Origin of the sequence: uncultured Serinicoccus sp. (genome assembly GCF_947500995.1) — a bacterium.
Taxonomy (GTDB): Bacteria; Actinomycetota; Actinomycetes; order Actinomycetales; family Dermatophilaceae; genus Ornithinicoccus.
On record NZ_CANMUA010000001.1, the window covers coordinates 57,672 to 115,342 of the forward strand.

At 71.9% G+C, this 57,671-nt stretch carries 46 protein-coding genes and 1 pseudogene (2 of these 47 cut by a window edge); 25 read left to right on the forward strand and 22 right to left on the reverse strand.

Annotation, left to right across the window (positions count from 1 at the left end):
• The 3 genes from hrpA to Q0967_RS00235 form a co-directional block, all read right to left on the reverse strand.
• Positions 1-3,857 carry the 5' portion of an ATP-dependent RNA helicase HrpA gene (gene hrpA / locus Q0967_RS00225; RefSeq protein ID WP_298748057.1) on the reverse strand. It extends 289 nt beyond the left edge of the window, so only the first 3,857 of its 4,146 coding nucleotides appear in the window; it begins with the start codon at positions 3,855-3,857; the stop codon falls past the left edge of the window.
• Positions 3,858-3,931: 74 nt separating this feature from the next.
• Positions 3,932-4,366: a hypothetical protein gene (locus Q0967_RS00230; RefSeq protein ID WP_298748054.1), complete on the reverse strand. Its 435-nt coding sequence runs from the start codon at positions 4,364-4,366 to the stop codon at positions 3,932-3,934.
• 85 nt (positions 4,367-4,451) lie between these two features.
• Complete coding sequence (locus Q0967_RS00235) at positions 4,452-5,699, reverse strand: DUF445 domain-containing protein (RefSeq protein WP_299448776.1); 1,248 nt, start codon at positions 5,697-5,699, stop codon at positions 4,452-4,454.
• A 215-nt stretch (positions 5,700-5,914) separates the two neighbouring features.
• Here Q0967_RS00235 and Q0967_RS00240 point away from each other — a divergent pair, with 215 nt between their 5' ends.
• The gene (locus Q0967_RS00240) at positions 5,915-7,642 is read left to right on the forward strand and encodes an aminotransferase class V-fold PLP-dependent enzyme (RefSeq protein ID WP_298748048.1); all 1,728 of its coding nucleotides are present in this window, start codon (positions 5,915-5,917) and stop codon (positions 7,640-7,642) included.
• A gap of 262 nt (positions 7,643-7,904) precedes the next feature.
• Here the strand turns inward: Q0967_RS00240 and Q0967_RS00245 are convergent, their stop codons facing one another.
• The 3 genes from Q0967_RS00245 to Q0967_RS00255 are packed head-to-tail and all read right to left on the reverse strand — an operon-like array spanning position 7,905 to position 10,106.
• Positions 7,905-8,534, reverse strand: a complete 630-nt coding sequence (locus Q0967_RS00245; RefSeq protein WP_298748045.1) for a DsrE/DsrF/DrsH-like family protein — start codon at positions 8,532-8,534, stop codon at positions 7,905-7,907.
• Positions 8,535-8,547: 13 nt separating this feature from the next.
• Entirely contained in the window at positions 8,548-8,862 is a 315-nt protein-coding gene (locus Q0967_RS00250; protein WP_298748042.1) for a TusE/DsrC/DsvC family sulfur relay protein, read from the reverse strand.
• Positions 8,863-8,867: 5 nt separating this feature from the next.
• Entirely contained in the window at positions 8,868-10,106 is a 1,239-nt protein-coding gene (locus Q0967_RS00255) for an NAD(P)/FAD-dependent oxidoreductase (protein WP_298748039.1), read from the reverse strand.
• A 94-nt stretch (positions 10,107-10,200) separates the two neighbouring features.
• On the opposite strand from Q0967_RS00255, the gene Q0967_RS00260 reads away from it, so the two are divergent.
• The 13 genes from Q0967_RS00260 to Q0967_RS00320 all read left to right on the forward strand — a co-directional run bounded on the left by Q0967_RS00260 (position 10,201) and on the right by Q0967_RS00320 (position 25,493).
• Positions 10,201-10,500, forward strand: coding sequence for a DUF1905 domain-containing protein (locus Q0967_RS00260; protein WP_298748036.1), 300 nt, complete (start codon positions 10,201-10,203; stop codon positions 10,498-10,500).
• A 119-nt stretch (positions 10,501-10,619) separates the two neighbouring features.
• Entirely contained in the window at positions 10,620-11,873 is a 1,254-nt protein-coding gene (locus Q0967_RS00265; protein WP_298748034.1) for a toxic anion resistance protein, read from the forward strand.
• A gap of 1 nt (position 11,874) precedes the next feature.
• The gene (locus tag Q0967_RS00270) at positions 11,875-12,498 is read left to right on the forward strand and encodes a hypothetical protein (protein ID WP_298748031.1); all 624 of its coding nucleotides are present in this window, start codon (positions 11,875-11,877) and stop codon (positions 12,496-12,498) included.
• A complete protein-coding gene (locus Q0967_RS00275) occupies positions 12,495-14,141 on the forward strand; it encodes an AAA family ATPase (RefSeq protein WP_298748027.1) in 1,647 nt (548 codons plus the stop codon). Before Q0967_RS00270 ends, Q0967_RS00275 begins: the two co-directional genes overlap by 4 nt.
• A complete protein-coding gene (locus Q0967_RS00280) occupies positions 14,138-15,358 on the forward strand; it encodes a hypothetical protein (RefSeq protein WP_298748024.1) in 1,221 nt (406 codons plus the stop codon). The genes Q0967_RS00275 and Q0967_RS00280 overlap by 4 nt, the downstream gene beginning before the upstream one ends.
• Positions 15,359-15,399: 41 nt before the next feature.
• Positions 15,400-16,812 carry a hypothetical protein gene (locus Q0967_RS00285; RefSeq protein ID WP_298748021.1) on the forward strand — a complete coding sequence of 471 codons (1,413 nt, stop codon included), beginning with the start codon at positions 15,400-15,402 and terminating at the stop codon, positions 16,810-16,812.
• Complete coding sequence (locus Q0967_RS00290) at positions 16,809-17,945, forward strand: hypothetical protein (RefSeq protein WP_298748018.1); 1,137 nt, start codon at positions 16,809-16,811, stop codon at positions 17,943-17,945. Before Q0967_RS00285 ends, Q0967_RS00290 begins: the two co-directional genes overlap by 4 nt.
• Complete coding sequence (locus Q0967_RS00295; protein ID WP_298748015.1) at positions 17,942-20,251, forward strand: serine/threonine-protein kinase; 2,310 nt, start codon at positions 17,942-17,944, stop codon at positions 20,249-20,251. The genes Q0967_RS00290 and Q0967_RS00295 overlap by 4 nt, the downstream gene beginning before the upstream one ends.
• Positions 20,248-21,393: a PP2C family serine/threonine-protein phosphatase gene (locus Q0967_RS00300; protein ID WP_298748012.1), complete on the forward strand. Its 1,146-nt coding sequence runs from the start codon at positions 20,248-20,250 to the stop codon at positions 21,391-21,393. Before Q0967_RS00295 ends, Q0967_RS00300 begins: the two co-directional genes overlap by 4 nt.
• Positions 21,386-22,708 carry a VWA domain-containing protein gene (locus Q0967_RS00305; protein ID WP_298748009.1) on the forward strand — a complete coding sequence of 441 codons (1,323 nt, stop codon included), beginning with the start codon at positions 21,386-21,388 and terminating at the stop codon, positions 22,706-22,708. Before Q0967_RS00300 ends, Q0967_RS00305 begins: the two co-directional genes overlap by 8 nt.
• Positions 22,708-23,748 carry an FHA domain-containing protein gene (locus Q0967_RS00310; protein WP_298748006.1) on the forward strand — a complete coding sequence of 347 codons (1,041 nt, stop codon included), beginning with the start codon at positions 22,708-22,710 and terminating at the stop codon, positions 23,746-23,748. Before Q0967_RS00305 ends, Q0967_RS00310 begins: the two co-directional genes overlap by 1 nt.
• 61 nt (positions 23,749-23,809) lie before the next feature.
• On the forward strand, positions 23,810-24,676 hold the full coding sequence (locus Q0967_RS00315) for a hypothetical protein (protein WP_298748003.1): 867 nt from the start codon (positions 23,810-23,812) through the stop codon (positions 24,674-24,676).
• A gap of 91 nt (positions 24,677-24,767) precedes the next feature.
• On the forward strand, positions 24,768-25,493 hold the full coding sequence (locus tag Q0967_RS00320; RefSeq protein ID WP_298748000.1) for a hypothetical protein: 726 nt from the start codon (positions 24,768-24,770) through the stop codon (positions 25,491-25,493).
• Between the two features lie 12 nt (positions 25,494-25,505).
• Here the strand turns inward: Q0967_RS00320 and Q0967_RS00325 are convergent, their stop codons facing one another.
• Both Q0967_RS00325 and Q0967_RS00330 read right to left on the reverse strand, forming a co-directional pair.
• On the reverse strand, positions 25,506-26,408 hold the full coding sequence (locus tag Q0967_RS00325; protein ID WP_298747997.1) for an SDR family oxidoreductase: 903 nt from the start codon (positions 26,406-26,408) through the stop codon (positions 25,506-25,508).
• 120 nt (positions 26,409-26,528) lie between these two features.
• Entirely contained in the window at positions 26,529-27,002 is a 474-nt protein-coding gene (locus Q0967_RS00330) for a cupin domain-containing protein (protein WP_298747996.1), read from the reverse strand.
• Positions 27,003-27,189: 187 nt separating this feature from the next.
• Between Q0967_RS00330 and Q0967_RS00335 the strand changes: the two genes are divergently transcribed.
• Positions 27,190-28,662, forward strand: a complete 1,473-nt coding sequence (locus Q0967_RS00335; RefSeq protein WP_298747994.1) for a DUF5129 domain-containing protein — start codon at positions 27,190-27,192, stop codon at positions 28,660-28,662.
• A gap of 334 nt (positions 28,663-28,996) precedes the next feature.
• Positions 28,997-30,526, forward strand: a complete 1,530-nt coding sequence (locus Q0967_RS00340; RefSeq protein WP_298747992.1) for a plasmid pRiA4b ORF-3 family protein — start codon at positions 28,997-28,999, stop codon at positions 30,524-30,526.
• A gap of 74 nt (positions 30,527-30,600) precedes the next feature.
• On the opposite strand, the gene Q0967_RS00345 is transcribed toward Q0967_RS00340, so the two are convergent.
• Positions 30,601-31,659, reverse strand: coding sequence for an NAD(P)-dependent alcohol dehydrogenase (locus Q0967_RS00345; RefSeq protein WP_298747990.1), 1,059 nt, complete (start codon positions 31,657-31,659; stop codon positions 30,601-30,603).
• A gap of 232 nt (positions 31,660-31,891) precedes the next feature.
• Between Q0967_RS00345 and Q0967_RS17375 the strand changes: the two are divergent.
• Positions 31,892-32,452 (forward strand): annotated as a pseudogene (locus tag Q0967_RS17375) (amino acid permease); the annotation flags it as partial.
• Between the two features lie 91 nt (positions 32,453-32,543).
• The gene (locus tag Q0967_RS17380) at positions 32,544-33,230 is read left to right on the forward strand and encodes an APC family permease (RefSeq protein WP_363321977.1); all 687 of its coding nucleotides are present in this window, start codon (positions 32,544-32,546) and stop codon (positions 33,228-33,230) included.
• Between the two features lie 45 nt (positions 33,231-33,275).
• Here Q0967_RS17380 and Q0967_RS00355 read toward each other — a convergent pair whose 3' ends face one another.
• The 7 genes from Q0967_RS00355 to Q0967_RS00385 are packed head-to-tail and all read right to left on the reverse strand — an operon-like array spanning position 33,276 to position 41,377.
• On the reverse strand, positions 33,276-34,277 hold the full coding sequence (locus Q0967_RS00355) for a sugar phosphate isomerase/epimerase (RefSeq protein WP_298747987.1): 1,002 nt from the start codon (positions 34,275-34,277) through the stop codon (positions 33,276-33,278).
• Positions 34,278-34,308: 31 nt separating this feature from the next.
• Complete coding sequence (locus Q0967_RS00360; RefSeq protein ID WP_298747984.1) at positions 34,309-35,565, reverse strand: Gfo/Idh/MocA family protein; 1,257 nt, start codon at positions 35,563-35,565, stop codon at positions 34,309-34,311.
• Positions 35,558-36,430 (reverse strand): sugar phosphate isomerase/epimerase, encoded by an 873-nt coding sequence (locus Q0967_RS00365; RefSeq protein ID WP_298747981.1) that lies wholly within the window; start codon positions 36,428-36,430, stop codon positions 35,558-35,560. The genes Q0967_RS00360 and Q0967_RS00365 overlap by 8 nt, the downstream gene beginning before the upstream one ends.
• On the reverse strand, positions 36,430-37,683 hold the full coding sequence (locus Q0967_RS00370) for a substrate-binding domain-containing protein (RefSeq protein WP_298747979.1): 1,254 nt from the start codon (positions 37,681-37,683) through the stop codon (positions 36,430-36,432). The genes Q0967_RS00365 and Q0967_RS00370 overlap by 1 nt, the downstream gene beginning before the upstream one ends.
• Positions 37,684-37,695: 12 nt before the next feature.
• On the reverse strand, positions 37,696-38,805 hold the full coding sequence (locus tag Q0967_RS00375; protein WP_298747977.1) for an ABC transporter permease: 1,110 nt from the start codon (positions 38,803-38,805) through the stop codon (positions 37,696-37,698).
• Positions 38,802-39,842, reverse strand: coding sequence for an ABC transporter permease (locus Q0967_RS00380; protein WP_298747975.1), 1,041 nt, complete (start codon positions 39,840-39,842; stop codon positions 38,802-38,804). The genes Q0967_RS00375 and Q0967_RS00380 overlap by 4 nt, the downstream gene beginning before the upstream one ends.
• Complete coding sequence (locus tag Q0967_RS00385; RefSeq protein ID WP_298747973.1) at positions 39,839-41,377, reverse strand: sugar ABC transporter ATP-binding protein; 1,539 nt, start codon at positions 41,375-41,377, stop codon at positions 39,839-39,841. The genes Q0967_RS00380 and Q0967_RS00385 overlap by 4 nt, the downstream gene beginning before the upstream one ends.
• 93 nt (positions 41,378-41,470) lie before the next feature.
• Here Q0967_RS00385 and Q0967_RS00390 point away from each other — a divergent pair, with 93 nt between their 5' ends.
• Entirely contained in the window at positions 41,471-42,628 is a 1,158-nt protein-coding gene (locus Q0967_RS00390; protein WP_363321976.1) for an ROK family transcriptional regulator, read from the forward strand.
• Positions 42,629-42,699: 71 nt separating this feature from the next.
• Positions 42,700-43,062, forward strand: a complete 363-nt coding sequence (locus Q0967_RS00395; RefSeq protein ID WP_298747967.1) for a PH domain-containing protein — start codon at positions 42,700-42,702, stop codon at positions 43,060-43,062.
• A 170-nt stretch (positions 43,063-43,232) separates the two neighbouring features.
• Here Q0967_RS00395 and Q0967_RS00400 read toward each other — a convergent pair whose 3' ends face one another.
• From Q0967_RS00400 to nrdR, 4 genes are all read right to left on the reverse strand, one after another.
• Positions 43,233-46,298, reverse strand: coding sequence for a DUF3427 domain-containing protein (locus Q0967_RS00400; RefSeq protein WP_298747964.1), 3,066 nt, complete (start codon positions 46,296-46,298; stop codon positions 43,233-43,235).
• A gap of 242 nt (positions 46,299-46,540) precedes the next feature.
• On the reverse strand, positions 46,541-47,194 hold the full coding sequence (locus tag Q0967_RS00405) for an OB-fold protein (protein WP_298747960.1): 654 nt from the start codon (positions 47,192-47,194) through the stop codon (positions 46,541-46,543).
• Between the two features lie 402 nt (positions 47,195-47,596).
• Positions 47,597-50,485 (reverse strand): vitamin B12-dependent ribonucleotide reductase, encoded by a 2,889-nt coding sequence (locus Q0967_RS00410; RefSeq protein ID WP_298747958.1) that lies wholly within the window; start codon positions 50,483-50,485, stop codon positions 47,597-47,599.
• Between the two features lie 78 nt (positions 50,486-50,563).
• On the reverse strand, positions 50,564-51,043 hold the full coding sequence (gene nrdR, locus Q0967_RS00415; RefSeq protein WP_298747955.1) for a transcriptional regulator NrdR: 480 nt from the start codon (positions 51,041-51,043) through the stop codon (positions 50,564-50,566).
• Positions 51,044-51,440: 397 nt separating this feature from the next.
• Between nrdR and Q0967_RS00420 the strand changes: the two genes are divergently transcribed.
• On the forward strand, positions 51,441-52,010 hold the full coding sequence (locus Q0967_RS00420; RefSeq protein WP_298747952.1) for a DUF6318 family protein: 570 nt from the start codon (positions 51,441-51,443) through the stop codon (positions 52,008-52,010).
• A gap of 467 nt (positions 52,011-52,477) precedes the next feature.
• A complete protein-coding gene (locus Q0967_RS00425) occupies positions 52,478-52,930 on the forward strand; it encodes a hypothetical protein (RefSeq protein WP_298747949.1) in 453 nt (150 codons plus the stop codon).
• Positions 52,931-52,940: 10 nt separating this feature from the next.
• Here Q0967_RS00425 and Q0967_RS00430 read toward each other — a convergent pair whose 3' ends face one another.
• Complete coding sequence (locus Q0967_RS00430; RefSeq protein WP_298747946.1) at positions 52,941-53,546, reverse strand: response regulator transcription factor; 606 nt, start codon at positions 53,544-53,546, stop codon at positions 52,941-52,943.
• On the reverse strand, positions 53,543-54,637 hold the full coding sequence (locus Q0967_RS00435; protein WP_298747943.1) for a sensor histidine kinase: 1,095 nt from the start codon (positions 54,635-54,637) through the stop codon (positions 53,543-53,545). Before Q0967_RS00435 ends, Q0967_RS00430 begins: the two co-directional genes overlap by 4 nt.
• Before the next feature lie 110 nt (positions 54,638-54,747).
• Here Q0967_RS00435 and Q0967_RS00440 point away from each other — a divergent pair, with 110 nt between their 5' ends.
• The 3 genes from Q0967_RS00440 to Q0967_RS00450 form a co-directional block, all read left to right on the forward strand.
• Positions 54,748-56,160 carry an HNH endonuclease signature motif containing protein gene (locus Q0967_RS00440; protein WP_298747940.1) on the forward strand — a complete coding sequence of 471 codons (1,413 nt, stop codon included), beginning with the start codon at positions 54,748-54,750 and terminating at the stop codon, positions 56,158-56,160.
• 103 nt (positions 56,161-56,263) lie between these two features.
• On the forward strand, positions 56,264-57,298 hold the full coding sequence (locus tag Q0967_RS00445) for an LLM class flavin-dependent oxidoreductase (protein ID WP_298747938.1): 1,035 nt from the start codon (positions 56,264-56,266) through the stop codon (positions 57,296-57,298).
• Positions 57,299-57,390: 92 nt separating this feature from the next.
• Positions 57,391-57,671 carry the 5' end (the start) of a VOC family protein gene (locus Q0967_RS00450; protein ID WP_298747935.1) on the forward strand. 1,054 nt of this gene lie beyond the right edge of the window, so only the first 281 of its 1,335 coding nucleotides appear in the window; it begins with the start codon at positions 57,391-57,393; its stop codon lies off the right edge, out of view.

Consider the following 57,671-nt stretch of genomic DNA (forward strand, 5'->3'; position numbering starts at 1 on the left):
GGCAGCCGGGCATGCCCCACCTCCGTCACGAAGCCGGGCCGCACCAGGGCGTCGAGCTGGCGGCGCAGGTCGGTCGCGAGGTCGGCGGCGGCCGGGGCGTCCAACCGCTGCAGCCGCAGCGACACCTCGCGCGCGGTGTCGAGGATCGGCACGAGCGACTCCACGATCTCCAGCACCCGCGGCACGCTCTGCTGACGCACCCCGGCGAGCGCGGCCTCGAACTGGGCGGGGTCGCGGACGGTCGCCCCCGGCTGCTGCGCCACCACCGAGTCCACGGCCGCGGCCAGGGCGTCCTCGAGCAGCGCCGGCACCGAGCCGTGCGGGTTGTGCCCCAGCGAGAGCTTCTGCTGGTTGGACAGCAGCGACAGCAGCCGTTTCCACGGCGGCGTCGTGCCGAGCAGCAGCAGGCGGCGCACCCCCCGCAGCGTCTCCCGGTCGGCCTCCGAGCGGGTCGCGAGCACCCGGACGTCCACGGCCTGCCCGGTGTCCACCAGCGCCGGGAAGCCCTGCACGGTCCGCGGACCCACCGAGCGGCTGAAGTCCTCCGGCAGCGGGTCGAGGTCGGCCGGCCAGGTCGTGAGGCCGGTGCGCTCGACGCCCGAGGCCGCGGCGGCCATCGTGCTGCGCACCTGCCCGGCGAGCCGCTCCTGCAGGTCCGCGAGGTCCTTGCCCTCCCCCAGCACCTCGACCCGGCCACGGCCCCGTCTGCCCCTGCCGCCGCGCGCGCCCTTCCCCGCGCCACCCTGGGGACCCGCGCCGTCCCCCGGACGCACGGCGCGCTCCACCCGGAAGGTCATCCGCAGGTGGTCGGGCACGCGGTCCCAGTCCATGTCCTGGGGCGAGACCCGCACCAGCCCGCGCCGGGTCAGCTCCTCGGCCAGCGCCTCACGGACCGGGACGACCCCGACCGAGCCGGCCTCGCGCATACCCCGCAGCGCGGCCCGCGCGTGGTCCGGTGCGGGGACGAAGTTGCGGCGCACGTCCTTGGGCAGCGCCTTGACCAGCGCCGTCACCAGCTCCTCGTGCATGCCGGGGACCAGCCAGTCGAAACCCTCCTCGGTGACCTGGTTGAGCACCTCGACCGGCACGTGGGTGGTGACGCCGTCGGCGTTCGCGCCGGGCTCGAACTGGTAGGTCAGGCCCAGGGTGAGCTCGCCCTGGCGCCACCCGGTCGGGAAGTCCTGCGCGCTGACCTGCCCGCCGGCGTCCCCGACGAGCAGCTCCTCGGTGAAGGTGAGCAGACCGGGATCCTGCGTCCGGGCGGTCTTCCACCAGGTGTCAAAGTGGGCGCCGGACACGACCTCGGCCGGGATCCGCGCGTCGTAGAACTCGACCAGCGTCTCGTCGTCGACGAGGATGTCGCGCCGCCGGGCCCGCGCCTCGAGCTGCCCCAGCTCCTTGACCAGCCGCCGGTTGGCGTGGAAGAACTCGTGCCGCGTCTCCCAGTCCTCCTCGACGAGGCCCTGGCGGATGAAGAGGTCGCGGGCGGTCTCGGGGTCGATCCGGCCGAGCGGCACGGTGCGCCCCGCCACGAGCGGTATGCCGTAGAGCGTCACCCGCTCGTCGGCGACCGCCGACCCCGCCGAGCGCGACCAGCGCGGCTCGCTGTAGGACCGCTTCACCAGGTGCGCCGCGGCCCGTTCGACCCAGGCCGGGTCGACGACCGCGTTGGTGCGGGCCCACAGCCGCGTCGTCTCCACCAGCTCGGCGCTCATCACCCAGTCCGGGTTGCGGCGGTGCAGGACCGAGCCGGGCTGGAGCACGAAGCGGGCGTTGCGGGCCCCCAGGTAGGCCCGGGCCTCCCGCTCCCACATGCCCACGTTGGACAGCAGCCCGGTGAGCAGCGAGGTGTGCACCTGGTCGGCGTTCGCCGGGTGCTGGTTGACCTCCAGCCCCAGCTGCTTGGCGGCCCGCTTGAGCTGGGTGTGCAGGTCCTGCCACTCGCGCACCCGCAGGTAGTGGAGGAACTCGGCCTTGCACAACCGCCGGAACGCGCTGCCGGAGAGGTCCTTCTGCTGCTGCTGCAGGTAGCGCCACAGGTGGAGGACGACGAGGAAGTCGCTGTCGACGACGTCCTTGGCCGACGCCTCCCCCTCCTGCCGCTGACCGCCGCGGCTGGCCGGGCCGGTGGCCCCACCGACCCGCCGGAACCGCGCGTGCGCCTGGTCGGCCTGCTGCTGGTGGTCGGCGGGCCGCTCGCGCACGTCCTGGATGGACAGCGCCGACACGATGACGAGCACCTCCTTGAGGGAGCCCTGCCGCTCGGCCTCGATGAGCATGCGGGCCAGGCGCGGGTCGACCGGCAGCCGCACGATCGCCCGGCCGTAGGCCGTGAGCCGCTTCCGGGGCAGGTGCGCGGGGGCGGTCGGGTCGATGGCCTGGAGCTCGGTGAGCAGGCGCACGCCGTCGGCGACCTGGCGGGAGTCCGGCGGCTCGAGGAAGCCGAACCTCTCGATGTCGCCCAGCCCCAGGTTGGTCATCTGCAGGATGACGCTGGCGAGGTTGGTGCGCAGGATCTCCGGGTCGGTGAACTCCGGGCGGGCCGCGAAGTCGTCCTCGCCGTAGAGCCGGATGGCGATGCCGTCCGCGAGCCGGCCGCACCGGCCGGCCCGCTGGTTGGCCGAGGCCTGGCTGATCGGCTCGATGGGCAGCCGCTGGACCTTGAGCCGCTGGCTGTAGCGGCTGATGCGCGCGGTGCCGGTGTCCACGACATACCGGATGCCCGGGACGGTCAGCGAGGTCTCGGCGACGTTGGTCGACACGACGATGCGCCGCCCGGCGTGCCGGGAGAACACCCGGTGCTGCTCGGCGGCGGAGAGGCGGCCGTAGAGCGGCAGCACCTCGGTGCCGGGCAGGTCCAGCCCCGTGAGCGCGTCGCAGACGTCGCGGATCTCGCGCTCCCCGGAGCAGAAGACGAGGACGTCCTCACCCAGCCCGTCGCGCCCGGTGGCCTCGGTCCACAGCTCCTCGACGGCCTCGACCACGCCGGTGACCTGGTCGACCTCGACCTCGGTCGCCGACCCGTCCTTGCGGGGCGGACCCTCGCGGACCAGGGGTCGGTAGCGCACCTCCACCGGGTAGGTGCGTCCGGAGACCTCGATGACCGGGGCCGGCTCCCCCTGCGCGTCGGAGAAGAACGCGGCGAAGCGCTGCACGTCGATGGTCGCGGAGGTGATGACGACCTTGAGGTCGGGGCGGCGCGGCAGCAGCTGCTTGAGGTAGCCCAGGATGAAGTCGATGTTGAGGCTGCGCTCGTGCGCCTCGTCGATGATGATCGTGTCGTACCGCCGCAGGTCACGGTCCCGCTGCAGCTCGGACAGCAGGATGCCGTCGGTCATGACCTTGACGAGCGTGTCGTCGCGGGAGACGTCGGTGAAGCGGACCTGGTAGCCGACCACGGTGCCGAGATCGACCCCGAGCTCCTCGCTCACCCGCTCGGCGACCGAGCGGGCGGCGATCCGCCGGGGCTGGGTGTGCCCGATCATCCCTTCGACACCGCGCCCCAGCTCGAGGCAGATCTTGGGCAGCTGGGTGGTCTTGCCCGAGCCGGTCTCGCCGGCGACGATGACGACCTGGTGGTCGCGGACCGCCGCCAGCAGGTCCTCCCGGCGCTCGCTGACGGGCAGCTCGGGCGGGTAGTGCAGCGCCGTGGGGGCCGGCGCGGCGGCCCGACGTGCCTCGACGCCGGCGGGGGACCGGGTATGCCTGGCCTCACGTCCGTCGCGGGTGTCGCCCTGGCGACGGCGCCCCGAGGCGTTCCCGCCCCGCCCCCGACGCCGTCTGCCGGGGCCCCCGGACCGCCCGTCCTCGGCGGGACCGGACCGGTCGGGTCGCGGACGTCGGTCGGGCTCGGGCACGTCTCCCACTGTAACCAGCGGGCACCAGGCGTTTCGTCGGTGCGTGCCGGTCCGGCGGCGGCCGGCCCGCGGGTTCAGGCGGCTCCGGTCCGAGGGCTCAGGCCCAGCGCCACGGGCAGCTGGGTCACCCCGGTGCGGGTGGCGAGATAGGTCCCCCACAGGGTGAGACCCGCCCTCGCGCAGGCGTCCAGCGCGTGCTGGTGCAGCCGTCGGTCGGCGTCACCGACCAGTCCCCGCGCACGGGCGATCGCGAGCACGAACCCCGGGGTGTCGGGCAGGTCGGTGATGATCTCGACCATCCGGTCCAGGACCCGCACGGGGTCCTCGCCGTGCAGGTCCCCCACCACCACGGGTTGGGCCAGGGTGCCGCCGGGGCGGCACAGCAGGAAGCCGATCGCACCGGCGCCGCGGTCGGCGTCGCTGACGACCAGGTCGACGACGTCGGCGGTCAGCACCGGGTCGTCCAGGACCCGGGCGGGCCAGTCGCGGGGAAGGTCCTCGAAGCTCATGCCTCAGAGCCTGCCGCGGACCGGCGTCCCCGCGCAGAAGTTGTCCACAGGCCCTGCCCCGAGCCGCCCTCGGCCCGGCGTCGTCTCAGAGCAGCTGGGAGAGCGCGTGGATCGTCACGCCCACGAGCGCGCCGACGACCGTGCCGTTGAGCCGGATGAACTGCAGGTCCCGGCCGACGTGCAGCTCGATCTTGTCCGAGGCCTCCCGGGCGTCCCAGCGGCGGATCGTCCCCGAGATGACCGACGTGATCTCCGGGCCGTAGCGCTGGACGAGGTCCACGACGGTGTCGGCGGTCCAGGCGTCGAGCCGGGCCTGCAGCCGCTCGTCCTCGACCAGCTGCCGCCCGAGCGACTCCAGGGCGGAGGACATCCGCGAGCGCAGCGCGCTGGCGGGGTCCTCCAGCGCGACCAGGACCGAGCTGAGCAGCGTCTCGCCGAGCGCGACGCCGGTGGCGCTCACCTGCGGGTGCTCCAGCACGCGGTCCTTGAGCGACTCGAAGCGCTCCTGGGTGCGCGGGTCCTGCTGCAGGTCGCGGCCGAGGTCGGCCAGGTAGGCGTCCAGCGCGTGCCGCACGGTGTGCTGAGGGTCGTCCTTGACGTCCTTGGCCCAGCGCAGGACCTCGGTGTAGACGCGTCGGGTGACCTGGTCGTTGACCCAGGTCGGTGCCCAGGTGGGCGCACGCGAGCGCACGATCGACTCGACCTGGTCCTGGTGCAGGGCCAACCAGGCGTGCAGCTCACGGGCGAGCAGGTCGACCAGGCCCCGGTGCGAGCCGTCCTCCACGACCCGCTCCAGCAGGTGGCCGGCCACCGGGGACAGCGGCTCGCGTCGGACGCGCGGCAGGATGACGTCGTCGACGAGGATCCGGATCTCCTCCTCGTCCACCCGCTCGACGGCACGGATGAGGAAGGGCACCGCCTCGGTGACGACCCGCTCCGCGTGCTCGGGCTCGCGCACCCACTCCCCCAGCCGCCGCACGACCTGCGCGTCGAGGATCTTCTCGCGCAGCACCGGCGCGGTGAGGAAGTTGTCGCTGACGAACTGCTCGAGGCTGTCGCCCAGGTCGTCCTTGCGGCGGCGCACCAGCGCGGTGTGCGGGATCGGCAGCCCCAGCGGGTGGCGGAAGAGCGCCACCACGGCGAACCAGTCGGCGATCGCCCCGATCATGCCCGCCTCGGCGCCGGCGTTGACGTAGGCCCACACGCCGGTCCGGTCGTGGGTGAGGACGTAGATCACCGCCATGAGCACGAGCAGGCCGGTCGCCACCATCCGCATCTGCCGCAGCCCGGCGCGGCGCGTGGCGTCGTCGAGGCGTGTGCCGGTGCTCTCCACGCGTCCTCCTGCTCCCTCACGCGGTGGTCGCCCGTCCGGCCGACCTGCTGACGGTCCAGCCTAAGCCGTCGGGCCACGACCGTTCCGGCAGCAACGGGGCAGACGGCCTCGGCGACGTCCTTCGGGGCCCTGACCTGCAGGCATACCGCGTCGTTATGCCTCGCTCGCCTCCAGGCGCGTTGTGCGGACCGGGGTGGTTCGGCACCCTGGGCGCCATGACCACGCAGAGCCCGGCGCCACCGACCACGCCGGTGGGCCCCGGTGACCACCCGCTGCTGCGCCGGATCCGGGAGTCGGTCATCGGCGAGGACCACGTCATGAGCACGCCCTACGGCCGGCGCCGCGTCACCTACGCCGACTACACCGCCTCGGGCCGTGCCCTCACCTTCATCGAGGACGCCATCCGCGACGTCGTCCTGCCCGGCTATGCCAACACGCACACCGAGTCCAGCGGCACCGGGCTGCAGACCACGAGGTTGCGCGAGGACGCCCGGGCCGCGATCCGCTCAGCGGTCGGCGGTGACGAGGACACCGTGGTGCTCTTCACCGGCTCGGGGTGCACCGGCGCCATCGCCAAGATCATCGGGGTCCTCGGGCTGCGCATCCCCTCCGTCCTCGAGGACGCCCACCACCTGAGCGCGCACATCCCCGCCGAGAGCCGCCCGGTCGTCCTCATCGGGCCGTTCGAGCACCACAGCAACGAGATCCCGTGGCGCGAGAGCATCGCCGACGTCGTGCAGGTGGCGATGGACGCCGACGGACACATCGACACCGGCGACCTGCGGGCGACCCTGCAGCGGTATGCCGACCGGCCCCTCGTCATCGGCTCCTTCTCGGCCGCGTCGAACGTGACCGGCATCATCACCGACACCCACGCGGTCACCGAGGTGCTGCACGAGCACGGTGCGCTGGCGTTCTGGGACTTCGCCGCCGCCGGGCCCTACGTCGACATCGAGATGACCGCACCCGCCGGCCGTCCGCAGGCCTACAAGGACGCGGTCTTCCTCTCCCCGCACAAGTTCATCGGCGGCCCGTCGACCCCCGGCGTGCTGGCCGCCCGCCGCGAGCTCTTCGCCAACCGGGTGCCGGACGTGCCGGGCGGCGGCACGGTCGCCTACGTCAACCCGGCCGAGCACTCCTACCTCGCCGACCCCGAGCACCGGGAGGAGGGCGGCACACCGGCCATCGTCGAGGCGATCCGGGCCGGTCTGGTCTTCCGACTCAAGGAGGCGGTCGGCGTCGACACCATCCGGGCGCGCGAGGACGAGTTCCTCGGCCGGGCGGTGCGCGCGTGGTCGGCCGAGCCCGACCTCCAGCTGCTCGGAAACCTTGACGCCGAGCGGCTCTCGATCCTGTCCTTCGTGGTGCGCGGCCGGTCCCAGCCCTACCTCCACCACAACTTCCTCGTCGCCCTGCTCAACGACCTCTTCGGGATCCAGGCGCGCGGCGGCTGCTCCTGCGCCGGGCCCTACGGGCATACCCTCCTGGGCATCGACACCGACCGCTCGCACGCCTTCCAGGAGCGGATCACCCGGGGCTGCGAGGGGATCAAGCCGGGCTGGGTGCGGGTCAACTTCAACTACTTCATCTCCGGCACCGCGGCGGACTACGTCATCGAGGCGGTGCGCCTGGTCGCCCGCGACGGCTGGCGCCTGCTCGGCGACTACCGCTTCGACGTCATGACCGGTCTGTGGCGGCACCGCGCGGGGGTCGTCGAGCCGCCGGTGCGGCTCGCCGACATCACCTTCGGGTCCGACGGCGCGGTCACCCTGCCCGCGCCCGGGCCGACCGGTGGCGAGGAGCTGCTCGCCGAGCACCTGGAGGACGCGCGTCGCCTCCTCGCCGACGCCACCGGGGAGCCGCTGCCCGAGGCCACCGACGAGCAGGCCGGGGCCTCCGACGAGCTCCGGTGGTTCGACCTGCCGGAGGTATGCCTGCGCTGACCTCCCGGCCGCCCCCGGGCGCCCAGCGCGCCGGACTCGGAGCCGCCAGGGTCACATCAACCCCACGAGCACCGACGTGCCGAGATCTTGCGATCTGCCGGGGATATACCCCCGGCAGATCGCATCGTCCCCGCACGACGGTGAGGGCGTGGCCCATGGGGCGGATGTGCACCACTCGGCGGACGCCCGGCGGCCACCCAGCGACCACCCTGGCCCGGCCGCCCGCCGCCCGCCGCCCGCCGGCCGAACGGGCCCTCAGGCCTCAGACGAAGACGATCTGCGCGCCCTGGGCGATCTCGATGAAGTCGCCGGCGCTGATGACCCCCTCGACACCGGGGTGCAGGTCGGCCTCGAGCATCTTGGCCATGTCGAAGCTGAGCCGGCAGGCGTACAGGTGCGCGCCGGACGCCTGCAGGAGGTCGAGGAACTCGGGCACCGTGGGGATGTCCTGCTCGGCCATCTGCCGCTTGAGCATGCGGGTGGCCATGCCGGTCATCCCCGGCAGGTTGCCGAGCGCCTGCGGCACGGAGGCGTGCTCGAGCCCGGGTCGGAGGCGGCCCAGGTCGTCGAGGTGCATGGCGGTGTTGCCGGCCATGGTGAAGCGCAGCTTGTCGTTGGTCTTTGTGTTGACGATGTCCAGGCCCCAGAAGGTGAAGAAGAGGTGGACCTCCACCCCCTCACCGAGGGCGGCGTTGCCCATGATGAGCGCGGGGTAGGCCATGTCGAGGTTGCCCTTGGAGCAGATGAAGGCCATCTTGCGCGGGCCGTCGTAGCTCGTCGTGGTGGTCACCGCGGAGGACTCGCCGGTCTGCACCGTCCGGGTCGTGCGGGGTGCGTCGCCGAAGTCGGGGAGGATGAAGCCCTCCGGCAGGGTGCTGGTGGTCGTGGTCACGGGGATCGCCTCTCTAGACGCAGCCGACGGGTTTGCGGAGACCGGCCAGCCAGGCCATCTTCTTGGCCGGCTTGCCGGGGTAGAGCCCGAAGAGAGCCTTGATGTCGAAGCCACCGACGGTCTGCATCCGTCGGAGCGTGGGGGTGACGCCGGTCCGGGCCGAGTCCTCGCGCATGAAGCGCAGCGGAGCCAGGTGCTCCTCGTCGAGCTCGATCCCGATGAGGGCCGCGAGCTCGGTCGCCAGCTCCTCGCTCCACTGGTCGCGGTCGGTGAGGAAGCCTTCCTCGTCGACGGCGAAGGAGCGTCCGTTCAGGGTGTTGGTGGGCATCGGGTTCAGTGCTCCTCCGCCGGCTTCTTGCCGGCCATCGACAGGTGGGCGGTGACGGGCAGCCGGTGGCCGGGCAGCAGCACCTTCCAGTAGAGCTGCTCGAAGGCGAGCTTGCCCAGGTGGTTGGCGCGCGATGGCGTGAGCAGCCGCATCGGTCCGGCGATCGGCACCGGGAAGGCGCCCTTGAGGGGTTGGGTGTCGTAGTTGAAGTCGAGCAGCAGCGCCTGCCCGCGTCCGGACTCGACGAAGCAGTTGGCGTGCCCGTCGAAGGAGTTCGGCAGCGGCCGACCCTCCACGGCGGCCAGGAAGTTGTCGACGAACAGCTCGGTGGCGAAGTGCGCCACCGACCCCGCCTTGGAGGTCGGGATGTCGCTCGCGTCACCGAGGACGAAGATCCGCTCGTGCTCCCGGCTGCGCAGCGTGTGCTTGTCCACCGGCACGAACCCGGCGTCGTCGCCGAGCCCGGAGTCGACGACGAACTGCTGACCGGTGTGCGGCGGCACGGTGACCAGCAGGTCGAAGGGCAGCTCACGGCCGTCGTAGGCGACCAGCCGTCGACGCTCGTCGTCGATCCGCTCCACGGCGAAGTCGGCGGCGAGACGGATGCTGCGGTCCTCGAGCAGACCCCCCAGCTCGGCGGAGGCCACCGGCTTGGTGAAGGCCCCGTCCAGCGGTGTCACATAGGTGATGTCGACCTGGTGCCGGATCCGGCGCCGGCGGTAGTGGTCCTCGGCCAGGAAGGCGAACTCCAGCGGCGCGACCGGGCACTTGATCGGCATCTCGCTCACGTGCACGAGCAACCGGCCGGAGTCGAAGCGGGCCAGCGCGGCTCTCAGCGCGGTGGCGCCCTCGTGGGTGTAGAACTCGTGCACCGCCTCGCGCCAGAGCGACCCGTCGGCCATCCCGGGCACGAGGTCCGGACGGGGCACGGCGCCGCTGGCGATGACCAGCCAGTCGTAGTCCAGCAGGTCACCGCTCTCGAGCTCGACCTGCCGCCGCCCGGGATGGACCAGGCGCACGGCCTCCTGGCGGAAGGTCGCCCGCCCGGGCAGGAAGTCGCGACGGTCCTTGACGACCCGGTCCGGGTCCATCCAGAACGGCACGAAGAGGTAGCCGGGCTGGTAGTGGTGGTCGACGTCCCGGTCGACCACGGTGATCGACCAGTCGTGGTCGAGGGCCTTGGCGAGGTGGTTGGCGGCCATGGTGCCCGCGGTGCCCGCCCCCAGGATCAGGAGCCTGTTCATGGCTTAATACTACGCCTTGTCGTATGTCGTGGCGCACCGCGGTCCGCCGCCGTCACGGACACCCTCCGTCCGCCGGGCGCACTAGCGTGGCCGCATGACCGAGGACCCGGACCTGGAGTTCACCGGTGAGGTGGTCGAGTGGCGGGGGCCGGCCCCCTTCCACTTCCTCGTCACCCCGCCGGAGGAGAGCGAGTGGCTCACCGAGGTGATGCGGGAGGTCACCTACGGCTGGGGGATGGTGCCGGTGAGCGGCCGGGTGGGCGGCACCGACTTCACCACGTCGCTGTGGCCGCGACAGGGAGCCTTCTGGGTACCGCTCAAGGACGCCGTGCGCCGCGCGGAGGGGATCGAGCTCGGCGACACGGTGACGGTGGGGCTGACCATCCGTACCTGAGGATGGTGGCCCCCGTGTGAAAAGGTGGAACCCGGGACACAATGGGGACGTCGCACGCGAGTGCGCGCAGGCCCCGGCGGGGGCGGGCGCCCCCGCACCAGGCACCTCGAGGAGAGACGATGACCGACCAGCCGCAGCCGCTCGCCGCGCCGGAGCCCCAGGCGGACCCCCTGGTGCTCACCGCCCCCTCGCCGTCCGAGCCGGTCGCCCAGACCGCGGCACCACGCATGGCGCCCCAGGTCGACCCGGAGGCGATGCCCGCCCTGGACGCCAAGGTGGAGGCATACCTCGCGGGACTCACCCAGACCGAGACCCGGTCGCCGGAGTTCGCGCAGCGCGCCGCGGACGTGCGGACCATGGGCGACGCCGACATCCGGGCCGCGGCCGAGACCTCGAACCGCCTGCTCAAGTCCCCCGTCCGGGCCATCCAGCAGGGCGGGGTGTCCAAGGAGTCGAAGGTCGCGCAGACCCTCACCGAGCTGCGGCACACCGTCGAGGACCTCGACCCGGCTCAGGCGACCGGGGTGAAGAAGTGGTTCGAGCGGCTGCCCTTCTCGGACCGGATGACCAAGTACTTCCAGAAGTACGAGTCCGCCGAGAAGCACCTCGACGCGATCCTGCACGCCCTGCGCAGCGGCCAGGACGAGCTGGCCAAGGACAACGCGGCGCTCAACATGGAGAAGCAGCAGCTGTGGGAGTCGATGGGCCGGCTCAACCAGTACGTCTACATCGCCGAGCAGCTGGACGCCAAGGTCGCGGCGACCATCGCCGAGCTGGACGCCAGCGACCCGGACCGCGCCAAGGCGATGCGCGAGGACGTGCTCTTCTACGTCCGGCAGAAGCACCAGGACCTGCTCACCCAGCTCGCGGTGTCCATCCAGAACTACCTGGCGATCGACATCGTCATGAAGAACAACATCGAGCTCATCAAGGGTGTGGACCGGGCCTCGACCACCACCGTGTCGGCGCTGCGCACCGCGGTCCTCGTGGCCCAGGCGCTCAACAACCAGAAGCTCGTGCTGGACCAGATCACGGCGCTCAACCAGACCACCTCGCAGATGATCCAGAGCACCAGCGAGCTGCTGCGGGACAACTCGGTGGCGATCCAGGAGCAGGCGGCCTCCTCCACGCTGGGGCTGGAGCAGCTGCAGGCGGCCTTCACCAACATCTACGCCACCATGGACGCGATCGACGAGTTCCGGGTCCAGGCCCTGGACGGCATGTCGCAGACCATCGGGGTGCTCGAGGGCGAGGTCGAGAAGTCCCGGACCTACCTCGACCGGGCGCGGCGCACCGACGGTCGGCTGGCCGGCGGGCAGCTGGACCTGGACGGGGGACGGCCGGGCGGGTCGCTGTCGTCGGGACCGCGCTGAGGTGGGCTTCTCCGACCTCCTGGACCGGATGCTGGGTCGCCCGGCGCCCGGTGACGACCGGCTGGAGCTGCCCGCTCCCCCGACCGCCCAGGACGTGCACGACGCCCTGGGGTCGACCGAGGAGCTGCTGGGCTCCAGCGCGCTGCCCTCGGTCGTGGTCGCCCGCGGCACCCGCGTCATCGACACCGTGCGCGACACCCTCCCGCGGCTGGAGAAGCTCAGCGGCAGCGACCTGGGCTACACCGTCGTCGCCACCGCGACCGACTACCTGCCGGAGGCCATCGGGGCCTACCAGCGCCTCCCCCGCCGGTATGCCGACACCCGCCCGGTCGACGGCGCCAAGACCTCTCTCATGGTCCTCGTCGACCAGCTCGACCTCCTGGGGCTGACGATGGACCGGGTCTTCGACGCGGTCTACCGCCAGGACGCGCAGGAGCTCGTCGCCCAGGGGCGGTTCATCGCCGAGAAGTTCGGCTCCTCGGGCGCCGGTGGGTCGTTGCGGCTCACCGAGGAGGAGCACCTGCCGGTGCCCGCGCCCGGCGGTCCGGCCGACGCGCCGGGGGGCGTGGTCGACCGGGCGGACGGGGTGAGCCCGCTGGCACCACCGCAGGGAGGGGAACGATGAGCGCGAGCACGGGCACGGTGCGGGACGCGGTCGACCTGCTCGCCCGGGTGGGCCGGGAGGCCGGGCTGGACGAGCGCGCGGCGCGCGCCGAGGGGCAGGTCATCGCCGCCGCGGTGCTGGAGCAGCCCGGACCGAGCAGCGCGCACACGCTGTGGGCCGGCGCGTTCGACCGGCCGGCGAGCGACTTCTTCGGCGCGGTGCCGCGGGGCCGCAGGTATGCCTCCATCCCCACGCCGCTGCTCTCGACGCTCGTGGCCGAGCGCAGCCCGCGCGCGCCGGGGTACGCCCAGGCGCTCGCCGACGTCGCCACGGCGGCCTGCGCCCTGCCGGGGGCGGGCCAGCTGAGCATCGGCAAGGCCACCTCGGTGGGGCGCACCCAGCTGGCGGCCGCCGGGGTGGCGCCGGCGCACGGGGCGGGGACCGCGACCGAGGGGCTCACCCCACCGGGTGCCGGACCGACGACCCCCGGCACCGGCGCGGGCGCGCTCGACCCGGGTCAGCTGCATACCTGGTCGAGCGAGCTGCTGCGGCGCGCGCAGGAGCAGTCCGCGCGCCTGGGCGAGCTCCTGGGCCAACCATCCGCGGCGCCCGGTCGTGACCACGGGCAACCATCTGCGACGCCCGGTGGGGAGGGTGGCCCGGCGGCAGGGGTCCCGGAGCCGGGGCTGGGAGGCGGACAGCTCGAGTCGCAGACCGAGACCGAGACCGAGGACGAGGACGGGTCCGAGACCGAGGGTGAGACCGAGGCCGAGCCGGAGCGCTCGGTCGAGGAGCTGCTCGCCGAGCTGGACGAGCTCATCGGGCTGGAGCGGGTCAAGGCCGAGATCCACCGGCAGGTCGCCGTGCTCAAGATGGACGCACGGCGGCAGGAGGCCGGGCTGAAGGTCGCCACGCTGACCCGGCACCTGGTCTTCGTGGGCAACCCGGGCACCGGGAAGACGACCGTGGCCCGCCTGGTCGGAGGGATCTACCGCGCGCTGGGCCTGCTCAGCAAGGGCCAGCTCGTCGAGGTGGACCGCAGCGAGCTGGTGGCCGGCTACCTCGGCCAGACCGCCGCCAAGACGGCCGAGGTGGTGGGCAGCGCCCACGGCGGGGTCATCTTCATCGACGAGGCCTACAGCCTGGGCGGGGACCAGTACGGCAAGGAGGCCATCGACACCCTCGTCAAGGAGATGGAGGACCACCGCGAGGACCTCGTGGTCATCGTCGCGGGCTATCCCGACCCGATGGCCGACTTCATCGCGACGAACCCGGGCCTGGAGAGCCGCTTCCGCACCATCATCGACTTCGCCGACTACACCGACGACGAGCTCTCCGCCATCCTGCAGCACCTCGCCGCGCAGATGGACTACGACCTCAGCGGGCGGGCGCTCACCCGGTTCACCGAGATCCTGGCGGCCACCCCGCGGGGCCCGAGCTTCGGCAACGGCCGGTTCGCCCGCAACCTGCTCGAGGCGGCCATCGGGCGGCACGCCTGGCGGCTGCGCGACGAGGAGGGCGCGTCGGTGGAGGACTTGCGCACGCTCCAGCAGGAGGACTTCGAGGACCGCGACGCCGTCGACCTCTCCGTCGCGGACGCGACACCGACCGACGACGGACCGACCGACGCCGGGCCGACCGACGACGGGCAGGACCCGGCGTGAGCACCCCGCAGGGCGGGTCTGCGGCCTCCGCCCGACCGGCCCTGACGACGACCCCCGCGGCCACCACATCGACGGCCGCCGCTGCGTCGGGGAGTCCGCAGACCCCGTCGCAGACCCAGCCCGGGACCGGTCAGCCCGCCGGGCGCGCCCTGACCGCGCGGCAGCAGCGGCGGCGGGACGAGACGTCCAGCACCCCCCGGCTCCTGCGGCTGGCCCGGGCCGGGGCGGCTGCGGCCGCGCTGCTCACCGGGGTGGTCGCCACCGGGACCTTCTCGACCGACGGGATCAATGCCACCCCCAACGTCGTCGCCGACCAGTGGGCGGCCGCCGAGCAGGCAAGGGTCGACATCCCCCGCGCCGACCTGCTCGCCGCCCAGCGGGTCACCGACCCGGACGGCGTGGACGAGCAGACGCTGGAGGCCTACGACGAGGTGCTGCGGGCGGCAGCCACCGACCTGAGCCGGATGGGCGACACCGCGGGGGTCGCCGCCGGCGGCTGGAACGCCTTCGTCACCGGGGTGGAGCGGGCGGCGGCGCAGGAGTCGACCGAGGTGTACGCCGAGGCCTCGCGGGTAGCGCAGGCCTCCGCCGCCGAGGCCGTGTCGGTCGCGGACGCCCGCGCCGACGACCTGCTCACCGGGTCACGCTCGGTGCTCACCACGGTGGTGGGCACCCTGGGCGTGGTCGTGCTCGTCGGGATCATGGTCTGGCTGGCACTGCGCACCCGGCGGATCGTCAACCTGCCGCTCGCGGGTGCCGCCCTCATCACCGCCGGCCTCACCTGGCTCTCGGTGAACCCCGGTGCCCTGCCGCTGGACTACGACCAGTACGTCCAGGACACCCGCGCGTCCACCACCGCGCTCCAGGAGGTCTACCAGGCCCGTACCGCCCAGGTCGCCGCGGCCGCCGGGGTGGACGTGGAGGCGCCGGAGCAGCAGGTGACCGAGGCCACCCAGGCGCTGGAGCGGCTCGACGACCCCGACCTGGAGCAGGCGTGGGCCGAGGTCGCCTCCGGGGAGGACCCGGCGGCGACTGCCGACGCCTACGCCCAGGTCGAGAGCGCCCTCGCCGGCCGGGTGACCGACGACCTGGCCCGGGTCGACCCCGGTGTCGGCGCTCCGGCGGCCCTCACCGCGGCCGGCGCGCTGCTCCTGGGCATCGTGGCGGCGGGTCTGGCCTGGACGGGCGTCACCCAGCGGCTGCGGGACTACCGGTGAGCGAGGACCGCAGGCGGGGCCCCGAACCGGAGCTCCCGCCGATGACCATCATCGGGGAGGACCTCCCCGACGTCGAGGACACCACGGTCGAGGAGCTGCGGGCCCAGCAGGAGCAGCTGGAGCAGGCCCGCCGCGACCTGGCCGACCGTGCCCGCGAGGAGCGGGAGCGCGCCGAGCAGCAGCTGGCCGCCGAGCGGCGCCGGGCCGAGCGCGAGCTGGCCCGCCGGCAGCGCGAGATCGACGACGCCGAGCGGCGGCTGCTGCGGACCGAGCGACGCCTGCGCAAGGAGGCGGCCAGCTCCGGTCGGCACGTCGACCTGCCCCGGAGGCCCCGCCGGGCCGCCCGCCGCTCCGACAGCGAGCTCCTCGACGCGGCACGGGCCGAGCTGAGCACGAGGGTCCCGCGGCTGGGGCTCGCCGCCACCCTCGCGCTGGGCGCCGGGCTCCTGCTGGCTCTCGGCAGCACGCTGTCCACGGACCGGGTCGAGCAGGAGCAGACGCAACCGCTCACCGTCCTCGACACCGCCCAGGCCGACCTGCGCGACGCCGTGTCGTCCCTCGACTCCGAGCTGGTGCGCTACGCGACCGGCGACCCCGTGCCGCCGGACGACGCCGGGCGGCTGCCCAGCGTGACGGCCGCGCTGGAGGTGCTGGGCCGGGAGGGGATCGACCCCTACGCCGCCGAGCGACTCTCCGAGGCCGAGCCGGGGTTGTCCGGCGACGCGGTGAGCCCGGTCCGCGCTGCCACCGCCTGGCAGGACACGCGGAGGGACATGGCGTCTGCCGTCTCGTCCTGGGACGTGGAGCGCGAGATCGAGGAGCTGCGGCCCGGGTCGGCGCTCGGCACCCTCCTGCTGTGGGCGGGCGCCCTGGTCCTCGTCGTCGCGGCGGTCGTGCTGCTGCGGGCGGGGGCCAAGGTCGCGAGCGCCTTCTTCGTGCTGGCGGCCCTCTCGACGTCGCTGCTCGTGGTCCAGGACACCCAGCCGGGGTGGCGGCGGGCGGTGGTGGCCCACGAGGAGGCGAGCGACCGTCCTGCGGGACTTCAGCAGGTCGTCGAGGACGACCTGCGGGTCGTGGTGGGGCTGCGCTCGTTGGACCCGTGGCAGACCGAGGACGACGAGTACGGCTACTGGAACCAGCACTACGGCCTCGAGGACGGCTCGGACCCGGACGGCGCCCTGGCGCAGGCCCGCGCCGACCTGGGCCGGGTCCTCACGGGGGACAGCAGCCAGGAGGAGCAGCGCACGGCCGCCCTCGACCTCGTGGCGGCGGCCGACGAGGTCCGGGACCCCCTGGAGGCCGACCTGGTCACGGCCCGCGAGGCCGTGGTGGCCGAGTCGACCACCGGTCCCTCAGCCGGGCTGCTGGGTGCCGGGCTGGGGCTGGCCGTGCTGCTGCCCTTCGCCGGCCTGGGGGCGGAGTCGCTGGCCCGACGCCGGAGGGAGACCCCGTGAGCCCCACCCACGCCACCGCGCCCGCCGCCCCGGGCAGCATCGGGGCGGACGTCCCGGACACCGAGCTGCTGGCCTACCTGGACGCCATGCTGCGGTGGAAGGACCGTCGGCGCAGCGAGCTGGCCGCCCTCGACGAGGCGGCGCTGGCCGTCGCCGACGCGCACGAACGGGCCGCGGTCACCCCCGACGTCACCCTGTCGATGACCCTCTGGCAGGCCGTGGCGGACCGGCTCGCGCTCATCCAGGCCACGTGGGACAGCGGCCGGGTGGGCGAGCGGGAGCGACGCCGGATCACCACCCTCGTCTGGGGCAGCCTCGAGCAGCCGGGCACCCGCGGGGCGCAGTCGCTGGCGGTCTCGCTCCCCGAGGCCTGCCGGCTCTCGGACTCCCTGGCCTCCTCCCTGCGCTCCCGGCTGCGCCTCGACGGGGCCGACCCCGACCTGCCCGGCCGGTTGCGCGCGCTGCGCCAGCAGGTCGAGCGCATCGCCGACCAGGTCGCGCTCATCCCGGACGCCCGCTCCGGCTCGGCCGCCGGGGCGCACCGCGAGCTCGACCAGCGGCTCACCGACATCACCGACCGCGCTGCCCGGGGCGCGGACGTCGGAGGCCTGCTGGGCCCGCTGGAGTCCCAGGCCGCCACGGTGGAGCGTGACCTCATCGTCGCCGCGTCCGCGCGGGCGCACGCCAAGGCCGACCACGCCCAGGCCACCCGCGAGGTGGCCGAGCTCTCCGCCCGCGGTGAGGCCGTCCGCGCGCTGGCCCACCGCGCCCGCGCCACGGTCACCCCGGCGCCCCGCCTCGGCGTCCCCGACGTCGCCGCCCTGGGTCCGGTGCCCGGCGACCCGACCGAGCTCACGGCATACCGGGGGCGGCTGGAGCGCGTCGAGCGTGCCCTCACCGTCGCCCAGGGCGAGTATGCCGCCGCACTGGAACGAATCGAGGACCTCACCGAGCGCGCGGCCCGGGTCCGGCGGCAGCTGACGCAGTCCTCGGGGGAGCCCGAGCCGGCCATCGAGGTCCTCGCCGACCAGACCGACGCCCTGCTCGCGACCCGGCCGACCGACCTCACCCGGTTGCAGGCCCTCGTGCAGGCCCAGGAGAGCTTCGCCACCGCGATGGGAGGACGACCGTGACCGCGTGCCAGGAGCCGGGGTGCACCGGCCGCTACGAGGACGGCTGGTGCAACGTGTGCGGTGCGCCCGAGCCGCGGCAGGCGCCGATCGAGGCGACCCCGGTGCGCCCGGACCCGGACCCGGTCCGAGCCGCGGGCGCCGCCTCCCCCGCCGCCGGGGCCTCCCGGGCCCCCGGGAGCTCCGGGAACTCGGGGAGCTCCGCGGCCGCCGACCCCGCGCAGGGGTCGGTCCAGGTGGTCGCCACGCCCGCGCCGGGGCAGACGCAGCAGGCCGTGAGCGCGGCCCGGGTGCGGCGCCGGCGTGCCGGGGCCGCCGGTCGCCGCTCCCGCCTGGGCCTGGGCCTCACCGACGTGCCGGACGTGCCGGTGACCGACCCGACCGAGAAGCTCATGGTCGACCCGCGGGTCCCCGAGGACCGGCGCGTCTGCCCGGTCTGCGGCGCCGACGTCGGCCGGGCCGCGGGGCAGGCGGAGGGGCGCCAGCAGGGCTTCTGCCCGCAGTGCCGCGCCCCCTACTCCTTCACCCCCAAGCTGGGGCCCGGGGAGCTGGTGGCGGGGCAGTACGAGAACGTCGGTGCCCTCGCCCACGGCGGCATGGGGTGGATCTACCTGGGCCGCGACAAGAACGTCTCGGACCGGTTCGTCGTGCTCAAGGGGCTGCTCAACACCGGTGACGAGGACGCCCTGGACGCCGCCGTCGCCGAGCAGCAGTTCCTGGCCCAGGTCAAGCACCCGCTCATCGTCGAGATCTACAACACCGTCCAGCACGACGAGGACGCCTACACCGTCATGGAGCACGTCGGCGGTCGCTCGCTCAAGCAGCTGCTGCAGGACCGGATGGCGGAGGCGGGCCGCTACGCGCCCTTCCCCGTCGACCAGGCCCTGGCCTACGTCATCGAGGCGCTGCCGGCGTTCACCCACCTGCACGAGCTCGGGCTGCTCTACTGCGACTTCAAGCCGGACAACCTCATCCACGAGGGCGACGGCATCAAGCTCATCGACCTGGGCGGGGTGCGCCGGCAGGACGACCTGGAGTCCCCCATCTACGGCACGGTCGGCTACCAGGCCCCCGAGGTGGCCGAGGTCGGCCCCTCGGTCGCCTCCGACATCTACACCATCGGCCGCACCCTGTGCGTGCTGACCTTTGAGTTCCGCGGCTACCAGAGCGAGTACGTCCACTCCCTGCCCCCCATGTCCCAGGTCCCGGCCTTCACCGAGCACGACGCCTTCTACCGCGTCGTCGCGCGGTGCTGCGCCCCGGACCCGAACGACCGCTTCCTGTCCGTGGAGGAGCTGCGCAGCCAGCTCGTCGGGGTGCTGCGCCAGGTCGTGGCGGCCAGCGGGCCGGGCCGGCCCGCCACCCTCTCCGCGCACAGCCCCGCCTTCGACCCACCGGTCACCACCGGGGAGACCCTGTCGTGGTGGGAGCTGCCCGAGCTGCAGCGGGACGACACCGACCCCATGCTCGACTGGATCTCGGGGCGGAGCACCAACGACCCGCAGGCGACCTACGAGGCGCTGGGCGCGGCCCCGGAGGACACCCCGGAGGTGTTCCTGGCCCGGGCCCGGGCCGGCATCCGGATGGGTCAGCGCAGCTGGGTCGAGGAGGCCGTGCGCGGTCTGCTGGCCGAGGACCCGTGGGACTGGCGGGGCTCGTGGATCCGCGGGCTGTGGGCGCTCTCGCAGGCCGAGGGCGAGCACGTGCGGGAGCGCGCCCAGGAGGCCGGCGGGCACTTCGCCGCGGTGCGGGACGCCCTGCCGGGCGAGATCGCCCCGCGCATGGCGCTCGCGCTGGCCACCGAGCTGGCCGGCTACGACCAGGCCGCCGAGCTGGACTACGAGCGGGCCTGGCGCACGGACGCGGCCTACGTCGCCCCGGCCGCCTTCGGCCTGCACCGGGTGCGCATGGCCCGCGGCGACGTCGACGGCGCCATCGCCGCCCTGGACTCGGTGCCGGCGAGCAGCAGGGCCCACCCGCGCGCCCGGTGGCTGCGGGCCGAGCTGCTGCGTCGTCGAGGAGGTCTCGCGGACCTGCGCGAGTCCATGCACTCGGTCACCCGCCTCACCCTCGACCCGCGCCAGCGGGCGCAGTTCAACGCGGTCATCTACGAGCAGGCGCTGGACGAGGTGACCCAGCGCGGCCCCCAGCCGGACTGGCGGGTGGGTGAGGTCCCGCTCACCCGCGACGCGCTGCAGCGCGCCCTGGAGCGGGAGTACCGCGTCCTCGCCGACTACACCCCCGACCCGCAGGAGCGGGCCGGGCTCATCGACCGCGCCAACGCGGTCCGCCCCTGGAGCTGGACATGAGCGACCCGACCACGGCCCCGCTGCCGGACGACCCGACCGCACCGATCCCCGCGCCCGGGTCCGGCCGCACCGAGGCGCCCGCCCCCGGCGCCGAGCAGCCGGAGGCCGAGCCCGGTGCCGATGCCGCCCAGCCGGAGGCCGCACCCGCCGAGCCCGCTGCGGAGGAGGAGCCGGAGCCGTTCAGCGACGGGCCGCCGCCGCTGCCGGAGCCGATGCTGGTGCTGGACGGCGCGCTTCCCCCGGCCGCAGCGGCCGCTCCCGAGGTCGACCACGGCACCTGCACCTCCTGCGGCGGCGGCTTCGACGAGGAGGGGTGGTGCACGCAGTGCGGGGAGCGCCGCCCCGACCCGCGCCACCACGTCACGTCCGCGCCCTCGGCGTCGGTGGCCGGGGTGTGCGACCGGGGCCGGCGGCACCGCGACAACGAGGACGCGATGGCGCTGTGGGCCGACGACGGCCAGCCCGGTCGGGCCGTGCTCGTCGTCTGCGACGGGGTGTCCAGCGCCCCCCGCTCCGCCGAGGCCAGCCTGGCGGCCGCCGAGGCCGCGCTCGAGCAGCTGCGCGGCTCCGGTGACCCCGAGCAGCGGCACGACCGGGCGGCCCGGGCCGCGGCCGACGCCGTGGCCGCGGTGGCCGGTGAGAGCCACCGCGACGCGCCGTCGTGCACCTACGTCAGTGCCGTGGTCGAGGACGACCGCGCCAGCGTCGCCTCGATCGGGGACAGCCGGGCCTACTGGCTGCCCGACGACGGGGAGCCGCAGCGGCTCACCAGCGACGACTCGATGGCCGAGGAGCAGGTGCGCGCCGGCATACCCCGGGCCGAGGCCGAGGCGGGCCCGCTGGCGCACACCATCACCCGCTGGCTGGGGCCGGACTCGCCCGACCACCGGCCCGGCACCACGGTGCACGACGTCGCCGCGCCCGGCTGGCTGCTGCTCGCCAGCGACGGCCTGTGGAACTACGCCTCCGACCCGGCCGACCTCGCCGCCGTGGTCCGCTCGGTCGGCTCCCGGGTCGGCCACTCTCCCGCGCCGCTGGCCCAGGGCCTGGTGGACTGGGCCAACGAGCAGGGCGGCGCCGACAACATCACGGTCGCCCTCGCCCGCTGCGGGGACGCGAGGCAGGATGGGACCCATGGCTGAGTTCACCTCGACCGTCCACCAGAACGAGTTCCTGCCCGACGGGGGCACCGACGTGCACGCGATCGTCTCGGTCACATGCTCCGGGGCCGGGGAGGTGGTCGCCTGGGGCGGCTCGGGAGGCACGGGCGGCGCGGGGTATCCGGGCGGTTCCGGTGGCGACGCCGGCGAGGTCATCATCGTCGACGTCTCGGGCTCCATGGACGTCCAGGGGGTGCAGGCGGCGGCGTATGCCGCGTCCGCCGCGCTCGACGAGATCGTGGACGGCGTGTGGTTCGCCATCGTGGCGGGCAACCACGAGGCGGCGTTGTGCTACCCGACCGGCACCTCGGCCGCGATGGCCCGGATGTCGGCCCAGACGCGGCTGGAGGCCAAGCGGTCGCTGCAGCGACTGGCCCCGGGTGGGGGGACGGCGATGGGCCGCTGGCTGCTGGCGGCCGGCCAGCTGTTCGCCACCGTGCCCTCGCTGTCCAAGCGGCACGCGATCCTGCTCACCGACGGCGCCAACCAGCACGAGACCCCGCAGGAGCTGAGCTGGGCGCTGGACCAGGTGCGCGGCCGGTTCCAGGTGGACTGTCGCGGGCTGGGTGCCGCGTGGCAGGTGGCCGAGGTCCGCCGTATCGCCGAGACGCTGCTGGGCAGCGTCGACCTCATCCGCACCTGGGACGGGCTGAGCGAGGACTTCGCCGCGCTCATGGCGTCCTCGATGGGCAAGGGGGTCAGCGACGCGCAGCTGCGCGTGTGGGCGCCCCAGGGTGCCGAGGTGCTCTTCGTCAAGCAGGTCAGCCCCACGCTCGAGGACCTCTCCGGTCGTCGGGTCGAGGTCAACGCGCTCACCGGCGGGTACGACACCGGCGCCTGGGGTGACGAGACCCGCGACTACCACGTCGCGGTGCGGCTGGCCCCCAAGGCGGTCGGCCAGGAGCAGCTCGCCTCGCGCGTGCAGCTCGTCGTGGGCGGGGAGGTCCGCACGCAGGGCCTGGTCAAGGCGGCCTGGTCGTCGGACGACGTGCTGACCGCCCAGATCAGCCCGGAGGTCGCGCACTACACCGGCCAGACCGAGCTGGCCTCGGCGATCCAGGAGGGGCTGCGGGCCAAGGCCATGGGCGACGACGTGACCGCCACGTCCCGGCTGGGCCGCGCGGTGCAGCTGGCCCGCGAGACCGGGGACGACGGGGCCACGTCGCGCCTGTCGCGGGTCGTCGACATCGACGACGCCGCGACCGGCCGGGTGCGCCTGCGCCGGCACGTCGACAAGCTGGACGAGATGGAGCTGGACACCGCCTCCACCAAGACGACCCGGGTCCGGCCCAGCTGATGGTGCGGTGCCCCGAGGGCCACGAGAGCGAGGCCACCGACTACTGCGACACCTGCGGCGCACCCATCGCCGCCCCGCCGGCGGGTCCGGTCGACCCCTCCGGGGCGGCCGGCGCCCCGGGGGCGCCACGACCGGCGTCGGGCGGGTCGGTCCTCGACCTCGACGAGCCGGTCGCGCAGACGCTGTCCTGCCCGCACTGCGGCGGCGTCAACGTCGCGGACGCCCTCTTCTGCGAGGCGTGCGGCTACGACTTCACCACCGGCGCCCTCCCGCTGGGCGCCGAGCCCGAGGAAGCCGAGGAGGACCCGGTCGCCGAGGCAGAGACGACCGAGGCCGAACCACCCGAGCCCGAACCATCCGAGGCCGTCGTCGAGCCCGACCCCGAGGCAGCCGAGACGCCCGTGTCCGCCCCCAAGGCGCCCGAGTCCGACCTCAAGGCGCCCGAGGCCGACCCGGAGACGCCCGCGCCGGAGACGCCCGCGACAGAGGCACCCGAACCCGACCCGGAGACGCCCGAGCCGCCGCCGGGGCCGGAGCCCGAGGACCCGCCCGCGCAGGCCACCCCCGGGCCCGCCGCGGTCGGGCACGCCCGGCCACGGCATACCCCTCCCTCGCGCGACCTCGCGGACGCGTGGGTGGTGGAGGTCTGGGTCGACCCCGACTGGTATGCCGTGCAGCAGACCGCGGAGGCGTGCCCCAGCGCCGGGGTCCCGGACGTCGTGGTCGTGCGGCGCAGCGTCGTCATGGTCGGGCGGCCCTCCGGGAGCCTCGGCGTGCGCCCGGAGGTGGATGCCGGTGCCGACAGCGCCGTCTCGCGGCGGCACGCCCAGCTGACCAGCGACGGGACCCGGTGGTGGATCGAGGACCTCGGCAGCAGCAACGGCACCTACGTCGGTGTCGTGGGCGAGCCGCTGCCGACGCAGGCCCTGACGCCCGGCCAGCGGGTCGAGATCGACCGGGACGACCGCATCTACGTCGGGGCCTGGACCCGGCTGGTGCTGCGTCAGGCGACGGCGGCCGAGCGGGCCGGTCAGGGCTGACCGAGGCCGGCGGCGTGCCGCACCCTGCGTCCGGCCCACCGCTGCACCTAGAGTCGTCCCCATGCCCACCGACCCCCCGGCACAGACGACCCGCACCAGCCGTGCCCGGCTGCGCCGCTCCGGCCGTCACCTGCTGCGCCTGGGGGGTCTGCTGGCCGTCGTGTCCCTCGTCGTCACCCTCGTCGGCGGGTGGGCCACCCGCTCCCTGCTGGAGCACCTGCAGTCCAACTCGGCCGAGCTGCTGGACGGCACCGCGACGGTCTCGCTGACCGAGGGCACGGAGCGCACGCTCTACGTCACCGGTGGCCTCGTCGCACCGGGCGAGATCGCCCCGACCCCGGTCGACCAGATCAGCTGCACCATCACCGGGCCCGGTGGCGAGCTGCCGTTCACCACCCTGGCCGAGGAGGGGAGCCGGGTCGGGATCGACACGGCGCTGGCCCGCTTCCAGGTCGTCGGCAGGTTCACCGCGGCGGACACCGGCGAGCACCAGATCGACTGCGAGGGTCTCGGTGTCGTGGTGGCCCCGGACGTCGGCCCGGCCAACGCGTTGCTGCGCCTCGGCGGGCTCGCGCTCGGCACCCTCGGAACCTTCGTCGGCCTCTCGATGGTGCTCATCGGTGGCGTCCTGCTGCTGCTCGTCCGGGCACCCGACGGGGTCCAGGACGGTGAGGAGATCGTCGACGACGCCCCTCCGGCCGAGGGGGCCGACGAGTGGTGGGAGGACGAGGCCGGCGAGGGCCGGCCCGAGCAGGCGGGGCGGCCTGCGGGCAGCGACGATGCCGAGGCCGCGGACGGCGACGCCGAGTTCGTCGACCTCAGCGACGAGGAGCTGGCCGCGCTGTCGGAGGAGCAGATCGCCGAGCTGGTCGCCTCCGGGAAGCTGGTCTTCGTCGACGACGACGAGGACGACACCACGCGTTCGTGACCCGGTGGCGTGGGTCGTCCCCGACCGGCCCGGAATGCCCCGCGACCCGGCGGTGCGCGCGACGCCGAGGCGCTGCGGATAAGGTCGTGCCATGAGCTACGGGAACCCTCCGGCACCGCGACGCAGCGGTCTCACCACGGCCGGCAAGTGGATGTTCATCATCGGCCTCGTCCTGTCGGTCATCGTCGGGATCGGCGTGGCCTGGGGCGGGGTGCAGGGCGCCCGGATGTTCAGCGACCTCCAGGGCGGCGGGACGCCGATCGACGAGGGCCAGACGACCGTCTCCATGGAGGAGGGCGACCTGCGGCTGGTGACCGCCGAGGGCAGCCAGACCCCGACGTGCACGGTGACCGGGCCGGACGGCACCGAGTCGGCGCTCACCCAGGACAGCACGTTCGACACCGGTGACCAGCAGGTCGACGCCCAGCTGGTGGGCACCTACCAGGCCACCGCGACCGGGGAGCACACCTTCACCTGCGAGGGCGGCACCGCGTCGCTGTCGCCGAGCATCAGCATCGGCTCCACCATCGGCCTGGCGGTCGCGGGCCTGGGCATCCTGGCGCTCATCCCGCTGCTGCTGCTCACCGGCATCGGCCTCATCCTGTGGCTCGTCGGCCGCAGCAGGGACCGGAAGGCCGCGGACGGGCCGCCCGGGGGCTACGGCTACGGCACCGCCTACCCCCAGCAGGGCTACGGCCAGCCGCAGGACAGCGGCTACCCGCAGGCACCGGGGCAGGGCTACGGCCAGCAGTACGGCCAGGGGTCGCCCCCGCGGCCGCCCGGCCAGGACCCGACCGACCCCTACCGCCGGGACTGAGCCGCCCGGCCGTCAGGGGCTGTCGGCGCCGCCGTTGACGTTGAGCGTCTCCCCCACGACGTAGCTGCTCTCCGGCGAGGCCAGGAAGACGTAGGCCGGGGCGAGCTCGACCGGCTGGCCCGCGCGCCCCAGGGGCTGCCCGAGGCCGAACTCCGGGATGGCCTCCTTGGGCTGACCCTGCACCACCTGCAGCGGGGTCCAGATCGGGCCGGGGGCGACGATGTTGACCCGCACGCCCTTCGGCGCGAGCTGCTTGGCCAGGCCCTTGCCGAAGGTGTTCATCGCGCTCTTGGTCATGGCGTAGTCCAGCAGGTGCTCGCTGGGGCTGTAGGCCTGGACCGAGCTGGACAGGATGATGGTCGAGCCGGCCTCGAGGTGCTTGACCGCGGCCCGGCACATCCAGAACATCGCGTAGACGTTGGTCTTGACGGTGAGGTCGAACTGCTCGTCGCTGATCTCCTCGATCGAGGGGGTGCTCACCTGCTTGCCGGCGTTGACGACGAGGGCGTCGAGCCCACCGAGCTTCTCGGCGGCCTGGTCCACGACCCGGTCCACGGTCTCCCGGTTGGTGAGGTCGCCGGGCAGCTGCACGCAGGTGCGCCCCTCCGCCTCGACCAGCTCGCGGATCCGGTCGGCGTCCTCCTGCTCGTCCGGCAGGTAGTTGATCGCCACGTCGGCACCCTCGCGGGCGTAGGCGATCGCCACGGCGCCGCCGATGCCGGAGTCCCCGCCGGTGATGAGCGCGCGACGGCCCTGCAGGCGGCCGGTGCCGCGGTATGACGTCTCGCCCCGGTCGGCCGGCGGGTCGAGCTCGGCGTCCAGCCCGGGCATGGGCTGGTCCTGCTCGGGCGGGGAGACGCGGGGGTGGCGGGTGGTCGGGTCGTCGAAGGTCAGCTGGTCGGTCTTCTGGGCCATGCCTCGATCCTCTCCCGGGCACCGCACCCGCGCACCGTGGAACGGTCCGCCGCGCACCAGGGTCGGCCCCCGACGAGAGCCGGCGCCGACTGCCGGGCGGCCGCCGCGGCGCCCTCGGGCTCAGGCCTTGAGGTCGTCCTCGCCGCTGCCCGGCTGGACGGTCCACTCCGGCGGGACGTCCCGACCCGCGTCCTCGTCCGCCTCGGCGTCCTCGGACGTCTGCTGCACGATGCCCTGAGCGTGGTGGGAGGGGGCGTAGACGGCATACAGCTGCAGCGGCTCGTCGCCGGTGTTGATGACGTCGTGCCAGGACCCGGCCGGGACCTGGATCGACCACCCGTCCGAGACGTCCTGGGTGAAGTCGAGGTCGTCCTCGGCGGGACCCATGACGCAGCGGCCCTGACCGGCGTCGACCCGCAGGAACTGGTCGGTCTCCGGGTGCGCCTCGAGGCCGATGGACTGCCCGGGCGGGATGGACATGAGGGTGACCTGGAGGTACGTCCCGGTCCACGCCACCGTGCGGTAGGTGGTGTTGTCCCTCGTCGCGGTCTCGATGTCGAAGGCGTTCGGCCGGGGTCCGGGGTCGGTGATCATGCTGGCGTCCTCTCGTGCAGGTGGGTGGTGCGACCCAACCTAGCGGCCCATCCCGCCTCCCGCGCCCGGGCGATCGCCGCGATCCGGCTACCGGCGGGACCGGTCGGAACCGGGACCGCTGCGGCGGCGTCGGTAGGGTAGGAACTGCCGTCGATCGGCCGGCCGGGTGCCGGAGGGAAGAGGGGACATGTCGAACGTGCACCGGGCCGTGGTGGGCGGTGTCGCGCTGCTGGGGGTGGCGGGGACGAGCGTGGGCCTCTGGGCGACGCAGTCCCCCGAGCACGCCGCGAGCAGCCTGGTGGTCGACGACGACGCCCAGGTCCTGGACCTGCCGGCCCTGGAGGCCGGCGTGGAGGGGCTGCGCTTCCACGAGCCGACCGACGTCGCCGTCTTCAGCACCCTGGGGGGCGAGGCGGCACGGACCGACGACCTGGCGCTCAACACCGCCGTGCTCGAGCACGCGCGGTCCGAGCGGACCGAGTGGCTCTCGGCGGACGGGCAGACCTGGGCCGACGACCTGTTCATCTTCGCGGTCGACCCCGAGGGACGGCTGGTGGGCACCTACTTCGGGGAGAACCGCGAGGTCGCCCAGGAGGAGCAGCTGGAAATCCAGGACGCGGCCAAGGACGACTTCCGCGCGGCGGACTGGACGGACGGCACGCTCGCCGGCCTGGAGGCGGGGGCGGCGCGCATCGAGCAGCCCTTCATGAGGTCGGCCGGCGGGGTCGTCCTCGCCGGGCTGCTGTCGCTGCTCACCGCCGTGGGCGCGGGCACCTGGCTGGGCGTCGGCGTCCACCGCGCCAGGGTCAGCCGCGACATGCGCGCCGAGGGCGACCGGCGGATGGCCTCGGTCGTCGGTGAGATGGACGCCACCGAGCTGCACGCCCGGCTCATCCCCGAGGACTCCCGCTACGGCGGGCGCGTCCTGCGCCGCTACGACGAGTTCACCCGCGGGGTGCGCGAGCTCACCGAGCTGGGCAACGAGGCCCGCGCGATCCCCGAGTCGTCGTACAACCGGAAGGAGTCGCAGACCCGGCTCACGGCATACCGGGACAAGGCGCTGGAGCTGGACCACCTCGACGACGTCATCGCCGACACGGCCACCTTCCTCGGTCGCGACCGGGCCTGGGCCCAGGCCTGGACCCGCCAGGAGGCTCCGCTGCGCGAGGACCTCGAGCAGGTCGGGTCCGTCATCGAGACGGACGTGCCGGACGAGGCGCGCGGGCTCCCCCAGGTCGCCGAGCTGCGGGAGTTCGCGTCCGGCGCCCTGGCCCGCCTGGACCAGCTGCGTGGGCAGCTGGAGGCGCAGGAGGTCTCCCCGGACGACGCCCTGGACGAGCTGCGGACCACCCGCGACGGGCTGAGCGAGCGGCTGGACCGGCTCGCCGGCGCCGTGGCCGAGGAGGTGGGGAAGACGCCCGAGGAGCGGGTCGCGATGAAGAAGGCGATGCGCGAGGAGCGGTCCCACCGCCGCACCGAGGCGACGATCCTCGCCGCGGCCTACCCGTCCTGGGGCTGGTACCCCCTCGGCGCGTTCCAGACCGGCCTGCACTCCGGCACCGCCGCGGTGGAGCAGTCGCGGTCGAGCTCGAGCGGGGCGACGTCCGGCTACAGCGGGGGCGGCAGCTTCAGCGGCGCCGGGAGCTCCTCGCGGTTCTGACTGCGGGAGCCTACCCGGTGCCGTGAGCTGCTCGCGGTTCCGAGCGGGTTCCGGTCCCGTGAGCTGCTCGCGGTTCCGAGCGGGTTCCGGGCGGGATGAGTTGCTCGCGGTTCCGGGCGGGCTCCGACGCACGCTTGTGCACTTCCTCGTGCGGTATGTCGTGTCACGGGCGTGCTCAGAGGCACGCGCGTGTCACCAGGTCCTGCACGAGGAGATGCACAAGCGTGCTCGTTCCCTCCTCGCCCGGCATCTGCTCCGACCCGGGCGTGCCGCGGGTGGGGTTCGCCGGAGGATCCGTAGGCTCGGCACCGACCGAGAGTGAGGAGTCGTTGACGTGCCCCAGGACCTCCCCGAGGACCTCCGCCGAGCCGTCGCGAGCATGACGCCGGACGAGCTGCACCAGCTGCTGGCCGGGATCACCGCCGCCAGCGGCGGCCTCGGAGCCCCCGAGTTCGGCCGGCCCAGGGTGGAGCCGGTCGTGCTGCCCGACCCGCCCGCAGACGACGTGCTCCTGACCGTGCGGGTCGACGTCGACGACGTCAGGCCCCCGGTCTGGCGCCGGCTGGAGCTGCGCGGCGACCTCCAGCTCGACGAGGTGCACGAGATCCTGCAGGCGGCGTTCGGCTGGCTGGACGGGCACCTGCACCGCTTCTGGCCGGGACCGGCCAAACGGATCTGGACCGGGCCGTTCTTCACCACCGAGCTGGACGAGATCGAGCCCGAGGACGATGGCATGCAGCCCGAGGACGAGGTCCGCCTCGACCAGGTCCTGCGCGAGGTCGGTGACCGGCTGTTCTACACCTACGACTTCGGTGATGACTGGACCTGCACCATCAAGCTCGAGAAGGTCTGCACGCTCGACGACGACGCCGAGGTCGAGGACGCGGTGTGCACCGCCGCTCGCATGGCCGGTCCGCTCGAGGACTGCGGCGGGCCGCCCGGACACCAGGAGCTGGTCGACGCCTTCCGGGCCGGCGGGCTGGCCGCGCTCGACCCGGACCTGCGCGCCTGGGTGCCACCCGGGTGGGACCCCTTCGAGGAGGACGTCGCCTCGGTCAACGAGCGGCTGCGGATCGCGGGCATGACGCAGGCCGAGCTGATGGAATCGCTCGCCTCGGTGGAGGACGCGGTGGAGTGGCCGTCGGCCGTGGAGCCGCTGCTGGACCTGGCCCTGCCGGACGTGCTCGGCGAGCTGGCCGAGCTGACCCGGACGGCGCGGGACGCCAGCAGGTACGGCGACCTCACGGCGGAGGACCTCGCCGCCCTGGCCCGCCCCTACCGCTACCTGATGGACCTGGCCGGGGAGGACGGCATACCCCTCACCCAGGCGGGGTGGATGAAGCCGGCAGTGGTGGAGCAGGTCTACCGCGACCTCGGCTTCGAGGCCGAATGGATCGGCAAGGGCAACCGCGAGGACCAGACCGCCCCCGTCGCGGATCTCCGGGCGCGCTGCCAGCGGGCAGGGCTACTGCGCAAGCACCGTGGCCGGTTGCTGCGGACCAGGGCGGCTACCGCCCTGACCGACGACGAGGATCTCGTGCAGCACGTCGCCGGGCGGGTGGGCACGGACAAGAACGATCTGGTGCAGGCGGCGATGGCGCTCTTCGCGCTGGTGAGCGCGGCGACCGGCGAGGCGGGCTACGACCACCGGGTCCCGGTGGCGGACCTCATGACCCGCTGCGGCCTCCGGACCACGTCACGAGGGGTCGACCCGCACCATGCCCTCGAGTGGTGCCGCCCGGTATGGCGGACGCTCTCGGACGCGTCCGGGCTGAAGCTGCTGCGCGGAGAGCCCGACCAGCAGAGCCGCAGGCGGGTGGCCGGGATGGCGCGGATGATGCTGTGGCCGCAGGGCGTCGTGTGACCCTCCTCAGCACGACGCACGCGGGCGCCCGCACCGTCGCGGTGCGGGCGCCCGGGGTATGCCGTGGGGGCGGGTCAGCCCGCCAGCGTCGCTGTGTCGATGACGGCGCGGTAGCGCACGTCCCCGGCCACCACCTTGTCGTAGTAGTCGTCGACCTGGCCGGCGTCGATGACCTCCACGGTGGCGGTGATGCCGTGCTCGGCGCAGAAGTCGATCATCTCCTGGTGCTCGGGCAGGCCGCCGATCATGTTGCCCTTGATCGAGCGGCGGTTGGCCAGCAGCGAGAAGGCGCTGACCTGCAGCGAGTCCTCCGGGGCGCCGACGTTGGCCAGGACGCCACCGCGGTCGAGCAGCCCCATGTAGGAGTCCAGCGGGATCCCCGAGCCGACGGTGTTGACCAGGAGGTCGAAGCTGCCGGCGAGCTCCTCGAACGCCGTGCCGTCCTCGGTCGCGCGGAAGTCCTTGGCGCCGAAGAACAGACCGTCCTGCTTCTTGCTGTCGGTGCGGCTCAGCACCGTGACGTCGGCACCCATCGCGGCGGCGATCTTGACCGCGACGTGCCCGAGGCCGCCCATGCCGATGACGCCCACACGCGAGCCCGGGCCGACACCGGCCTCCTTGAGCGGGTGGTAGGTCGTGATGCCGGCGCACAGCAGCGGCGTCACGCCCGCGTGGTCGGCCTCGTCGTAGGAGTCCGGGATCTTCACGACGAAGTGGTCCCGGACGACGACCTCACCGCTGTAGCCGCCCTTGGTGACCTCGCCGTGGTAGTCCTCCTGGCCGTAGGTCTGCACGGCGCCCTTGAGGCAGTACTGCTCCTCGCCGTCCTGGCAGGGCGCGCACTCGCCGCAGGAGTCGACGAGGCAGCCGACGCCCACGACGTCGCCGACCTGGTGGTCGGAGACGTCCGCACCGACCTCCACGACGGTGCCGAGGATCTCGTGACCGGGGGTGAGCGGGTAGATCGTGCCGCCCCACTCCTCCCGCGTGATGTGGATGTCGGTGTGGCAGATCCCGGCCCATCGGATGTCGATGCGCACGTCGTCCGGTCGCAGGTCGCGGCGCTCGATCTGCACCCGCTCGAACGCGGCTCCGGCCGATGCGGCGGCGAGTGCTGGTGTGGTGGTCGTCACTGATGCTCCTCTGTGGGGTTCGGTGAACAGCAGGGCCGCGGCACGGGTTCGCGTCGCGGCCCACCTCACTCGAACCCCCGGCCGTGCGCCCGGATTCCCGTGCGGCTCCCGGCGGGATGAGCGGGACGAAGCCGCCCGGGAGGTCTAGCGTGCGGGCATGAGCGCGCAGACAGGGCAGGGGTTCATCCGTCAGCTCGGGCGGTGGGACGCCCTCGCGATCGGGTTCGGGGCGATGATCGGCTTCGGCTGGGTGGTCCTCACCGGCGAGTGGCTGGTGGCGGCGGGCACGCTGGGGGCGGTGCTGGCCTTCGTCGTCGGCGGGGTCATCATGGCGCTCGTCGGGCTGACGTATGCCGAGCTGGTCGCCGCCATGCCGCACGCCGGAGGGGAGCACAACTACGTCATGCGGGCGATGGGGTCGCGGTGGGCGTTCGTCGCCTCCTGGGCCCTGGTCGGCGGCTACGTGACCATCGCCGCGTTCGAGGCGGTCGCGCTGCCCCGCACCGCGGCATACCTCTGGCCGGGGCTGGAGTCGGTCGAGCTGTGGTCGGTGGCCGGCTCCCCCGTCTACCTCGGCTGGGGCGTCATCGGCACCGCCGCCGCGGTCCTGCTCACGGCGATCAACGTCGTCGGCATCCGGCCGGCATCGGTCGTGCAGACCTTCATCGTCCTCTTCCTCGTCATCATCGCGATCCTCATGCTCGTGGGGGTCGGCGTCGGCGGGTCGCTGGAGCATGCCGAGCCGCTCGTCACCGGCGGGTTCGCCGGCTTCGCCGCGGTGCTGGTCGTGGTGCCCTTCCTCTTCGTGGGCTTCGACGTCATCCCGCAGTCGGCCGAAGAGATCGACCTGCCGTTTCCCCTCATCGGCAAGCTCATCGTGCTCCGTGGCGCTGGCCAGCCTCTTCTACATCGTCATGGTGGGCGCCTCGGGGCTGGCGATGGACCACCAGCAGCTGGTGGACTCCGACCTCGCGACCGCCGACGCGATGGCGGCTCTGTGGGGGTCGCAGACGTTCGGCACCGTGCTGGTCGCCGGCGGGCTCGCCGGCATCCTGACCTCCTGGAACGCCTTCCTCATCGGCGGGTCCCGGCTGCTCTACGCGATGGGCCGTTCGGGGATGCTGCCCGCTGCCTTCGGGCGGCTGCACCCGCGGTTCCGGACGCCCACGGCGGCCCTGCTCTTCATCGGCGTCCTGTCCGCCGCCGCGCCGTGGCTGGGGGCCGACGCGCTGGGGTGGCTGGTCGACTCCGGGTCGCCCTCGATCGTGCTCGGCTACCTGCTCGTCACGGTCGCCTTTCTCGTGCTGCGCCGGCGTGAGCCCGAGATGGACCGGCCGCTGCGCATCGGCGGCGCCGGCGGAGGCGGCGTGGTCATCGGCGTCGTGGCGCTGGTGCTCGCCGCCGGGCTCGCCTCGCTCTACCTGCCGGGTATGCCGTCCTCGCTGCCGCTCGAGCCGTGGGTGCTCTTCGGGCTGTGGTGGCTGCTGGGGCTGGTGCTCCTGCTGCGGGTCCCGCCGGTGCCGGGCGGCCCGGACGCCGAGGAGAAGGTGGTGGCCCGCCGGGAGGCGTGAGGGCGCCGCGCCCCGACGCGCGGCACACCTCGACCGCGCCGGGGGCTACCCCTGGTCGAAGGCGGCGTCGAAGGAGGCCGTCGAGGGCGGGAAGTCGAGGGCGCGCAGGTAGTCCAGCGCCTCCTTGGCCCCGTGCAGCCGGTCCATGCCGGCGTCCTCCCACTCCACCGAGATGGGCCCCTCGTAGCCCGCGCCGGCGAGCGCCCGGAAGCAGTCCTCCCACGGCACGTCGCCGCGGCCGGCCGAGACGAAGTCCCAGCCGCGGCGCTGGTCGCCCCACGGCAGGTGCGAACCCATCCGCCCGTTGCGGCCGCCCCCGACGCGCATCCGGGTGTCCTTGCAGTCCACGTGGTAGATCCGGTCGGCGAAGTCGGTGATGAACGCGACCGGGTCGATGTCCTGCCACATCATGTGGCTCGGGTCCCAGTTGAGCCCGAAGGCCTCGCGGTGCCCGATCGCCTCGAGGGTGCGCACCGTGGTCCAGTAGTCGTAGGCGATCTCACTCGGGTGCACCTCGTGCGCGAAGCGGACCCCGCACTCGTCGAAGACGTCGAGGATGGGGTTCCACCGGTCGGCGAAGTCCTGGTAGCCCGCCTCGATCCGCTCGGCGGGCACCGGCGGGAACATCGCGACGTAGGGCCAGATCGAGGAGCCGGTGAAGCCCACGACCGTGTCCACGCCCATGCGCTGCGCCAGCCGGGCGGTGAGCTTGAGCTCCTCGGCGGCCCGCTGGCGCACGCCCTCCGGGTCGCCGTCGCCCCACACCTTCGCACCCACGATGGAGCGGTGGCGCTCGTCGATGGGGTCGTCGCAGACGGCCTGACCCTTGAGGTGGTTGGAGATCGCCCAGACCCCGAGCCCGTGGCGACGCAGGATCTCCAGGCGCCCCTCGACATACTCCTCGTCGTCCCAGCGCCAGGCGTCGAGGTGCTCCCCGGACACCGCGATCTCGAGGCCGTCGTAGCCCCACCCGGCGGCCAGCCCGGCGACCTCCTCGAGGGTGAGGTCGGCCCACTGGCCGGTGAAGAGGGTGAACCTGCGTGCCATGGTGCGTCTCCTTCGTCGTCAGGTCAGCGTGTCAGGCGGGGATCTCGACGGGCATGCCGCCGCGCCCGCTGCTCGTCTCGATCGCCTCCAGCACCCGCTGGACCGCGAGGCCGTCGGCGAAGCTGGGGTGGATGTCGTCGCCGGTGGCGATGGCGCGCAGGAAGTCCGCGGCCTGGGAGGTGAAGGTGCTGTCCCAGCCGAGCACGTGCCCGGCCGGCCACCAGGCGCCGACGTAGGGGTGCTCGGGCTCGGTGACGAGCACCGTCTCCGCTCCCCCGGCGACGCCGGTGACCACCAGCTCGTTGAGCCGCTCCAGGTCGAAGCGCAGCGACCCTCGCGAGCCGTAGACCTCGATCTGCAGCGCGTTCTTGCGGCCGGTCGCCATGCGGCTCACCTCGAGGCTGGCGACCGCCCCCGACGAGGTGTGCAGCGTGGCCCAGGCCGCGTCGTCGACGTCCACCTGCTCGCGGTCGTCGCCGTCGGCAGAGGGTCGTTCGGGGACGAAGGTCCGCAGCTGGCCGGTGGCGCGGGTGACCTCCTCGCCGAGGAGGAAGCGCAGCTGGTCCACGGCGTGCGAGCCGAGATCGCCGAGCACGCCCGTGCCGGCGGTGTCCTTGCGCAGCCGCCAGCTCATCGGCGCCTGGTCGTCGGCGAGCCAGTCCTGCAGGTAGGACAGGCGCACCTGGCGCACGTGCCCGACCCGGCCCTGCTCGATGAGGTCACGGGCGAGCGCCAGGGCGGGCACCCGGCGGTAGTTGTGCCCCAGCATCGACCGGCCGGCGCCCGGCGCCCCGGCCGCCTCGACGAGCCGCTCGCAGTCGGCGACCGTGTTGGCCAGCGGCTTCTCGACGAGCACGTGCTTGCCCGCGGCGAGCGCGGCGAGCGCGACCTCGGCGTGCAGGTGGCCGGGGGTGCACACGTCCACGATGTCGACGTCGTCGCGCTCCAGGACCTCGCGCCAGTCCGTGGCCACGTCGGCCCAGCCGAGCTGCTCCGCGGCCGCGCCCACCCGGTCCCGGTCCCGCCCCACGAGGGTCTGCATGCGGACCTGCGGCAGGTCGGCGTAGAAGGCGTTGACGTTGCGCCAGGCGTTGGAGTGGGCCTGCCCCATGAAGGAGTAGCCGACGACGGCGACACCGAGGGTGCTCGAGGGGTGCGCGGCCGCGGGCGGCTCGGTCGCGGCCAAGGACTGCGGCGCGGCGGTGGACCCCGGCGCGCCGGTGGGCTGCGCTGACGCCGCCCGGTCGACGGTCGCCGTGGTGGCGCCGGTGCTGCTGCGGTCAGGCATGGTGCTCCCCCTGGGTGAGGCGGCGGAGGAAGGCGAGGCCGTCGGCGGCCAGGTCGTCCTGGGTCGGCGCCAGCGGCCGCCAGATCGAGGCGGCGGTGGCGATGGTGTCGTTGTCGGCGGTGAAGGACTCGATGGCCAGCGGCCCGGTGTAGCCGACGTCGGTGAGCGCGCCCAGGACGGCCGGCCAGTCGGTCTGGTCGCCGCCGGGGGCACCGCGGTCGTTGCCGCAGACCTGCACGTGCACGAGGTGGTCGCCGGCGCGACGGACCGCGTCGGCGCTGGAGCGCTCCTCGATGTTGAGGTGGTAGGTGTCGAGCGCCAGCCCGACGTGGGCGCCGAGCGGCCCGTCGAGCAGCTCACCCAGGCCGTCCAGCGCCTGGTCGACGGTGTTGACCAGGGAGGTCTCGTAGCGGTTGAGCGGCTCGATGCCGATCCGCACCCCGGCCGAGGCGGCGTGCTCGAGGACGGGCGCGAGGTGCTCCCGCCACTGCGCGTAGGCGTCCTGGCGCTGCTGCGGCGACATGCGCCATACCCTGCCCGTCGCGGCGTAGAACGGCCCGCAGACGGCGGCGGCGCCGATGCCCTCGGCGAGGTCGACGCACGCCTTGAGGTAGTCCTGGGTGGAGCGCACCGTGGCGGCGTCGGCCTCCACGAGGTCGCGCCCGGGGGCCATCGCCCCCACGACGCACGGGGTGAGCCCGGTGTCGGCGAGCGCGGCCCGGGCCCCGGCGGCGGTGAGGTCGCCGGGCTGCTCCAGCGGCAGCTCGACCGCGTCGAAGCCGAGGTCGGCGACGTGGCCGAGCAGGCCCCGGGCCTGGGCGTCGCGCAGCGGCGACGCCCAGACCCAGGTGTTGACGCCGATCATCACGGGATGATCCGCTCCTGCCAGACGTCGGGGTAGCCGGGCAGGTCCTCGCCGCCGAACTTGGCGTAGTGCCCGTCGGGCATGCCGTCGTTGGCCTCGAGGAAGTCGGCGCGCTCGTCCTCGGTGATCGGCACCTGCGGGAGCACCCACTCGGTGGGCACCTCCTCGCCGGCGAAGATCTGCTCGACCGCGAGCAGCGGGGTGCGCCACTGGAAGTTGGAGTAGACGGGGGCCAGTCCGGTGAGGCCGGTGTCCTCCCACTTGCGCAGGAAGCTCATCTCGTCCTCGCCGGTCATGACCGGGTAGTCCTGGCCGGCGTCCTCGAACGCCTCGATGGCGGCGACGGCGCCGTCACCGGCATCCATCCAGACGCCCTGCACCTCGCCGGTGGCCAGCTCGTCGGCGAGGATGTTCTTGATCTCGGCCGGGTCGGCGCCGGTGAAGTAGTCCACCGCCTCGATGCCGTTCTCGTCGAAGATCTGCTCGGCGGCCGCCCAGCGGTGCTCGAGCACGTCGACGCCGGGCAGGATGCGCAGCGCGACGACCTTGTCGCCCTCCTCAAGGTTCTCGGAGAGGAACTCGGCGGTGTCGATGCCCCAGGCATACCCGCCGATCGGGTGGATGAAGGTGGTGGGGCAGTCGGTCTCCACACCACGGTCGAAGACGACGACCGGCAGGCCGGTGTCGCAGGCGCGCTCGACCGCCGGCGTCAGCGCCGCGGTGGAGTTGGGCGAGATGACGAAGGCGTCGCAGTTGCCCTCGCTGATGAAGTAGTCGATGTCGGCGATCTGGGTGTTGTCGTCGGCCTGCGCGTCCCGGGTCTCCATCTCGGAGATGACGCCGTCCTCCTGGAGCACCTCGAGCTGCTGGTTCATGGTGATCCAGCCGGTCTGCCGCCACGGGTTGTCGATGCTGGCGTTGGAGAAGCACACCTTCTTGGCGCCCTCGGAGGCGTAGTCGGAGGTGTCGGTCATGTCGCCGTCGATGTACTGCATCCACGGCTGCTCGGGGTCGCCCTCGAAGGTGGCCGAGCGCTGCTCGAACTGCTCGTCGTAGTCGGCCTGGTCGAACCACTCGTCGCTGTCGCCCTCGGCCTCCTCACCTCCGTCCTCGGAGCCCTCGCCGCCGTCGTCGGCGCCCTCCTCGGCGCTCTCGGTGGCCGGCTCGTCGAGGGACTCGTCGGTGGAGCATGCCGCCAGCATCGCCAGCGCGCTCAGGGCCGCGACGCTGCGGCCGATCGTCGTCCTGCGCATTGAACTCTCCCTTTAGGTGGTGCCCGGGTCGGGCGGGGTGGTGGGTGTCCCGGTATGCCGTGGCTCGGCACCGGGGGTGGTCGGTTCGGCGCTGCGTCGTCGACGCCCGCCCTGCCAGGCGCGGGCCCCGACCGCGACGGCGACGATGATGATGACGCCCTGCACGGTGTCCCTCCAGGTCGAGGCGACCCCGACGAAGTTGAGCAGGGTGAAGAGCAGCTCGAGGGCGAAGGCGCCGGCGGCGGCCGAGAGCACCCAGCCGCGCCCGCCGCCGAGCACGACACCGCCGACGACCACCGCGGTGATCGCGGTGAACTCGTAGCCCTGTCCGACGGAGGGGTGCACCCCGGCGTACCCGACGAGGATGATGCCGGCGACGGTCGCGGCGAGGGAGGACAGGATGAACGCGCGGGTCTTGAGCCCCCAGGTCGCCGAGCCGGACAGGTGCACGGCCTGCGGGTTGTCGCCGACCGCCACCAGGGTGCGGCCGAAGGGGCGGCGCATGAGCCAGACCGCGGCGACCGCGAGGACCAGCAGGATGATCGCCGGGTAGGGGATGACCTCGAGGACCAGGACGCCCTCGATGCCGCCGCGGCCGATCTGGCGGAAGGAGTCGACCGGGTTGCCGGTCGCGGCGCCGCCGGTGAGGTAGAGCACCAGACCGGAGAGCGCGAGCATCGTGCCGAGGGTGACGATGAAGCTGGGCACCTTGAGCAGGGTGGTCGCGAGCCCGTTGACGACGCCGACGAGGGCGCCCAGGACGACCATGAGGAGCATGACGGGCAGCACCCGGCTCTCGTCCTGCCCGATGAAGTTGCCCGCGAGGACCACCTGCATCGTCACGACCGAGCCCATCGACAGGTCGAACTCGCCGGAGACGATGACGAAGTACTGCCCCATCGCGGCGATGGCGATGGGTGCCGTGCGGCCGATGAAGCGGATGAGCGAGCCGGGCTCGCCGAAGTTGGGGTTCGCGACGATGACGCAGATCAGCAGCACCGCGACGAGGACGAAGACCGCCCCGCCCGGGGTGCGCAGGGCGCGCCCGAGGCGTCCGAGGGTGCCGCCCTCGCTCATCGGCAGGGTGGTGCCCCGGATCGTGGTCGCGTCGGCGGTGGTCATGCGGCACTTCCCGCGGTGGTCGGGGCCGGGGTATGCCGTGGCGCCCGGGACCGGTCGAAGCGGGCCGGGCGCAGGTCGGCGTTGCGGCGGGCGTAGACCGCGACCGCGAGCACGATGACGAGGCCGCGGACGACGTCCTGGAGGAAGGCGTTGAGCTGCATGACGCCCATGACGTTGTCCATGACGGCGAAGATCGCGACGCCGCCGAGGGTGCCGAGGATGTTGCCCTTGCCGCCGGCGAGGACGGTGCCGCCGAGGACGACCGCGGCGATGGACATGAGGTCGTAGCCGCCCTGGGTGCCGATGGTGGGGCTGCCGACCGACAGGCGGGCCAGCAGGAGCAACCCGGCCATCCCGGCGAGCACCGAGCACAGGACGTGCGCCAGGACGATGGGCGGCTGGGTGCGGACCCCGGAGAGGCGGGCGACGTCCTTGCTGCCGCCGACGGCATACAGGTGGTGGCCGACACGGGTGCGGCGCAGCAGGAGGATGACCAGCACGGCGCAGACGAGCATGATGATCGTCGAGAGCGGCACCGGGCCGATGTTGAGGGCGCCGATGAGGCGGAAGTCGCGCGGCGCCGAGCCGGCCGAGCCCTTGAAGTTGGTGCCGAGGTAGCCGGAGAGGATGAGGCCCATCCCGAGGGTGGCGATGAAGCCGTGGACGTGAAGGTAGGCGACGACGAGGCCGCTGACCAGGCCGATGAGGGCGGCGACGCCGAGGGCGGTGATGACGGCCAAGGGGATGTTGCAGGTCTGCCCGGCCATCGTCACGCCGCCGAGCAGGCTGGCGAGGCTGGCGACATAGGGCACCGACAGGTCGAGGCTGCCGGCGAGGATGACCAGGGTCTGGCCGATGGCGATGAAGCCCAGGATGCTCGTGCCGGTGAGGATCGCCGAGATGTTGCCCGTACTGAAGAAGTTGCGGCCCGCCGCGGCGGTGATGACCGCGCCGAGGACGAGGACCAGCACGAGGACGAGGTAGACGATGCCGGTGCTGGTGAGGTGGGTGGGCCGGAGGCGGGCGAGCGCGTTCACGCCACGACCTCCTCGTGCTCGTCGGCGCCGGTGGCGAGGGCGAGGACGTCCTCCTCGGTGGCGCCGCGGGGCAGATCCCCGGCCAGGCGGCCGTCGCGCATGACGAGGATGCGGTCGGACATGCCGATGACCTCGGGCAGCTCGCTGGAGACCATGAGGATGCCGACGCCGTCGGCGGCCAGGCCGCGCATGAGCTCGTAGATCGCGTGCTTGGCGCCGACGTCGATGCCGCGGGTGGGCTCGTCCATGAGCATGACCCGCGGGTCGACCGAGAGCCACCGGGCCAGGACGACCTTCTGCTGGTTGCCGCCGGAGAGGAACTGCACCTCCTGGTCCAGCGAGCGGGCGGCGACCTCGAGGGAGGAGAGAACCCCCGGCATGCTCGTGCGAGCCTCCCCGGTGCGCCCCGGGAAGACCGAGCGGACGACGCCGAGGGCGTTGTCGAGGACGGACTGGCCGAGCGCGAGGCCCTTGGCCTTGCGGTCCTCGGTGATGAGCGCCAGGCCGCGGCGGATGGCCTGGCGGGGCGAGGAGATCATCGTGGTCTCGCCGTCGAGGGTGAGGGTGCCGCGGGTGAGCGGGGTGACGCCGAAGATGGACTCGACGAGCTCGGTGCGGCCCGAGCCCTGCAGCCCGGCCAGGCCGACGATCTCCCCGGCGCGCAACGTGAGGTCGACGCCGTCGACATACCCGTTGCCGGAGCCGGAGAGGGTGAGCAGCGGCTCCCCCACCTCGGTGCCGGGGGTGGGCTGGGGGAAGAAGGCGGACATCTCACGGCCGACCATGAGGCGCACGAGGGCGCCCTCGTCGAGCTCGGACGCCGGTTGCGTGGTGACCTGCTGGCCGTCCTTGAGGACGGTGATGGTGTCGCAGAGGTCGAAGATCTCCTTGAGCCGGTGGGAGACGTAGAGGATGGCGACGTCGCGGTCGAGGAGCCGGCGGATGATGGCGTAGAGCAGCTCGACCTCGTGGTCGGCGAGCGCGGCGGTCGGCTCGTCCATGGAGATGATGCGCGAGTCGTAGCTCACCGCCTTGGCGATCTCCACGATCTGCTGCTCGGCGACAGAGAGCGAGCGCACGGTGCGGTCGGGGTCGAGACCCGTGACGCCGAGGCCGTCGAGGAGCTCGCTGGTGTCGCGGCGCATCGCGGCGGTGTCGACGAGCGGGCCGCGGCGCGGCTCACGCCCGAGGTAGATGTTCTCGGCCACCGTGCGGTCCGGGAGGAGGTTGAACTCCTGGAAGACCGTCGACAGGCCGGCCTGCTGCGCCTGGATGGGGTGGGAGAACTGCTGGGCCTGCCCGTCGATCTCGACGGTGCCCTCGTCGGGCTGGTGCACGCCGGCGAGGACCTTCATGAGGGTGGACTTGCCGGCGCCGTTCTCCCCCACGAGGCCGTGGACCTGACCGGGGTGCAGCTCGAGGGTCACGTCCTCGAGGACGGGGTTGCCGAAGAAGCGCTTGGTCAGCCCGGTGGCCCGCAGGACGGGCTGCGTTGGGGTGCTGGCCGTCGGTGCGACGGCGTCGTTGGACGTCACGCTCAGGACTATGGCACGCCTCGAGCACTTTTGTCGATAGTCCGGCAGAAGTTGCCTGTTGAGCGTGTCGAAGTCCCGTGGTTCACTTCCGTGGTGCGCACCAGCGATGTCTTCGAGCTGCTGAGGGACGGTCGACCCCGGACCCGGGCGCAGCTCGCCGAGGAGACCGGTATGGCGCGCAGCACCGTCGCGGCGCGGGTGGACGTGCTGCTGCGGATGGGCCTCGTGGCGCCGGTGGGTGGGGCTCGCTCGACCGGTGGGCGGCCCCCCGCGCTCATCGCGATGAACCCCGCCGCGCGGGTCGTCGCGGGGGTGGACGTCGGCGCGACGCATGCCGTGGCGGCCCTGACCGACCTGGGCGGGACCGTGCTCGGCGAGCGCCAGGCCGCCCTCGACGTGGCCGACGGGCCGGACGTGGTGCTGGGCTGGGTGACCGGGGCGATCGGTGAGCTGCTGGCGGAGACGCGACGGCCGGCCGCAGACCTCGCGGCGGTGGGGATCGGGCTGCCGGGGCCGGTGCAGCACTCCAGCGGGCGGCCGATCAACCCGCCGATCATGCCCGGGTGGGACAGGTATGACGTGCCCGCCCACCTGCAGCGGACCTACCCCGTGCCGGTCCTCGTCGACAACGACGTCAACATCATGGCGCTCGGCGAGCAGGGCACCTTCCTCCCCGACGTCGCGGACCTCATCTTCGTCAAGGTGGCCACCGGCATCGGCGCCGGGATCATCTCGGGCTCACGGCTGCAGCGGGGGGCTCAGGGCACGGCCGGCGACCTCGGGCACGTGCGGGTGAGCTCGGGCGACGGCGTCATCTGCCGGTGCGGCAACGAGGGCTGCCTCGAGGCGATCGCGGCCGGGCCTGCTCTGGCGGGGGCGCTGGCTGCTGGCGGACTCGCGGTGGACTCCACCGCAGGGGTGGTCGAGCTCGTCCGTGCCGGCGACAAGGCGGCCGTGCAGGAGGTCCGGCGCGCGGGGCGGGACATCGGCGAGGTCCTGGCCACCATGGTGAACCTCATGAACCCCTCGGTCGTCGTCATCGGCGGCCGGTTGGCCGAGGCCGGCGAGCACCTGCTCGCGGGGATCCGGGAGATCGTCTACCAGCGGTCGCTGCCGCTGGCGACCGAGCACCTGCGGATCGTGGCGTCCAAGGCGGGGGCGCAGGCGGGTGTGCTGGGCGCCGCCACCATGGCCGTCGAGCATGCGCTCTCCCCCGAGGCCATCGAGGCCGCCAGCGTCGGCGTGGCCTAGGGACGCGAGCAATCAGCCCCCTCATCTGACAGGGTTGTCATTCTTGGACCACCCTGTCCAGAGGAGGAACATTGGAGACCACCCCCATACTCACGTGGACGCTCATCTCGGAGTGCCCCATCCCCAACGACGTCCAGCAGTTGTTGACCCCGGGCGAGAAGGCGGTGGCGGCGTACAAGACGTTCCGAGACTCAGCCATCTTCACGACGAAAAGACTGATGGTCCGGGACGCTCAAGGCCTCACCGGAAAGAAGGTCGAGGTGTACTCCCTCCCCTACTCTTCCATCCACATGTGGTCTTCCGAGAACGCCGGCATGCTCGACAACAATGCCGAAATGGAGCTATGGACCCGCGCTGGCCACGTCAAGGTGAGTCTGCGCAAGGGCATCGACGTCCGCCGGCTCGACTCACTCATTGCGCACTATGTCCTCTGAGCAAGCATCGGAGAAGACGGCACACCTCGAACTCGGAGAACGGCCGCGCTGGTCGTGAACGCTCAAACGCGCGAAGTGGGCGACATGTACCGCACCGGGGCCGCGGGTGAGCGCCATCAGGTCTATCAGCACTGGTCGCGCCCATGAGCTGAGTGACGCTCGTCGGGCCCCTACCCCGCCGCCACGGTCGCGGCCGCGAAGAGGTCGGCCGGCATCGGCCGCGCAAGCTTCCACGTCACAGCGATCGGGCGCTCACCCCGATGGGAAACGTAGGTGGCAGGGCCGAGGTAGAGGTAAGGGCTCGTTCCGAAGTCGTCCTTCTGCTCCTCACGGACGAAAAGCAGGACCGTACTCGTGCCGTTGAGGTAGCGCTGGCCGGTCTTGGACCGCTCGGTCGTCGTCGACTGGCTTTCCCAGTGAAAGAGCTGCTGGCTAATCGGGTAGTCGCGGTACATCGTGGTTGGTGAGAAGCGCTCTTCCGTCTTGCGTAGGGTGATGAAGAACGCGTCGGCGTTGAGCTCAGGGACGAAGAGCACACCTTCGCGGAACGAGTTGGGCTTGCGGTTCAGCGAGGCGTAGCCGAGCGCCGCGAGCACTTCCTCTCGCTGGTAGCGGGCGTGCACCCGGAGCGGCACCTGCGCCAGCGGGCCAGGAGTGGGCGTCACCGGTCGCTCCGCTTCGTCGAAAGCGATCTCAATCACTGCCTGCATTTCATCGACAAGGTCGGGGACCTGGGCCAGCTCACTGAGTCCCGCGCGCGCGGAGTCATGCCCTCCACCGTCCGGCCACAAGGTGAAGAAGAGCATCTCCGCAAGGCGTTCCTCCACCGGCGACAAACCCGTTCGATCCGGGTGGGCCAGCACAGCTTCATACCCTTGGCGCCGGACGGGGTCGTCCACATGGGCAAGCGCTCGGATGCGCTTTGCGAGCGTGACCTCTACCTGGCTGGGCGAGCTCTGCAGGTGCCCGGCGTCTCGCCTCAGCTCGGTCCACGATTTCTGTCCCCTCCGCAGGATGTCGGAGAGCGAGTAGCCGGAGTCGTCGATGAAGGTCCGCAACGAGGTGTCCTGCCCGCTGGCCCGGAGTTGGTTGACGAGATGCGTCCACCGAGCGCTGAGCTGAGTTTTCAGGCTGGTGAGAACGGCCTCCTGCGCGCGGCGATCGAGGACGATCTGGCAGCCACTGGGGAGATAAGGGAAGCCGTCTTCGAGGTCCTGGGTCAGGCGCCGTCGGGGGCGCCCAGTCAACGCCGCGAGCTTGGCGTCGAACCGGAACTCCTTGCGCTGGTTGCCCACGAAGTCCAGGACCGTGAGGACGGGCTTGTCCGGCCGTTGCCGAAGCCCCCGGCCCAACTGCTGAAGGAAGACCGTAGCGCTCTCGGTGGGGCGCAGGAAAAGCAGCGTGTCGACGTCGGGTAGATCGACGCCCTCGTTGAAGAGGTCGGCGGCGAAGAGGATGTTGAGTCGGCCAGCTCGCAGGTCGCTGAGGGCCGCCTCACGCTGAACTCTCGGAGTGGCGCCACTGACTGACTGTGCAGGGATGCCTGCCTCGGTGAACACCTGGGCCATGTATGCGGCGTGCTGAACACCGACGCAGAATCCGAGCGCCCGCATACCGTGCACATCGAGGACCTTGTCTCCCAGCTCTCGCAGGATGATGCGGGCCCGCGCCTCATTGCCGGTGTAGAGCTGGCTGAGCTGCTCTTCGTCGTAGGCGCCCCTGACCCAGCTGATGTCACTGAGGTCAGTGCCATCCGAAGCCATGAAGTAGTGGAACGGACAGAGGATGCCGGCCTGAAGCGCCTCCCATAGGCGCAGCTCAGCGGCGGTGCGCCCGTCGAAGTAGGCACGGACGTCGAAGCCGTCGGTGCGCTCGGGAGTGGCGGTCAGCGCCAGGAGCTCACGTGGCTGCAGATGGCTGAGGATGTCCTGGTAGCTCTTGGCTGCAGCGTGGTGAAACTCATCGATGACGACGACGTCGAAGTGGCTCGGATCGAGGTTTCCCACCCCATAGGAGTTCAGCGACTGGATGCTCGCGAAGACGTGCTGCCAGCGCTCGGGCCGCGCGCCATCGACATAGAGCTCACCGAAAGAAGCGTCCGCCAGCACCTCCTGGTAGGCGCGTCGCGACTGCTCCAGGATCTCCTTGCGATGAGCCACGAAGAGAAGCGTGGGATAGCGCTTGGTGGAGGAGTCGGCGAACCGGCGGTAGTCCAACGCCGCGATGATCGTCTTTCCTGTACCTGTCGCCGCGACAACCAGGTTGCGGTGTTTCTCGTGCAGTTGTCGCTCCGCCTCGAGCGCATCGAGGATGTGCTGTTGGTATGCGTAGGGCCGCACATCGAGGCCGGACAAGGTCCACCCTGTGTCGGGTCGGATCTTTCCACCCGCACCTGCCAGCGCCTCGTCGAGGCGGTCCCGGGCTGCCACGTCGCTCGGGTCATACGCCACAAAGCTCGGATCGTTCCAGTAGGTCTCGAAGGTGCCCGAGAACTTCTCGATGAGGTGAGGCGTCGCCACGCGAGACAGCCGCACGTTCCACTCGAGCCCATCGAGGAGGGCGCTACGGGAGAGGTTTGACGAGCCGACGTATGCCGTGTCGTAACCGGTGCTGCGGTGGAACATCCAGGCCTTGGCGTGGAGCCGAGTCTTGGCTTCGTCGAAGTGAATGCGGACTTCTGCGCCGAAGTCTTGGACAAGTCGGTCCACGGCACGGCGCTCGGTCGCGCCCATGTAGGTCGTCGTGATGACTCGCAGCTGAGCTCCGCGGTCTCTGAGTGCTCGTAGGTCTTCCTCGATAACCCGAAGGCCGTGCCACTTCACAAAGGCGCACAACAGGTCCACCTGATCGGCCGACCCGAGCTCGGCCCGGATCTCGGCACCGAGGCTTGGCTCCCCTTTGACATTGGTCAGGAGGGCGGCGTTGCTGAGAGGTGTCGCGGGGCGGGGACGCTCGGGCTCGTCGACGGACGCCCGCACACTCACAAGATGTCGAACCGGTCGATGAACCGCCCGCTCGCTCGCGAGTTCGTCGACGACACGATTGACCAGATCGACCCGCGCATCTTCGCGAAGGTATCGCAAGACGTCTCGAAGGACATCAGCCACGTGGCGTGCCAGCACTTCTGGCTGCTCCGCTTCCTCGACTGACTCGGTGCGGGCCGCAGCCGAAGCCTCATCAAGGAGCTGATCTTCCAGAAGCTTTGTCACCAGACGTTCATAGATACCCTCCTGCATGGCTTCAGCTTGTCAGACCGATCGACATGGCGGGCCCTCCATCAGGACTAGCTCGGCAACACCACCGTTGAGGGGGCGTTCTGACGACGGAAGAACTAGCACCTGCACATTAGCCCGGCGCCGCAACGACGGCCGGAGAGATCAAGAAGACACACACTGAGAATTGTCGCGCAGCAGCCCCGACTGGACGGATGCCTGTCGGGGCCGCTGTCGCATACATTGGGGCGTCTACCGTCCCGCGGTCACTGGTCGATGCTCTCGGCCTCGATCGAGTAACCCAGGACCTCACCGACCCCCGTTACCGTACCGGTGACGGTGACCTCTTGACCGGCGCTGAGGGCGGCCACCTGGTCCAAGAACTCTTCGCTAGTCTGCACCTGGATGCCTGTGAGAATAAATGCGTCGGGCTCAGGATCCAGTGCGAAGTAGTTTCCGGAAGAGTCGATGCCCCCCACGAAGCCGCTGACAGTGACGCGCTGGTTCTCGTAGGTGTTTCGGGCATTGAGCGCATTTCCCTCAAGCGCCTCAATCATCTCCTGAGCCGTGGCTTCAATCGCTGCCGGAGTCGACTCCTCGGGCTCGACCGGCTCTTCTGACTCGTCGGGCTCCTCAGACTCGACGGGGTCCTCGGACCCAGAAGGCTCCTCAGAGTCGGCCGGTTGCTGGGCCTCTTGCGACTGCGTCGGTGACGAGCTGGGCGTCGTTGCGCTGTCTGACACGTCCTCCCCACCACCCAGCGCTGAGATCAGGGCGATGAGTACAACTAGTCCCAGCGGAATAACGAACCGTTTCTTCTTGTACCAGGGCCGCTGCGCCTTCTTGTACGCCTTCTCCGCTTTGGCGCGAGCTTTCGCGTCACGGGGTGTCTCGGTCGGTGGGTGCGATGGTGTGCTCATAGTCTTCCTAGCCTGTGGGGGTCGAATAGCCCGGTGACGCACGTGCGCCTGCGTGAGTGTATATGGCAGGACTGCACTTGCCAACATTGTGCTATTCCTGCTGGCCCCCGGTCGGACCCAAGGCGTGGTCACGCGCGGCCAAACTACATTCCAGGACAGCATCTCCTGCTCGACTCGGGTTGAGCACACTCCGAACGAGCATGCGTGGTGGGGTGGCCGTAGGCAGGAAAGCCAGCCTAGCGACACTTTCGCCCGCACTGGACACGAAGCACACCATTCGCTTCGGCACTGACCCACCGCACATCTGCACTCTGACTACTCGGTCTTCAGTGGCCTGTTTAGATAGGTATAGGGGTTGTCGATATTTCGACAACCCCTATACCTTCTAGGCGGGTCTGACTTTCAGCTGCAACCGCTGGTGCTCCCGCAGCCCTCACAGACGTAGCACGAGCCAGCCGGACGCATCTTCGTCCCGCAGGTCATGCAGATCGGGGCGTCGGCGACCTTGCCCTGGAACTGCTCGAGCAGCTCGGCCGAGGAGTGGATCTCCGCGTCGACCTTGCGAGCGCCCGCGGCACCGGCACCGGGCTGGTCGGCCGCCTTCTCCACCTTGTCGGCCTTCTTGGCCGGCGTGGTGGCGGCGGTCTGGCTGTAGTTCTCCAGCTCGTCCTCGTAGTCGTCGTCGTCGTTCGACGGCTCGAGCGGGGCGTACGACCCGGTCTCCAGCTGGCGGGCCCGCTCCTCCGCGGTGTGGATGCCCATGAACGAGCGGGTCTCGAAGTCCAGGTAGTCCAGAGCCAGGCGGCGGAAGACGTAGTCCATGATCGACTGCGCCATGCGCACGTCCGGGTCGTCCGTCATACCGGCCGGCTCGAAGCGCAGGTTGGTGAACTTCTCGACGAAGGTCTCCAGCGGCACGCCGTACTGCAGCCCGATCGACACCGCGATGGAGAAGGCGTCCATGACACCGGCCAGGGTCGAACCCTGCTTGCCGAACTTGAGGAACAGCTCGCCCAGGTCACCGCTCTCGTAGGTGCCGGCGGTGAGGTAGCCCTCCGCGCCGCCCACGGCGAAGCTCGTGGTCTGGCTGGACCGGCGCTTGGGGAGCCGCTTGCGGACCGGGCGGTACTCGACGACCTTCTCGACGGGAGCCTCGACCTCGTCGGCCTTCTTCTCCTTGTCGGCCTTGCCGTCGGACAGCGGCTGGCCGACCTTGCAGTTGTCGCGGTAGACGGCGAGCGCCTTGAGGCCGAGCTTCCAGCCCTGGAGGTAGACCTCGGCAATGTCCTCGACGGTCGCCGACTCCGGCAGGTTGACCGTCTTGGAGATGGCACCGGACAGGAACGGCTGCACCGCGGCCATCATCCGCACGTGGCCCATGGGGCGGATCGCCCGGGCGCCCATCGCGCAGTCGAAGACCTCGTAGTGCTCGGGCTTGAGGCCCGGGGCGTCGATGACGTGCCCCTTCTCGGCGATGAACTCGACGATCGCCTCGATGGTCTCGTCGGCATACCCGAGGCGGTTGAGTGCCCGCGGGATGGTCTGGTTGACGATCTGCATCGAGCCGCCACCGACGAGCTTCTTGAACTTCACCAGCGAGAAGTCGGGCTCGATGCCGGTGGTGTCGCAGTCCATCATGAAGCCGATGGTGCCGGTCGGGGCGAGCACGGAGGCCTGCGCGTTGCGGTAGCCGTTCTTCTCCCCCGTCTTGACGACGGCGTCCCAGGCCTTGGTCGCGGCCTTGTGGACCGAGGAGTCCATGGTGTGAAGGGTGCGGATCTCGTCGTTCGCCGCCTGGTGCTTGCGCATGACGCGCTTGTGCGCGTCGGCGTTGCGGGCATACCCGTTGTAGGGACCGACGACACCGGCGAGCTCGGCGGAGCGCTTGTAGGCAGCGCCGGTGAGCAGCGAGGTCAGCGACGCGGCGAGCGCGCGGCCACCCTCGGAGTCGTAGCCGTGACCGGTCGCCATGAGCAGCGCGCCGAGGTTGGCGTAGCCGATGCCGAGCTGGCGGTAGTTCCGGGTGGTCTCGCCGATCGGGTCGGTCGGGAAGTCCGCGAAGCAGATCGAGATGTCCATCGCGGTGATGACCAGCTCGGCGACCTTCTGGTAGGTCTCCACGTCGAAGGTGTCGTCCTCGCGCAGGAACTTCATGAGGTTGAGCGAGGCGAGGTTGCAGCTGGAGTTGTCCAGCGACATGTATTCGGAGCAGGGGTTGGACGCGGTGATGCGGCCGGTCTCCGGGTTGGTGTGCCAGTCGTTGATGGTGCCGTCGTACTGGATGCCCGGGTCCGCGCACTCCCAGGCGGCCTGCGCCATCTTGGTGAAGAGGTGCCGTGCATCAACTGTGTCGACGACGGTTCCGTCCTTGCGGGAGGTCAGGCCGAACTCGGCCTCCTCCTCGACCGCGCGCATGAACTCGTCGGAGACGCGGACCGAGTTGTTGGCGTTCTGGTACTGCACCGAGACGATGTCGTTGCCGCCGAGGTCCATGTCGAAGCCGGCGTCACGCAGGGCGCGGATCTTGTCCTCCTCGCGCGCCTTGGTGTCGATGAACTCCTCGATGTCGGGGTGGTCGACGTCGAGGACGACCATCTTGGCCGCGCGACGGGTGGCGCCACCGGACTTGATGGTGCCCGCGGAGGCGTCGGCGCCGCGCATGAAGGAGACCGGGCCGGAGGCGGTGCCGCCGGAGGACAGCAGCTCCTTGGATGAGCGGATGCGGGAGAGGTTGAGGCCGGCGCCCGAGCCGCCCTTGAAGATGAAGCCCTCCTCCTTGTACCAGTTGAGGATCGAGTCCATCGAGTCGTCGACCGAGAGGATGAAGCAGGCGCTGACCTGCTGCGGGCTCTGGGTGCCGACGTTGAACCACACAGGAGAGTTGAACGAGAAGACCTGGTGCACGAGGGCATACGTCAGCTCGTGCTCGAAGATCTCGGCGTCCTCGTCGGTCGCGAAGTAACCGTGCTCCTTGCCCGCCTTGACGTAGGTCAGGACGACGCGGTCGATGAGCTGCTTGAGGCCGGTCTCGCGGGCGTCGGTGCCGACGGCGCCGCGGAAGTACTTCGTCGTGACGATGGTCGAGGCGTTGGCCGACCAGAAGTCGGGGTACTCCACACCACGCTGCTCGAAGATCGTCTCGCCGGTCTTCCAGTTGGTCTGGACGACGTCCCGCTTCTCCCAGGTCACCTGGTCGTAGGGGTGGACACCAGGCGTGGTGAAGATGCGCTCGATAGTCAGGCCCTTGCCGCCCCGTCGTGCGCGCGTCTTCGCCCCGGTCGTCTCTGTCATGACTAGCTCTCCCTGTGTGTGGTGTGGTGCTCGGAGGTGCTGATGTAAGTCAAGCGGTGGGTACTGACATACCCGGATCTAGGGCGCCTGCCCCGGTGAGGCGGTCTCCACGTCGCGCTCGGAGCGCAGCAGCGTGATGGCCGACTCGAAGTCGTCGAGGTTGTCGAACGCCTGGTAGACGGACGCGAAGCGCAGGTAGGCGACCTCGTCGAGCGCCTTCAGCGGCTCGAGGATCGCCAGTCCCACCTCGTGCGCGTCCACCTCGGCCTGACCGAGCGAGCGGATCGACTCCTCCACCTGCTGCGCGAGGAGCTGCAGCTGGGCGTCGGAGACGGGGCGTCCCTGGCACGCCTTGCGGGCGCCGGAGATGACCTTGTCGCGGCTGAACGGCTCGGTCGCGCCAGAGCGCTTGATGACCGAGAGGGTGGCGGTCTCGACGGTGCCGAAGCGGCGCCCGCACTCGGGGCACTGGCGACGCCGGCGGATGACGGTCCCCTCCTCCTGGACGCGGCTGTCGACGACCTTGGAGTCGGTATGACGGCAGAACGGGCAGTGCATCACTCGCCTCCTTCGGTCTCGCGGCAGCGCGGCGCGAACGCCCCTTGGACGGGGCGCTCTGTGGGTGGGTCTGGGGACTGTATGTGGATGACGTGTGCATACAGGCCACCCGGTTGTGCACAAGATGTGGACGAACCACAGGCTTGTAACTACTACATATGGGGAGCGTAGGTCAGTAGGCTACTAGATGCAAGGGGCCCGCGTGTCGCGCTGTGGGTAGGTCGGCGCGAAGCCCGGAACGGCGCGGATCTTGCGCTCTGAGGGTCGTCGAGGTCTGGTCAGATCGGGTCGCAGTCTCTACTGTGGACAACGGTTCTGGAGGTCCGAGCTGGGGCAGACTGGGGCCAGACCACGGTCGCTGGGGAGTCGCGACTGCAGGAGCACGAAGGGGTATGCCGTGAGACGCACCGCCATCATCATCGCCGCCGCTGCCAGCCTGGCGCTGCTCCCCGCCTGCACGGATCAGAGCGAGCCCTCCCCCATGCCCACGTCCGAGGACGCTCTCACGACGGCGACGGAGGAGCCCGAGGACGTGGCCGTCACCTCGGAGCCCGTCGAGACCGAGGACGAGACGCAAGAGCCGGACGATGGCGGGCCTCCGGAGATGCCGGCCGAGGCGGAGGAGCAGACAGAGGAGGGTGCGGAGGCCTTTGTCACTCACTACCTGGACACCTACAACGCTAGTTTCGCCTCCGGCGATAGCGAGCCGCTGAAGGACTTCGGTACTGACAGTTGCGATTCATGCTCGCAGTTGATCGGAACCATTCCCGTTGGTGGACAGCCAGGGGAGGACTACCTAAGCTATTCTGCACCAAATGGCCTCCTCACTCCTGATGGCGCCAGAGTCAGTATTGACGTCGAGCAGCGAACAGAAGATGCAGAGGAGCGCGTCTCGGGAGAGATCCTCGTCACTCTAGTCTGGTCCTCGTCTTGGCGGATCGAAGAAATTCAGGTCCTCCAGTCATGACGCCCGCCTGGGCAGCGCTCCCCCTTCTAGTGGTTGCTACGGTCCTCACTGCACCCCCGGGTGTCGATCCAGTGTGCCCCGGACCTGGAGGCGGCTTCTTTGGAGGAATATGCGATGGTGGCGGAATCGCAACAGGGTGGCTCACTCCTCCCGAAGTCGCAGAACTAGCCAACCAGTTTCCTCCCGGTGTGACACCCGAGGAAACGACGTCCTGGTATGAGTATGTGGCAGTAATCAACTGTCCACAGAATGATCCAGAGAATCCTCGTCTAGAAATATGCCAGGCGGCACTAGATCAATGCGCCACATTCGAACCCGGTTCACCCGGTCCCCTATCACGAGTCATGCGGCGTGAAGTGACTTCGGACGACGGCCCTTCCGGCACTTGGCAGTTCGTAGGACTGACCTGTCACACACCTCAGGTCCCAGCCCGCTCGGGGGCGCCGGCGCAGGAGCTCACCGAGGCGATGATCATCGAGCAGTTCCACCGCACCCAGTTCGCGCTGCCGCAGACGGTGATGGAGCCGCCGGGCAACCGCACGCTGGTCAACCTGCCGGTCTACTTCGAGCTGGCCTGGCCGGAGGGAGGGTTCGAGCCGCAGGAGGTCGACGTCACGACGCTGATCGGCCACGAGGTGCGGATCCGACCGACCCTCGTCGGGGCCACCTACGTCACCGGGGACGGGACGACCATCGGCCCGACCACGAGCCTGGGTGGCCCCTACCCCGACGGCGACATCACCCACGAGTACGCCGCTGCCGCCGAGGTCGGGCCCTACATCTCCGTCGAGTACGGCGGTGAGGTGAGCGTGGACGGCGGTGAGTGGAGCACCATACCGAGCACCGTGACGATCGACGGCCCCGCGACTCCCCTGGAGGTGGTGACCTCGACGAACCGGCTCTACAGCAACGACCGCTGAGCGGGCGGCCTCAGAGCCAGCCGCGGTCCTCGGCGAACTTCGCCGCCTCCACCCGGGTGGTGGTGCCTGTCTTCCCGATCGCGGAGGAGAGGTAGTTGCGCACCGTCCCGGGCGAGAGGTACAGCCGGCCGGCGATGACCTGGACGGGCGCGCCGTCCAGGGCGGCGCGCAAGGCCTCGCGCTCACGCTCGGTGAGCGGGTTGGGCCCACCGAGCAGCGACTCCGTCGCCAGCGCCGGGTCGACGACGCGGACCCCGGCGTGCACCCGCCGCACCGCCTCGGCCAGCTCGGGCGCGGGGGTGTCCTTCACGACGAAGCCGCTGGCCCCCGCGTCCATCGCCCGCCGCAGGTAGCCGGGTCTGCCGAACGTCGTCACCACCAGGCAGCGGGTCGGCATACCTCGCTCGCGCAGCTCCTCGAGGACACCGATGCCGTCGCGTCCTGGCATCTCGATGTCGAGCAGGCACACGTCGGGCGACGCGCTGCGCACCGCCTCCACGACCTCGTCCCCGCGTCCCACCTGCGCGACCACCTGCATGTCGCGCTCCAGGTCCAGGAGCGCCGCCAGCGCCCCCCGCACCAGGGCCTGGTCGTCCGCCAGCAGCAACCGGATCACCACCGCACCTCCAGAGCCGTCCCCGCGCCGTGCCGACCCGCACCGAGGCTCAGCTGCCCACCCGCCTGACGCACCCGTTCACCCGCACCGCACAGGCCGTTCCCCTCGACGACTCCCCCGCCCACACCGTCATCGACCACCCGCAGCGAGGACTCCCCGAGCTCCACGGTGCACCGGCTCGCGCCGCTGTGCCGCACCACGTTGGTCACCGCCTCCCGCAGGACCCAGGCCAGCGTGATGCGGTGCCGGGGGTCGACGTCGGTGACCGAGCCGCATACCTCTATCTCGATCCCGGCCCCCGCCAGGGCGACCCGCGCCGCCTCGAGCTCGTCCGCCAGGCGCGCCACCCGCAGCCCGCCGACGGTCGCGCGGATCTCCGCGAGCGCCTGCCGCGACAGGTCCTGCACCTCGGCGAGCTCCTGCTTCGCCGCCTGCGGGTCGACGTCGATGAGCCGCTGGGCCAGCTCGGTCTTGACCGTCACCACGGTGAGCGAGTGACCCAGCACGTCGTGGACGTCCCTCGCGACCCGTTCGCGCTCCTCGGTGAGGGCGAGCTGCCCCTCGACCTCACGCGCCGACTCCTGCCTCTCCTCGAGGTGGCGGGACAGCACGCTCGTCGCGAGCACGAGCAGGGCGATGCCCCAGAACATCACGGTGCGGGACAGTCCCCAGGCCACCGTGCTCGAGACGACACCCACCGCGAAGAGCGTCACCGAGGTCGTCCACATGGCGCGCCAGGGCAGGAAGAAGACCGGCACGGCCACGATGAACGGGAAGGCGGTGAGGGCGTTGGGGCCGATCAGCGCCGCCAGCACGAGGGCGGTGGCCACCATGGCGACCAGTCCGACCCGGCCACCACGGGCGGCGCGGGCGTACTCCCCGGCCGAGACGAGGTGCGTCGACAGACGCACGGTCATGACGTAGGCGACCATGAAGGCCGCGACGACCGCCGTCGCGGCCAGGCGCCAGACCATCGACCCGTCGGCGGTCCAGATGTAGGTGACGGGGAAGGCGAAGAACACGAGCCAGATCGCGCCGAACAGCCACCCCCAGCGGCCCCACGCGTCGGTGCCGGACTTCCTGGGGCTCATGCCTCCACTCTGCCACCGGGGTGGCCGCGTGGCCATGACGTCTGTCACCGGTGTCATCGGTGTCACCGCAGGTCAGCGGGTCTGTCGGTGGGGAGTGCTGGAGTGAGGGTATGGAGTACCTACCGGGGGGCGAGACGGGCGGCGCGGGTGCGTGGTCGCCCACCGCGAGCGCGCCGGCGGTCGCCGACGAGGACTGGGGCGAGGCGCTGGACGAGCTCGACGCTCTGGGCCTCGCGGACTACCAGGCCCTCATGGACGAGGTCGCGACCGTGCTCGGGGAGATGCACGGGCAGGACGGGCGGGGGTTGCCGGCAGAGGAGCTGGGGCGAGGCCTGGAGGGCGCCGCTCTCTCGCTGGGCCGCGCGAGCCTCGGACCCGACGAGGTCGTGACCGTGCAGGACGAGGAGCTGACCGGGGCGCTCGAAGCGGTCGGCCGGCTGCAGACCCGGCTGGGTGCCCTCGGTTTCCGGCTGGCCCAGCAGGCGGCCGCCCGGGGTCTGCACCAGGAGTCGGGGATGACGCTGGTGGATTGGCTGCGGGTGCGCTGCCCCTGGCTGAGCAGCCGGGACGCCGCACAGGTGATGTCGGTGGTCACGGCGTCGGAGGCACCCGCCGTAGCGCAGATCGGGGAGGCCGTCGCCAGCGGCGACGTGCCGCTGCACCGCGCGGCGACCGTGGCGCGGACGATGACGCGGCTCCAGGAGTCGCTCGACCCCGAGCAGCAGGAGTCCTACACCCGGATCGCGACCGCCGCCGCGGGCCGTCCCGAGGTGTCGGACAAGGACCTGTCCACCGTCTGCCACCGACTGCTGGAGGACCTGCTGCACGAAAAGGCCCCGGGTGAGCGGGAACGAGCCGCGATCGCCCTGCGCGGCGTCTCGTCCCGCAAGGTCGCGCCGGGGCTCACCCGCTTCACCATCGACGCCCCCGACGGCGCGGCCGCGACCCTCAGCGGCGTGCTCACCTCCCAGCTGGCGGCACCCGCTCCAGACGAGGCGACCCAGGAGCCGGACCCGCGGACGGCGACGCAGCGTCGCTTCGACGCCCTGCTGGCCGTGGTCAACCGGGGCATCAGCCGCCCGGGCGCGCCTCCCTCGACCGCCCGGGCCACCGTCATCCTCACCATCCCCTTCGACCCCGAGCGAGGCCTGCCGTCCGGACCCGCCACGACCGCAGACGGCGGCTACGTGCCACCGCGGCAGGCCTCCGAGGTGGCGTGCTCGGCCGAGCTCACCCCCGTGTGGATGGCTGCCGACGGTGAGCCCCTCGCGCTCGGGCACAAGGCCCGCTACGCCACCCCGTCGCAGTGGCTCGCGCTCGTGGCTCGGGACAAGGGCTGTAGCTATCCCGGTTGCAGCGCCCTCCCACAGTGGTGCGACAGCCACCACGTCGACTGGTGGAGCCGCGGTGGCGAGACCGATGTCAGCCGGATGGCGCTGCTCTGCGGGCGGCACCACACCGTCGTGCACCAGCACGACCTGAGCGCCTCGGTCGACGGCGGCACCGTGACCTGGCACGTCTGAGGCCCCCGCCCCGGAGCCGGCCTGCGTGGCTGGCTCCGACGCGAGCCCGTGTGCAGCCGCCGCTGTCCAGGCATACTCGCTCGGCGGACGCTGTTGAGCAGGTATGCCCACCTCTCGCATCCCGCTGTCCGTGCTCGACCTCGTGCCTCGCTCGCAGGGCATGACGGCCGCAACCGCCATCGAGGAGTCCGTCACCCTCGCCCGTGAGGTCGACGAGCTCGGCTACCGCCGGTTCTGGATGGCCGAGCACCACGGCTCCGAGGCGTTCATGTCCTCCGCCACCGCCCTGCTGCTCGGTCACGTGGCGCACGCGACCGATCGCATCCGGCTGGGGTCGGGCGGCGTGATGCTGCCCAACCACTCACCGCTCATGGTCGCCGAGTACTACGGGACACTCGCCACCATCCACGGCGACCGCTTCGACCTCGGACTGGGGCGTGCTCCGGGCACTGATCCGATGACGGCTGCCGCGCTGTCGCGCTCGAGCGGCCACCTGCCGGACTTCGCCTCGGAGGTCGCGGACCTGCAGGGTTACCTGGGAGCTCCCCGGTCCGGAGCGAGGGTGCGTGCCCTCCCCGGCGAGGGCACCGAGGTGCCGCTGTGGATGCTCGGCTCCTCGACCGGCGGCGCCCAGGTGGCGGCTGCGCTCGGACTTCCCTTCTCCTTCGCGTCCCACTTCGCCCCCGACCAGCTGCGGGAGGCGCTGGCGATCTACCGCGACCGGTTCCGTGCCGACGCCGCGACCGCCCAGGTCGACCGTCCCACCACCATGGCTGGTGTCAACGTGCTGGTGGCGCCCACCCAGGAGGAGGCCGACCACCTCTTCACGACGGCGCAGCTCATGGCCATCCGCATCCGCTCCGGCCAGCCGGCACCGCTCGACCCGCCGGTCGACAGCCTGGCCAGCGTCGTGCCGACCGAGCTGCTCCCCCTGGCCGACGCGCACCAGTCCGTCCGGATGGTCGGCACCCCGGACACGGTGGTCGAGCAGCTCGAGAGCTTCGCCACGGCCCACGAGCTGGACGAGCTCATCGTCACCACCTACACCTACGACCCGCAGATGCGCCGCCGGAGCTACCGGATGCTGGCCGACGCCTGGGGTATGCCGTCCGCCTCCCCCGTGGAGATGGCCTCCTGAGCCCACCGGCCCCGAACGTCGCGGACGCCCCCTGTCCCGCAGACCGGTCGTCGTCCTGACGCAGCCGGTCCGGCGGTGGCAGCCTGGGCCCCATGGCACCGAGCACACCGTCCACGACCAGCACGGACTTCCAGGACCAGCGCGGCACGGACGACTGGCGTGTCCTCGGCCGGGGGGCCTCTGCGTGGTTCGCCGCCAGGTCGCACTCCGACGCGGCGCTGCTGTCCCGTGCGGTGGCCGAGCTCTGCGGGGGCGCTGAGACCGCAGCGCCCGACCTGGACGTCCGCTCCACCGGCGTCCGGGTCCGACTCCGCGCTGACGCCGGGGCGACCGCCGCCCATGCTGGTCTCGCGAGCGCCATCTCGGACGCCGC

What these genes read in the sequence shown, in the direction of transcription:
- Q0967_RS00230 (WP_298748054.1), bottom strand. Translation starts at nt 4,366, where the DNA reads ATGAGCTTCGAGGACCTTCCCCGCGACTGGCCCGCCCGGGTCCTGGAC.
- Q0967_RS00240 (WP_298748048.1), top strand. Translation starts at nt 5,915, where the DNA reads ATGACCACGCAGAGCCCGGCGCCACCGACCACGCCGGTGGGCCCCGGT.
- Q0967_RS00250 (WP_298748042.1), bottom strand. Translation starts at nt 8,862, where the DNA reads ATGCCCACCAACACCCTGAACGGACGCTCCTTCGCCGTCGACGAGGAA.
- Q0967_RS00255 (WP_298748039.1), bottom strand. Translation starts at nt 10,106, where the DNA reads ATGAACAGGCTCCTGATCCTGGGGGCGGGCACCGCGGGCACCATGGCC.
- Q0967_RS00260 (WP_298748036.1), top strand. Translation starts at nt 10,201, where the DNA reads ATGACCGAGGACCCGGACCTGGAGTTCACCGGTGAGGTGGTCGAGTGG.
- Q0967_RS00265 (WP_298748034.1), top strand. Translation starts at nt 10,620, where the DNA reads ATGACCGACCAGCCGCAGCCGCTCGCCGCGCCGGAGCCCCAGGCGGAC.
- Q0967_RS00275 (WP_298748027.1), top strand. Translation starts at nt 12,495, where the DNA reads ATGAGCGCGAGCACGGGCACGGTGCGGGACGCGGTCGACCTGCTCGCC.
- Q0967_RS00285 (WP_298748021.1), top strand. Translation starts at nt 15,400, where the DNA reads ATGACCATCATCGGGGAGGACCTCCCCGACGTCGAGGACACCACGGTC.
- Q0967_RS00300 (WP_298748012.1), top strand. Translation starts at nt 20,248, where the DNA reads ATGAGCGACCCGACCACGGCCCCGCTGCCGGACGACCCGACCGCACCG.
- Q0967_RS00305 (WP_298748009.1), top strand. Translation starts at nt 21,386, where the DNA reads ATGGCTGAGTTCACCTCGACCGTCCACCAGAACGAGTTCCTGCCCGAC.
- Q0967_RS00310 (WP_298748006.1), top strand. Translation starts at nt 22,708, where the DNA reads ATGGTGCGGTGCCCCGAGGGCCACGAGAGCGAGGCCACCGACTACTGC.
- Q0967_RS00315 (WP_298748003.1), top strand. Translation starts at nt 23,810, where the DNA reads ATGCCCACCGACCCCCCGGCACAGACGACCCGCACCAGCCGTGCCCGG.
- Q0967_RS00320 (WP_298748000.1), top strand. Translation starts at nt 24,768, where the DNA reads ATGAGCTACGGGAACCCTCCGGCACCGCGACGCAGCGGTCTCACCACG.
- Q0967_RS00325 (WP_298747997.1), bottom strand. Translation starts at nt 26,408, where the DNA reads ATGGCCCAGAAGACCGACCAGCTGACCTTCGACGACCCGACCACCCGC.
- Q0967_RS00330 (WP_298747996.1), bottom strand. Translation starts at nt 27,002, where the DNA reads ATGATCACCGACCCCGGACCCCGGCCGAACGCCTTCGACATCGAGACC.
- Q0967_RS00335 (WP_298747994.1), top strand. Translation starts at nt 27,190, where the DNA reads ATGTCGAACGTGCACCGGGCCGTGGTGGGCGGTGTCGCGCTGCTGGGG.
- Q0967_RS00355 (WP_298747987.1), bottom strand. Translation starts at nt 34,277, where the DNA reads ATGGCACGCAGGTTCACCCTCTTCACCGGCCAGTGGGCCGACCTCACC.
- Q0967_RS00360 (WP_298747984.1), bottom strand. Translation starts at nt 35,565, where the DNA reads ATGCCTGACCGCAGCAGCACCGGCGCCACCACGGCGACCGTCGACCGG.
- Q0967_RS00365 (WP_298747981.1), bottom strand. Translation starts at nt 36,430, where the DNA reads ATGATCGGCGTCAACACCTGGGTCTGGGCGTCGCCGCTGCGCGACGCC.
- Q0967_RS00370 (WP_298747979.1), bottom strand. Translation starts at nt 37,683, where the DNA reads ATGCGCAGGACGACGATCGGCCGCAGCGTCGCGGCCCTGAGCGCGCTG.
- Q0967_RS00375 (WP_298747977.1), bottom strand. Translation starts at nt 38,805, where the DNA reads ATGACCACCGCCGACGCGACCACGATCCGGGGCACCACCCTGCCGATG.
- Q0967_RS00400 (WP_298747964.1), bottom strand. Translation starts at nt 46,298, where the DNA reads ATGCAGGAGGGTATCTATGAACGTCTGGTGACAAAGCTTCTGGAAGAT.
- Q0967_RS00405 (WP_298747960.1), bottom strand. Translation starts at nt 47,194, where the DNA reads ATGAGCACACCATCGCACCCACCGACCGAGACACCCCGTGACGCGAAA.
- Q0967_RS00410 (WP_298747958.1), bottom strand. Translation starts at nt 50,485, where the DNA reads ATGACAGAGACGACCGGGGCGAAGACGCGCGCACGACGGGGCGGCAAG.
- nrdR (WP_298747955.1), bottom strand. Translation starts at nt 51,043, where the DNA reads ATGCACTGCCCGTTCTGCCGTCATACCGACTCCAAGGTCGTCGACAGC.
- Q0967_RS00425 (WP_298747949.1), top strand. Translation starts at nt 52,478, where the DNA reads ATGATCATCGAGCAGTTCCACCGCACCCAGTTCGCGCTGCCGCAGACG.
- Q0967_RS00435 (WP_298747943.1), bottom strand. Translation starts at nt 54,637, where the DNA reads ATGAGCCCCAGGAAGTCCGGCACCGACGCGTGGGGCCGCTGGGGGTGG.
- Q0967_RS00440 (WP_298747940.1), top strand. Translation starts at nt 54,748, where the DNA reads ATGGAGTACCTACCGGGGGGCGAGACGGGCGGCGCGGGTGCGTGGTCG.
- Q0967_RS00445 (WP_298747938.1), top strand. Translation starts at nt 56,264, where the DNA reads ATGCCCACCTCTCGCATCCCGCTGTCCGTGCTCGACCTCGTGCCTCGC.